This is a genomic window from Pontivivens insulae, assembly GCF_900302495.1.
GTDB classification, from domain to species: domain Bacteria; phylum Pseudomonadota; class Alphaproteobacteria; order Rhodobacterales; family Rhodobacteraceae; genus Pontivivens; species Pontivivens insulae.
Genome location: NZ_OMKW01000001.1, coordinates 110,707 through 166,890, shown reverse-complemented (window position 1 = coordinate 166,890; position 56,184 = coordinate 110,707). Strand labels below are relative to the sequence as shown.

The following is a 56,184-nucleotide window of genomic DNA, read 5'->3' as shown; positions in this document are numbered from 1 at the left end:
CAGCAGCGCGCGTCAGGTTCCCTTCGCGCGCGACGGCCCTGAAATAGCGCAGGTGATTATAGTTCATTGGCATATGTTCGATTTAATCGAACGTTTATGCGCAAACAATGAATTTTTACTATGGGCGGTGCTGCCCTATCTCCCCAACCAACGAAGGTTAGGAGAGACAGATGACCTATCCCCTGCTGGCATATCTCGCGCCGCTTGCGCTGACACTTGCATCCCTTGTTGCGTTCCGAGGGCCGGGAATGCGCCCTGCGGCAACGCTGCGCTTCACCGAAATGGCCTCGCTCTTTGCGTTGGCCATCGCGGTGCTGAGTGCCGTCGTCCTGTTTGCATACGGCCCTGCAACATCTCACCTGATCGGCTTTGGTCAGGTTGGGTTCTCGGTCCGGCTCGATATCGTGAGCGCGGCGATGCTGCTGCTCGTGACGTTCATCGGTTGGATCGTCCTGCGGTATTCCGCAACCTATCTGGACGGTGAGGCCGAGCAGGGCCGTTTCATGGGCTGGATGGCGCTGACACTGGCTGCTGTGATGCTGCTGGTGAGCGCGGGGAACGTGGTTCAGCTGGCCGTCGCTTGGATTGGCGCGGCGCTGGGATTGCATCAGCTGCTGATCTTCTATGCGGATCGGGTAGAGGCGCGGCGGGCTGCGCGAAAGAAGCGGATTACCGCGCAGCTGGGTGACGTCGCCCTGATCGCGGCCGCGCTCACGCTGATCCTGGCCTTTGGAACTGGTGACATCGTAACGTTGAATGAAGTGGCGTCGGGCGGTTGGGCCATCTTCGCTGCGATCCTGCTCGCGCTGGCCGCTGTTTTGAAGTCGGCGCAGTTGCCGCTTCATGGCTGGCTGACCGAAGTGATGGAGACGCCGACTCCTGTTTCCGCACTGCTGCATGCAGGGATCGTCAACGCCGGTGGCTTCCTGCTGATCCGCTTTGCCGACGTCATGTTGACCGCACCCGGCGTCCTGGCTTTGCTTGTCCTGATCGGAGGCTTCACGGCGCTTGTGGCCAGCCTCGTGATGCTGACACAGGCAGCGGTGAAGACCTCGCTTGCCTGGTCAACCATTGCGCAAATGGGCTTCATGATCCTGCAATGTGGCCTGGCGCTGTTCCCGCTGGCACTGCTGCATATTCTTGCCCATTCTCTGTACAAGGCACATGCGTTCCTGACCTCTGGCAGCGCGGTTGATGCTGTCGCCGCCACCCGGCGTCCAGGTCCGGTCGCTGTTCCCAGTGTGAACAAAGTGTTGCGCGCCTTCGGCCTTGCCCTCGTGATTTATGCGATCATGGGACTGATCTTCGGGCTGGCTGACAAGGCACCACAGGCCATCGCTTTGGGTGCGATCCTGATCTTCGGCGTGGCCTATCTGATTGCACAAGGCTTGGCCGATGCCGCACCTCGCAAGCTAACCCAACGCACCGCGCTGGCATCCATCGCCGTGGCAGGCAGCTATTTCGCACTGCAAAGCATCCTTGACTGGTTGGCGAAGGGCACGCTGCCCGCCACACCGACGCCGGGCAATCTGGAGTGGGCGTTGATGGTGCTGATCGTCGTTGGCTTCGGCTTTACGGCCCTTGCACAGGCGATGTTCCCTCTCTGGGCGCATCACCCCGCCGCGCAGAGCCTGCGGGTGCATCTGGCCAACGGACTCTACCTTAACGCGCTGTTCGATCGGGCGGCGCAGACCTGGGCGATCAAGCCCGCCTCTGTGAAGGAGTGAAGCGGATGACCACGACTCTGATGAGCGCAGCCACCACGGCCGCCAATGCAATTCCGCCCGCATGGCCACTGGCCGCAACAGTCGCGGTGAACCCTTGGCTTGGTCAAAGCGCTGAAAGCTTCCCGACTGCGGCTGCCCGGATGCGCCGGGTCGGTGGGTTCTCCTCCACCCCGACGCGGGATTGGTTTGCGCAAGCCCATGCGGCAGGCAAGATTACGGATGCTGACGTCGGCGCTGCGGCGGCGGCTGCGGGTTTGTCCCCCCAGCAGATGTTCGAGGCCCTGCAAACTCCACGCAGCGACGGGGACGGCCTTCCGCTGGTGACCGAGCTTGCAGCGGCAGAGAGCAAGATTGACTGGCCTGCCGTGGTGATCGAGCGCATCGGCATGTGGGCGGCGAGCTGGTTTGACCATGGACAGGCGCTGTGGCCGACGGCGCGGGGACGGTCAGCCTATGACGCATGGCGGCGCTATGCGATGCGGGATCTGACCCCGGAAATCCTTGGCTTGAGCGGGTTTACCGATTTCGTGACGAACCAGCCTGAGGAGGCCGAGGCCGCATTGGCCAAGGCCGTCGAGACCCTGGGGTTGACCGAGGCGGCCCTTGAGACAGCGTTTCACACTGTTCTGCACGCGCTGGGCGGCTGGGGGCAGGCTGCGCGCTGGCAGCTCTGGCAAGCAGAGTTGCAGGGCGGCGCCGACACGGTCGCGACAGATTTGCTTACCATCCGGCTCGTCTGGGAGGCGGCATTGTTGGAGCATTACCGCGACCAGATCGGCGCTGACTGGGCCGATGCTGCCGAAGCACACGCTCAACCCGTCGAGCCTGCCGTTGACGACCGCATTGACGCGGCATGGCAGGACGCAGCAGACCGTGCCCATCAACGGGGTGTGGCCGAGAAGCTGACCGGTGGTCGGTCTTCCAGTCAGGATACGCGGGCTAAAGTACAGGCTGCATTCTGCATCGACGTGCGGTCAGAGGTGTTCCGGCGGGCTTTTGAGAGCCTTGATCCAGCGATTGATACGATCGGGTTCGCGGGCTTCTTTGGTGTTCCGTTGACCCATCGTGCGCAGGGCTCAATCGCGCCGGATCCGCATCTGCCCGTCCTGCTGAATGCAGGTATGACGTCAGAGGCGACGGTGAATGATGAACTGGAGCAGGCTACACGGATCTCCGCCCGCGCCAAACGCGCACTGGGCCGCTTCCGCATGGCGGCGGTTTCCTCGTTCGCTTGGGTTGAGGCGGCTGGGCCGCTTTACCTCAAGAAGTTGGTCGCGGATGCATTGGGTCACGAGCACGGGCCAAAGGAAGCGGCAGCGACGCCGCAACTGCTCGACGTCTCTATCGACAACCGCATCGCGCTCGCCGCTGGGGCGTTGAAGGGAATGTCACTGACCGACGATTTTGCGCCGGTTGTGTTGTTGGTCGGGCATGGTGCGCATGTCACCAACAACCCCATGGCAAGCGCGCTGCAATGTGGCGCATGCGGTGGGCAGAATGGTGAGGCAAATGCGCGGGTTCTGGCAGGCGTGCTCAACACGCCGGAGGTGCGGGCCGGGTTGGTGGAGCAGGGCATCACGATCCCCGACGACACGCTTTTCATTGGCGCATTGCATGACACGACCGCGGATGAGGTACGGCTGTTCGATGTGCCCGCGAGCGCAGATCTGAAACTGGTGCGCAAATGGCTGAAAGAGGCGGGTGCGTTAGCGCGTGCCGAACGGGCGCAGCTTATTCCGGGTGCGGACGGCACCACATTGAAGCAACGCGCCCATGACTGGGCGGAGGTCCGGCCGGAATGGGGTCTCGCAGGCTGCGCGGCCTTCGTCGCCGCTCCCCGGCACCGGACGGCGGATGCCGATCTGGGCGGGCGCAGTTTCCTGCATTCCTATGATTGGAAAAAGGATGAAGGGTTTGGCGTGCTTGAGCTGATCCTGACCGCGCCTGTCGTCGTCGCAAGCTGGATTTCGCTGCAATATTATGGCTCTACCGTCGCGCCTGACACGTTTGGCGCTGGCAATAAACTTCTACACAATGTCGTCGGAGGCTTTGGCGTGTTGGAGGGCAATGGTGGCGCGCCGCGCACGGGACTGGCCCTGCAATCGGTCCATGATGGAGAGGTCTTCCGGCATGACCCGTTGCGCCTTTCGGTCATTGTCGAGGCTCCGGCAGACGCGATCACTGATATTCTGGCAAAGCATCAGGGTGTGCGTGACCTGTTTGACAATGGCTGGCTGCACTTGCTGCGCCTCGACGAGAGCGGCCGGGTCGCCGACAGATATGTCGGCGGGCTGAACTGGGAGCCATTTGACGGGTCGACCCCGGTTCTAGAGGCCGCTTGAACAAAATCGGGGCGCGGATTATTCCCGCGCCCCGTTTCACTTCCGTGAAATATCCCCGCCGGAGGCTCAGAGGCTGGCCGCAAGCTCCGAGCCCTGCTTGATCGCACGCTTCGCGTCGAGCTCGGCGGCGACATCTGCCCCGCCGATGACATGCACCGTGCGGCCCGCTGCTTCCAACTGATCGGCCAAATCGCGGAAGCTGACCTGACCCGCACACAGAACGATCGTGTCCGCTTCGATCCAGCGCGGATTCTCGCGGCCTTCGCCCGAGGAGACTTCGACGCCCTTCGGTCCGAAACGCTCGTAGTTCACGCCTGCGACCATCTCGACATCTTTCATTTTCAGCGCCGCGCGGTGAATCCAGCCGGTCGTCTTGCCAAGGCCCGCGCCGGGTTTCTTGGCCTTGCGCTGCATCATCGTCACCTGGCGCGCCGCCGGCGATGGCTGTGGACCCTCCGGATGCAGCCCGCCTGCGAAGTCGGCGGGGTCCGCGACGCCCCATTCGGTTAGCCATTCTTCAAGGTTTTCGGTTGGGCTCTCGCCCTTGTGGACGAGATATTCGGAGACATCGAAACCGATGCCGCCAGCCCCGATCACGGCGACCTTGTCACCGACCTCGGCGCCGCCGCGCAGCACATCGACGTAAGAGACGACATTGTTGCCGACCTGCCCCTCAATGCCGGGATCACGCGGCAGCACGCCGGTTGCGATCACGACCTCGTCGAAATCGGCGAGCGCCTCGACGGTGGCCTCCGTCTCCAACCGGACATCGACGCCATTCACGTCGAGCATCCGGCGGAAATAGTCGACCATGTGCCAGAACTCTTCCTTGCCGGGGATCTGCTTGGCCATGTTGAGTTGACCGCCTACCTCACTGTCCTTTTCGAACAGCGTGACCTTATGGCCGCGTTCGGCGGCGACGATGGCCGTGGAAAGACCGGCCGGGCCCGCGCCGACGACCGCGACCGATTTCGGCGCGTCGACGGGCGGGTAGTTCAGCACCGTCTCGTGACAGGCGCGCGGGTTCACCAGGCAACTCGTCAGCTTCATGGAGAAGGTGTGGTCGAGACAGGCCTGATTGCATGCAATGCAGATGTTGATCTGGTCGGCCTTGCCCTCAGCCGCCTTCTTCATGAAATGCCCATCGGCCAGCCAAGGTCGCGCCATCGAAACCATGTCCGCCGCACCATCGGCAAGGATATCGTCGGCGGTTTGCGGGTTGTTGATGCGGTTGGAGGTGATGAGGGGGATGGAAACCTCACCCATCAGCTTTTTGGTGACCCAGGTGAACGCACCGCGCGGCACGGAGGTCGCAATCGTGGGCACCCGCGCTTCATGCCAGCCAATGCCGGTGTTGATGATGGTTGCGCCCGCATCTTCAACCGCTTTGGCCAACTGCACGACTTCCTCCCAGGTTGAACCATTAGGCACGAGGTCGATCATCGACAGGCGGTAGATGATGATAAAGTCTGTGCCCACGGCCTCGCGGCACCGGCGCACGACTTCGACGGGCAGGCGCATCCGATTCTCGTAGGATCCACCCCAGCGATCCGTGCGCTTGTTGGTGTGGGTGACGAGGAACTGGTTCAGGAAGTAACCCTCTGACCCCATGATCTCGACCCCGTCATAGCCCGCTTCGCGCGCGCGCTCGGCTGCTGTAACGATGTCGGCGATCTGTTTTTCGATCCCCTCTTCATCCAGCTCGTTGGGCGGGAAGGGGCTGATCGGGGCCTTGATCGGGGAAGGGCCGACGCATTTCGGATTATAGGCATAGCGACCGGCATGCAGGATTTGCATTGCAATCTTGCCGCCCTTTTCATGCACAGCGTCGGTGACAATCTTGTGGTTCGCGATGTCCTTGTCAGTGAACAGACCCGCCGCTCCGGGCAGCACGCCGCCCTCTTCGTTCGGGGCCATGCCACCCGTGACCATAAGCGCGGCACCGCCCTCGGCCCGCTCGGCGAAATAGGCCGCGATGCGATTATAGTCACCCAACTCCTCAAGGCCTGTGTGCATTGAGCCCATGATGGCCCTGTTCTTGAGGGTGGTGAAGCCGAGGTCGAGTGGCTCCAGCAGATTTGTGAATGCGGACATGTCGGATCTCCCCACTGGTTTTGCGGGGATCGTAGTTTACGTGCGCGTCATGTCCAGAAGAACGCGGCGGAAGCAAAAGGGCCGGACATCTGTCCAGCCCTTCGCTGTTCATTGCGCGTGAAGCTTACTGACCCGTCGGATCGGTATCGTCGCTGGTCATATCCATGTCCTGACCCATGCCGATCAGGTCGACGTTCTGAGCGCGCTCTGGCGCAGGCTGGCCACACGCGGCGACGAGCAGGAGGGCGAGAAGGGCAGCGGAAGAAGTCACGATTTTCATTGGGGAGTTCCTTTGTTTCTTTTGATTGAGCACGCTTTTGAAAGAGGGGCGTGTTTTGGAAGCAGGGGGCTGATCAGCCAGCCCCCTGTAGAGGTGTCTGGCTAAGACTTACTGACCCGTCGGATCGGTGTCGTCGCTGGTCATGTCCATGTCCTGACCCATCCCGATCAGGTCGACGTTTTGAGCGCGCTCTGGTGCGGGCTGGCCACAAGCGGCGACGAGCAGGAGAGCGAGAAGGGCAGCGGAAGAAGTCACGATTTTCATTGGGGAGTTCCTTTGTTTCTTTTGATTGAACACGCTTTTGAAAGAGGGGCGTGTTTTGGAAGCAGGGGACTGATCAGCCAGCCCCCTGTAGAGGTGTTTGGCTGAGCCTTACTGACCCGTCGGATCGGTGTCGTCGCTGGTCATGTCCATGTCCTGACCCATGCCGATCAGGTCGACGTTTTGAGCGCGCTCTGGCGCAGGCTGACCACACGCGGCGACGAGCAGGAGGGCGAGAAGGGCAGCGGAAGAAGTTACGATTTTCATTGGGGAGGTTCCTTGTGTTGTATTTATTTTCAGTTGCTTAGGACCAGTTGTTGGCCGGTGATTGAAAGCTAGGGATGAACACCGCTCCGTACAAATCACGTCATCCCACTAGTTCCGGCGGTCGTCGTGAGTTTGCGTGATCCGGGCTTGGTCGTTGCCCTTGAAGGAACGGAATGCTAGGGCGTGGCCACCCAGCGGGAGGATGCGTGGATGAACAAGTTAACCCTTCGACGCCCCGATGATTGGCACCTCCATTTGCGCGACGGTGCGGTGCTGGAGGCGGTTCTGCCTGAGACGGCCCGCCATTTTGGGCGAGCGATCATTATGCCCAATCTGGTGCCTCCGGTTGTCACGCTTCAGGATGCTATTGCATACCGTGACCGCATCGCGGCGGCAGGGCGTGACGACATGCGCTTTCAGCCGCTGATGACCCTCTATCTCACTGAAAACACGACGGTTGAGCAGATTGAAGAGGCTGCCGCATCCGACGTCGTTACGGCTGTAAAGCTCTACCCAGCGGGCGCTACTACGAACTCCCAAAGTGGCGTGCGGGATGTGGCGAATGTCATGCCACAGCTTGAGGCAATGGCACGCGCTGGCTTGCAACTTTGCGTGCATGGTGAAGTGACCGCGCATGACGTCGATATCTTTGATCGGGAGGCCGTCTTTATCGACCGTGTCCTAGAGCCGCTGCGCCAAAATTTGCCCGAGCTGCGCGTGACGATGGAACACGTCACGACCCGCGACGGGGTGGATTATGTGATGGGCAGCTCACAGAACCTCGCCTGTACGATCACGACACATCACCTGATTATCAACCGCAATCACCTGCTTGTGGGTGGAATCAGGCCGCATCTGTATTGTTTGCCCATAGCGAAGCGCGAGGAACACCGCCGCGCGCTGGTCGACGCGGCCATTTCCGGCGATGCGCGCGTCTTTCTGGGAACCGACAGCGCGCCGCATACTGATCCGAACAAGGAAAGCGCCTGCGGCTGTGCAGGTGTGTTCTCTGCAACCAACACGATCCAGCTTTTGGCGCATGTGTTCGAGCAGGAGGGCGCGCTTGATCAGTTGGAAGCCTTTGCCTCACTCAACGGACCGGCATGGTACGGCCTGCCTGCCAACGAGGATCGGATCACGCTGGTGAAGGGCGAAGCGCCCGTCCGCTTTCCCGACAAGATCGAAACTGGTGCCGATGGCCCGGTTACGGTCTTCGATCCGGGCTTTGAAGTTTTCTGGGATATCGCGGACTAAGCATCCGCCCATTGAAAGGACCACTTTCATGTTTGCCAACACCTACCCCTCCGATGCCGAGATGGCCCGCTTGACCGCACGCATGTTGCTGGAGATCGGCGCCGTGAATTTTCGCGCGGACGAGCCATACATCTTTACCTCCGGCATTGCTGCGCCGGTTTACATAGATTGCCGTAAGCTGATCTCCTTTCCGCGCATCCGCTCTGCCCTGATGGATTTCGCCTGTGCGAAGCTGACCCGCGATGTCGGGTTTGAGGCGTTCGACGCGGTTGCCGGGGGAGAGACAGCAGGCATTCCGTTCTCTGCGTGGATCGCGGAGCGTCTGGCATTGCCGATGCAATATGTCCGCAAAAAGCCAAAGGGCTTCGGGCGCGATGCGCAGATCGAGGGCCTGATCGAAGAGGGCCAGCGTGTGCTCTTGGTCGAGGATCTGACGACGGATGGCGGTTCCAAGGTCAAGTTTGCTGAAGCGATCCGCACAGCGGGCGCGTCCTGCGATCACGCTGTCGTCGTCTTTTATTATGACATCTTCAAAGATGCGCCTGAGAAGCTGCGGGACCACGGGCTGGAGCTGCATTGGCTGGCGACCTGGTGGGATGTTCTGGCAGAGGCACGTGCGGGTGGTCATTTCGACGAAGCGACCTTGGGTGAAGTCGAGGCGTTCCTCAACGCACCGCTGGAATGGTCGGCAGCGCATGGCGGTAAGGCCGAAACCTCTGTCTGATCGGGCTGCCTCCGGCGGGGATATTTTCAGGAAGTGAAACGAAAAGGCCCGCTCCATATCCAGGAGCGGGCCTTTTGACTACTTTGTTGTCAGCGCGTTATTGCTGCGTCGGGATGATCACGACCTCAACACGACGGTTCTGTGCACGACCAGCTTCCGTATCGTTGCTGGCAATCGGCTGGGTTTCACCTGCGCCGGTGATGTTCAGGCGGCTGGAGGGAACACCCTGACCAATCAGAACCTGAGCAACAGACAATGCGCGCGCCTCGGACAGACCTTGGTTGAAATCGGCCGCGCCGACAGAGTCGGTATGGCCCGTGATCTGAACACGCGACTGCGCGTAGGTGTTCAGGCTCTGCGACAGCTGCACGAGTTGGCTACGGAAGCCTGGCTGCACTGTGGAGCTGCCCGTCGCAAAGGTCACGTCGTTGGGCAGGTTCACGATGAGGCGGTCGCCCGTGTTTTCGATTGTGGCGCCAGACCCTGCAAGATCGCGGCGAAGCTCTGCTTCCTGCTGATCAAGGTTGTAACCGATGAGGGCACCAGCGCCCGCGCCGAGTGCGGCACCAATTGCGGTGGACTCCGTATCGCCACCTGCAAGCTGGCCCAGTGCGGCCCCGGCAGCTGCGCCGATCAGCGCGCCCTGGTTGCGGTTCGCATTCGGGCTGGTGGTCAATGCACCTTCCGCACAGGCGGTAAGGGTAAATCCAGCGATCAGAAGTGCGCCGGTGGTTTTTGCAAGGGTGATCATCGTTGATGACTCCTGTTAAGTACGTCTGACATTAAACACATTGGAAGCGGTAAAGTTCCATTCAACCTGTCGTGATGGACTAGCGTTTCAACTCTTCCATCACGGATACCAGTTCGGATGCGATGCCCGGCTCTGACAAGGCGTGCCCCGCAGTTCTGATCATCCGCAATTCGCTATCAGGCCAGGCGCGATGCAGGGCATGGGCACTTGCCGGGGGACAGATCATGTCATAGCGGCCCTGTACGATGTAGCCGGGGATTCCGGCCAATCTATCCGTATCCGCGAGGATCTGATTGTTCTGCCGAAGCCAGCCCTGATGGGTGAAGTAGTGATTTTCCAGACGGCTGAAGGCGCGCGCATATTCGCCTGATCCACCGGATGAGCGTCCATGATTTTCAAGCGCTGCAAGATTGCTTTCCCATGCGGCCCAGGCGCGCGCATAGCGAACCTGCTCGGCGCGGTCCTCTCCGAAGAGGCGTCTGTGATAGGCCGCGATCATGTCGCCGCGTTCCTCGTCCGGGATGAGGGAGGTGAACCTTTCCCACTCCTCGGGCCAGAAACGCGCGACGCCGCCATTGTAGAACCAGTCAAGCTCTTCGCGCATCATCAGGAAGACACCGCGCAGGATGAGGCCGGACACACGCTCTGGATGGGTTTGTGCGTAGAGTAGCGATAGGGTTGCACCCCAGCTGCCACCGAACACGTACCATTTCTCTATCCCCAGACGCTCGCGGATGGCCTCAATATCGTCGATCAGATCCCATGTCGTATTCGCATCAACGGACGCATGGGGTGTGGACCGTCCGCAGCCACGTTGATCAAAGAGGACAGCGCGGTAGTGGCGGGGATCGAAAAATCTGCGCATGGCTGGGCTGCACCCACCGCCCGGACCACCATGCAGCACGACAACCGGTACGCCGTCCGGGCGGCCGGATTGTTCCACATAGAGCGCATGGCCACCGGGCACCCGCAACGTCATCTGGCCAAACGGCTCCCTCGGGGGGAACAACGTGCGCCGATAAGGCGCGGATTCTGTGCTTCCGTGTTCACGCATGCGCGCACTATGTCCTATGTGAGAGTGAAGGTGAATGCACCCTGACGAAAGGTTGGCAAAATGAACGCGCAGACGACGGTCGAAGCGGGTGAGATTGAAAAGTTCCAGGCCATGGCTGAGGAATGGTGGGACGAGAATGGCAAATTTAAACCCCTGCACATGCTCAATCCCACGCGGCTTGAATATATCACGCAGCAGATCGCGGCGGAGTTCGGGCGAGACTTGACAGCGGAAAGGCCATTTGAGGGCTTACGCCTGCTCGATATTGGCTGTGGCGGTGGCTTGCTGAGCGAACCGATGGCGCGGCTCGGCGCCGATGTTGTCGGTGCGGACGCGGCCGAGCGGAACATTCCTGTGGCGCGGGTCCATGCGGAGCAGTCCGGCCTTCAAATCGACTATCGCCACACAACCGCAGAGGCCCTGGCCGAAGCCGGAGAGCAGTTTGACGTCGTGCTGAACATGGAGGTTGTTGAGCATGTCGCTGATCCTGCGCTCTACCTGCGGGCTTGTCAGGAATTGCTGAAGCCCGGAGGGTTGATGATTTGCTCAACCCTCAATCGAAATCCAAAGAGCTTCCTCTTTGCGATCATCGGGGCGGAATACGTGATGCGTTGGCTGCCGAAGGGGACGCACGAGCATTCCAAGTTCATCACGCCGGACGAGTTGTTCGCGCTGATCGAAGGGGCTGGTCTGAACCCGGTCGATCGAACAGGCTTTACCTTCAACTTCGCGAAATGGGACTGGTCGCTGAGCGATCGTGACCTTTCCGTCAACTATGTGACGTCAAGCATCAAGCCCCGATGATCAGCGCAGGATCGGCGGCTTTTCCGGGTCTGAGCCGGGGGCCGCTACCTCGCGCACCTCGCGCCTGGGCTGTGGCAGGTCAAAGCCCAGCCCATGTTGCGCGATCCGTGCCATGATCGGAGCATCCCCAGCAAAGAACGCAATGTCGAGCGTCGCGGCGTCGAGGCCGGATAGGTTCAACGCTTCATTTATTGCCTGTGTGATTGCGGCTTCAGCACCGGACACGACATCGGTCACGGCCAACAGGGTGCCATTCGTGCCGTCACGGTAGCGTGTTCCGACCAGCCAGACCTGCTGACCCATCCCTTCCAGAGTGGGCAGTTTCGCAGATAGTGCGGCAACCAGCGGCTCGGGCAGGACGGGGCGCCGCACCTCCCGTATAGAGCTTTCGCGAATCTCGGCGGCTTTGTTGCCAAGGGAGGCTGCCCAGCTGACGGCATCTGCCGGCAGGATCGTCTCAGAGGCATGCCCGCCGAGATTGAGGGCAATGGCAAGAGACTGCCCTTCCAACATGCCGATGAGCTTGCGACCTGAAAGAACAGCGACCTCCGCCGCGTTCCCCATGAATGCGGCGAGGCGGTGGTCGCGGTCAAAGGCGAGGATCATCGCGCCGTCTGACGTCTCAAGAACAAGAGGTTTGATTGATGTGCCATCGGATTCTTCTTCCAGCACGATATGCAATTCGCTTTCGAGCAGCCGGTCATAGAAGGCTGGGCGCTGGGCCTCATCCGCTTCTGCCGCAAGGTGTGCGCTGTCGAGTGGGGTCGTCTCTTCTGTCATGTGCCGCTCATTGTCATTCCAGACGACCGAGAGCAAGTGCGACTGCTGTGCGAAGGCGCGGCAGAACGTCCTGTTCAAACCACGGATTCCGCTTGAGCCAGGCGGTGTTGCGCCAGCTAGGATGTGGCAGAGCAAACGTGCCCTCAGGATGATTGCGCCAATCGGCGACAATTTGGGTAACGGGGGCCTTCGTGTCCAAGTGCCATTTGATGGCGTAGCCACCGACCAAAATCTTCAGCTTGATCTGCGGCATGGCTTCGTTCGCGGATTTGGCCCATGTGTGGGCGCAAATGGGCGGAGGGGGCAAATCGGACCCCGCCGCATTGTATCCCGGAAAGCAGAACGCCATCGGCTGAATGGCAAAGAGGTTCCGATCATAGAAAGCGGCCCTATCCACGCCCAGCCAATCGCGCAGCCGATCTCCGGAAGGGTCGTCGAAGGGGATGCCGGATGCGTGGACGCGCGCACCGGGTGCCTGGCCGGAAATCAGAATGGGGGCCGTGTCTGACAGCCAGACCACGGGTCGGGGGGTATGGGTCGTGTGCGTTGCCGCGAAACGATCTGCGCAGATGCGGCACCCTTCGATCTGCTCGATCAGCGCTTTCAATTTAAGACCTCCGACACTCGGGCCCTCAAGGCCGGTATCGTTTCAGCCTCAAACCACGGATTGCGCTTGAGCCACGCACTGTTTCGCCAACTTGGGTGAGGGAGCGGGAAAAGGGTAGGGGCGTATGTCTGCCAGTCTCGGACAATTGTTGTCATCGGGTCCGAGCGCCCGAGAATATGGGATTGAGCCATAGCGCCGATAACGAGTGTCAAAAGGACGCCAGATAGTTCCTCTAAAACCTTGCCATGCCAGATTTCGTGACACCGCCGGGGTGGGCGCAGGTCGCCACCATTGGCGTCATTTCCGGGGAAGCAAAATCCCATTGGTGCGATGCTCAAGGTCCCGGGCGCGAAGAACCGGTCGGCCCTCAATCCCATCCAATCCCTCAGCCGTACACCGCTTGGGTCGTCGAACGGTATGCCAGAGCGGTGCGCACGTGCACCAGGAGCCTGACTGATGATCAGGATCGGGGCAGAGGCGCAAAGCCGGACAATGGGGCGTGGTGTGAAGCCAAACTCCCCTGCGCATCGGCGGCATTGCGACAGCTCGTGTGCAATCGGTGGCGCGTTTGCCGCGGATTTGGGCAGGTTCGGGATCAAGTTGTCACACATAGGCTTGATATAGCGCTCTTTCGCACTAGCGCACCGGTCGGAAGAATTGCGGAATGCCAATCTGCTTGTTAGACGGTGTTAACGCGCGGGGATACCGAAGGGGACTGGGAATGTATCGTGTTTGGAACATATTGAGCGAGTATTCTCTGCTCCTGATCATCGGTGCGCTCACCGCGCTGGTCTGGGCGAATGTGGATTTCTCCAGCTATCATCATTTCGTCGAATATGTGATCTGGGATCATGCTCCGATCGGTCACTATCACGATGGTCACCGCACACTGACGTTCCACTACCTCGTAAATGACGTGCTTATGGCGCTGTTCTTTGCCATTGCGGGTAAGGAAGTCTGGGAAGCAATCGCACTCAAAGACGGTTCCCTGCGAGGCAAGAAGGCGATGACCCCGCTGATTGCTACCTCTGGCGGCATGCTGGGTCCAATCGCCGTGTATCTGGGCCTCGCGTTCATCCTCGGCAAAGACACCTATGACGCCGTGGCGAACGGTTGGGCTATCCCGACTGCTACGGATATCGCGTTTTCATATCTGATCGGACGCCTGATCTTTGGTGCAGGCCACCCAGCTGTTGGTTTTTTGCTGCTGCTTGCGATTGCTGACGATGCAATCGGCCTGATCATTCTCGCGATTTTCTACCCCACTGGCGAACTGGCACCAATCTGGCTGCTGCTCAGCTTTGGTGCAGCACTCGGCGTCTTCGTGCTCTTCAACTGGCTGCCGCGCCGTCTTGATCGGGGCAAGCAGGACCGCCCGAACTCCACTGCTGTGCGCAAGGCGCTGGGCGGCCTGCCTTACATTATTGCGGGTTGTCTGAGCTGGTACGGATTCATGCGCGCGGGCGTTCATCCTGCGCTGGGCCTGCTGCCCATCGTACCGACGATCCCCCATGCAGACCGCGCGTTCGGCATTTTTGCAGAGGCCGAAAAGCACTTGCACGATCTGCTGAACACTATGGAGCATGCGATCAAAGGCCCTGTTGAAGTCGTACTGCTGCTCTTCGGTCTGGCCAACGCGGGCGTGGTTCTCGGCTCGGTTGGTGATGCGACCTGGCTTGTGCTCGCAGGTCTGTTGATCGGCAAGCCGTTCGGTATCCTGCTTATGGGGGTTATTGCGGCGAAGGGACTGCGGCTTGGGCTGCCAGATGGCATGAAGACATCCGACCTGTTCGTGTTGGGATGTGTGGCGGCCATCGGCTTCACCGTGTCGCTCTTCATCGCAACTGTTGCCTTCCCGGCTGGTAGTGCCGCGGAACAACTCGTCCAGGACGCAGCTAAGCTTGGCGCCTTGCTGAGTTTTGCAGCGGCGATCATGGCCTTCGTCTCGGCCAAGATATTCCGTACCGAGAAGATGGAATGATAGAGGCTTAACCTTAGGTTCAGACCTGCAGATGCAGGTCTGAACCAGAGGCGGAGGGCGTCCATGATCGAGTTCAAGAACGTCAGTAAATCCTATTGGACGGGCACCCGGCGCAAGGTCATCCTGGACAATGCGACCTTTCGGATTGAACTCGGGCAATCACTGGGCATCCTCGCGCCGAACGGTACGGGTAAGACCACGCTGATCTCGATGATGGCTGGCATCCTGAAGCCGGATGAGGGAGAGATCATCCGGCACAGCCGTATTTCCTTCCCAATGGGTTTCATGGGTGTAGTGAACGCCGCGCTGTCAGGGGCAGAGAATGCCCGTTTCGCAGGCCACTTCTACGGCGTCGATCCTGACTATGTCGAAGCCTTCTGCCGCTGGATGTGCGATCTTGAGGAGTATTTCGATCAGCCGGTTAATACGTATTCCTCCGGTATGGCCGGGCGATTGTCGCTCTCCCTCCTTCTAAGTCTCGATTTCGATATTTACTTGGTCGACGAAGGCATGCCCACGATGGCGGACGCGGATTTCGTTCGAAAAGCCGGTGAGGTGTTTCGTGAGCGGCTCGAACATGCAACGTTGGTGATTGTGTCGCACCAGCCAAAGACGCTTGAGGCGTTTGCACAGCGGGCCGCAATCCTGCGATATGGCAGATTGCATTTCTTCGATACGCTCGATGAAGCGAAGGTACATTATGACTACGCCCGAAGATGAGGCAAAATCTGGTCCGGGGCCTGCTCCGGTCGTTGATGAGAAAGAAGCACAGCGTGCTGCGCGCCGTGCCCGTCGTCGTGCGCGTCGCCTTATGCAAGAAGCAGAAACGTGGGAGGAGCATTCCGCGACGAATGGCGCCGTGCCGCCACCGGACGAGATCAAGCCGGGCAAGCGCCGTCAGGACGTCATGAATGTCATCGCCGCGCGCGTGAAGCGAGAGAAACGCGCAGAAGAGGCCGTTGACGGCGCATCGGCTGAGACGCCGCCCCCCCAGACTGAAGCTGCGCCCGAAGCAACAATCGAAGAACCACGGCAGGAAATCCGCAGTGGTGAAAGCCTTCCGGCAACCACACCGATTGCCGGCGGCGCTGTTGCAAAGGTCGGGGATGATCAACCGCCTCCACCGCCGGGCGGAAGTATCTTCGACACGCGTGAGGAAGAAATCGCGGCCATCCAGCGGGAACTGGTGCAGCGCCGCCGCAGCCGCTTTCTGTTGCTGTGGCTACGGCTCGCGTTTTTCGTCGTGCTGCCGACATTTCTTGTGGGCAACTACTACTATAACCACGCGACTGATTTTTACTCGACAAAGTCAAACTTCAAGATTCAGGCCGCCGCGGCCTCAGCCGATCCGGCTGCGGCACAGGCGGCGAGTGTTGCCGCCTCTTCAGATGCGATCGCAATCCAGGATTTCCTGACCTCGCGCGAGGCGATGCGGATCATTGATAGTGAGTTTGATCTGATTGCTCACTATCAGGATGTCACGGTCGATCCGATCCAAAGATTGGACGCGGATGCCAGCGAGAATGACGCCTACGCACTCTACAAGGATCGGGTCCTCATTGGTTTCGACTTGGCGGAAGGTATCATTCGGATGGAGGTCATCGACTCAGACCCCGACATGGCTCTTGCCCTCAACAATCGAATGATTGAGCTGGCCGAAGGGCGTGTTGAGGAGATGTCTGATCGGACCGAGCAATCCACTGTCGCCAATGCTCAGAAGGTGCTCGAAGAAGCCGAGGCCGCGCTCGATGACGCCTATGAGGAGGTTCTGACGCTTCAGGAACAGCTCGGGATCTTTTCAACCGATATAGAAATTGAGCTGATTCAGGGGCAGATTGGCAGCCTTACGGCGCAGTTGCAGGAGCGTGAGCTTGCGCGGGTTGCGCTGCTTGAAAACCCAAGGCCGAACCAGACACAGTTGCGCACACTGGATGCAGAGATTGAGCGCCTGCGTGACGCCATTGCAGAGCAGCGCGGACTGATCGTGAATGCGCAGGAAGGCTCGGCCTCGCTTGCGCGCATCAGTGCTGAGGTCAGCCGTGCTGAGGCGGAGTTGGAAACGCGGCGGGCCCTCCAGCTCGCGGCGTTCGAGGGGGTCGATGCCGCACGGCGGGAGGCGGATCGCAGGTCCATTTTCCTCGCGCGTGCAGTGAACCCGGTCATGCCGGTCACGCCGAGCTATCCGAGGGCATTCGAGTACACCGTGCTGTCATTCATCATTTTCTTTGCGGCTTACCTCATCGTAAGTCTCACAATTTCGATCCTGCGGGAGCAGATGAGCTATGGGGAAGTCACCTCGTGAAAACCATCCAGATCGGTGACCTTCAGGTCGGCAACACGCAACCTCTCGTTTTTCTGGCTGGTCCCTGCCAGCTGGAGACCCGCGATCACGCCATGATGATTGCGGAGCGCATGGCAGCAATCTGTGCGACCCACGGTGCTGGCTATGTGTTCAAGGCATCCTATGACAAGGCAAACCGCACGTCTCTGAACGGCACGCGCGGCCTGGGCATTGAAGAGGGATTGCGCATTCTCGAAGATGTGCGGCGTGAGATTGGCTGCCCGGTCGTCACGGATGTCCATACTGAGCAGCAGTGCCGCGTTGCAGGAGAGGTTGCTGACATTCTTCAGATCCCGGCTTTTCTGTCCCGCCAGACCGACATTCTGCTGGCAGCAGGTCAGACCGGTCGCGCGATCAACATCAAGAAAGGTCAGTTTCTTGCACCCTGGGATATGGAGCGGGTCGCGGAAAAGGTCGCGAGCACAGGCAATGACAAGATCATGCTCTGCGAGCGCGGCACCAGCTTTGGCTACAACACGTTGGTTGCGGACATGCGCGGTTTGCCTACCATGGCGCGCACGGGCTATCCGGTTGTGATGGACGCCACCCATTCCGTGCAACAGCCCGGCGGACAAGGCGGGTCTTCAGGCGGACAGCGAGAATTTGCTCCGGTCATGGCGCGCGCCGCGGTCAGCCTTGGCATTGCATCAGTCTTTATCGAGACGCACGAAGCGCCAGACACCGCACCGTCGGATGGGCCCAACATGATTCCGTTGGATCAGATGGATGGGCTTGTCGGGTCGCTGATGCAGTTTGACAGGCTTGCCAAAGAGAACCCGTTGCACGTCTAGAGCTGTGGGTCAGAGCGCTTGCGCAGCGGCCCAGCCGGATGACCATGCCCATTGGAAGTTGTAGCCGCCCAACCATCCGGTGACGTCTACAACCTCACCTATGAAATGCAGGCCGGGTTGATTGCGAACCTCCATCGTGCGGCTGTCCAGTGCTTCGGTGGACACTCCGCCCAATGTCACCTCCGCGGTCCGGTATCCTTCGGTTCCGGCCGGTTTGAGTGACCAATTGTGCAGGGCGGCTGAAAGGCGGTCTATCTCACTGTCCTTCAGGTCGGCCAGATTGCGGGTCTCGGCGCCGACGAGCGCTGTCGCAAGCTTTTTGGGCAAGTGCTCTGCCAATGCGGTCGCGACACCAACCCGCCCGTGTGCCCGCTTACGCGTTTTCAGATCCTTAGCCAGATCCGTTTGGGGAAGGAGGTCCACGCAGATGGCTTCGCCCTCCGCCCAATAGGAGGAGATCTGTAAAATCGATGGGCCGCTCAACCCCCGATGTGTGAAGAGCAATCCCTCCCGAAACGATGTTTCTCCGCCGCTCACGCGCGCATCAACCGACAGTCCTGCCATCTGCCGGAACATGTCGAGATCTTGATCAGTGAATGTCAGCGGGACCAGCCCCGCCCGAACTTGCGTGACAGGAACGTCAAATTGCTCTGCAATTTGATAGCCAAAGCCCGTCGCCCCCATTTTCGGGATCGATTTCCCCCCAGTCGCGATGACCAGCTTTTCGCAGGCGATCTGGCCATTTTGTGTGGTCACCTGAAACCGCTGGTCCTTCCGTTCAACCCGTTCGATGGTCTCGCTAAGCCTCAGCTGTCCCCCGGCCTCTGCCAGCCCATTGACCAGCATGTCGACAATCTCTCGTGCTGACCCATCGCAAAAGAGTTGGCCTAGTGTCTTTTCGTGCCAGGCGATACCGGCAGCATCGACCATTTCGATGAAATCGAACTGCGTGTAGCGCTTGAGCGCTGAGACGGCGAAGCGCTTGTTTGCGCTAAGGAAATTTTCGGGTGCGGTGTGTAGGTTGGTGAAGTTGCAGCGTCCACCACCAGAGATACGGATCTTTTCGCCTGGCTTCTTTGCGTGATCCAAAACGACGACCGAACGCCCGCGCCGGGCAGTGTGCAGCCCGCAAAACAGCCCGGCAGCGCCTGCACCTATGATGACAACGTCAGCTTCTTCTGTCACAGCGCTCGCCCCTCAGACACGGCTTACCCGCCACCTGCCTATTTCAGATTGAAGGGCTTCTCCACCTTTGGCGAAATTGAAATTAACCAATCTTGCCGCATTTGGTTCCAAATCCGAGATTTCTCGGAACCATCTCGTGCGATGGCCCGTTGACCGTGCAGAAGCGCACGGGCGTCGTGCGCATTTTTTGTGCTGGCCCGGGCTGAATTTGCAATGTCGTTTTGGAGAGGGAAATCGTTTTTGCAGCTGCCGCTCGCGCGGCAGATCGTCCTGCTCCTTCTGATCGCCCTCCTTCCAATCCTTCTCTATGGTGTTCTTGCGTCCGTCAAAACGATTGAACGGACGGAGCGATTGGCGTCATCCCAACTTCTTACCTTGGCGGAACGCGCGGCGACGTTTGAGCGCCTTGTCATTGCCGAGGGTTTCGGGCTCGCGGGTGGTTTGGCAAGTGATCCTGCGGTTCACTCTGGAACACCGCAGGCGTGCTCAGATGTCCTTTCGCGGTTTGTCGGGATGTCCAACACGTTCATATTTGCAAGCTTCGTTGGCACAGACGGCATGATGCGCTGCTCTTCCGAGGGCGTCCTCAACACAGACCTGAGCGAGACACCTGATTTCCAGCGGCAGTTGGAGGAACCTTCACGCTTGGTCTCGGCGGTTGTCGAAGGTCGCGTGACAGGTCGTGCGGTGGTTGTTCTAGGCTACCCTGTCTATGTTGATGGTGATTGGAAAGGTGTTCTTTCCCTCTCGCTCCCAAGGGATGCGATCAGCGTTCTTGTCCCCGAAGATGGTTCCGACGGGCTGCAGGCCGCCCTCGTTGATGGGGAGGGACGAGTTTTGCGCGGTGCAAATGACTCTGCCGCCGATCCGACCGGAGATTGGCTACCTGCAACTGAAGAGCTGGCAATCAGTGAAGGGTTGTCCTCGCATGTGTTCCGCGCTGAAGACCGCACTGGATTCGAGAGAATTTATGCATATGTCCCGATCGAACCGGGAGAACTATCGGGTGTCTTCTCTGTTGAGGATCCAGCGGCGTTGGTTCCGTTCTGGCGATCTGTTCTGCAGCAGATTGCGCTGCCGCTGCTGATCTGGGTTCTGTGCCTCGCACTCGCCTATGCAACGATGAGGCACCTCGTGGTGTTGCCCATCCGCATGATCAACCGCCGTATGTCCGACTTTCGCATTGGCAACCGCACCTCCGCGTTGAAGCCAATCGGCTATGCCCCCGGTGAGTTCTCGGCCCTCAGCGATACATTTCGCACGATGGGGTCGGAGATGGATAAGAGCGAGAGGGAACTATCCGGTCTGCTCGACGAGAAGACGGTCCTCCTGCTCGAAGTCTATCACCGGGTTAAGAATAATCTTCAGCTGATCATTTCGATCATGAACATCCAGCTGCGTTCGGCCAGTTCAGACGCGGAGCGCGCGACGATTATTCGATTGCGGGAACGGATCATGGGGCTCGCTCTCGTTCATCAGCGCCTCTATGAGACGCCGGATGTTTCGGCTGTGCCAGCCCATGGTGTGCTGTCGGAGATCATCGTCAATCTGTCTGAAAATGCTGAGATGGGCGGTCGTGGACGCTCTGTCGTGCGCAGTGAGCTCGACGATATTGTGCTTCACCCGGATCAGGCCGTTCCCTTGTCCCTGCTGGTCACGGAAGCATTGCTCAACGCGCTCCGCAGCGCCGATCTTGCAAATGAGGATCACTGCATCGACGTGTCGCTGAAAGCTAACGACGATAACATCGTGTCTTTCGATGTCAGTTTCGTTGCTGATCCGGCTGCGCTCGATTTGGTCGGACAGACGGGCATGACGAAGCGGCTGATTGATGCGTTTGTCATGCAGTTGGGCGGCAAGATTACGATGAACGTGGACGATGCGACAAAGCGCGCCGAGATGCATGTGGAATTCGAGCGTCTGTTGCCGGAAACCATGGCCGGCATGATGGGCGCGCCGGGTGAGCGCGGGCTGCGTCGCGTCAGCTGATAAAGCCGGTCCACCGCGCCAGCATCAGACCACCCACAGCCGAAACACCGGTCAGCACGGCTCCCCAGCTTGTATCCACGGCGACCATCGTCCAGTCCCAACCGCGCAGTGTTGCCATGTTCGTCGATTCATACGTTCCGTAAGCGAGCAATCCCAAGAATGCGCCGTTAAAGAACGCAACCCAGGGCGATCCGCTTTCGATGCCTGGGATTACGGCGAAGTAGACGATGCCGATGACGTAGAACAGGTAGAAGACCGCCGCGACGCCGAACTGGGTGTTTTCCCGCATCAGGTCACCGATGCGGGCGTGGAACAGGTCATACATGACATATTTCAGCCAAACCGCGTCGATGCCCAGAAAGACGATCAGTGTCAGCACATAGAGCGCGACGTAGTTCCCTAAGGTCAGTTCCATTCGTTCGCTCCCGCAAAACCCGTTCGGCCTGACCGGGCGCGGTGCTTAGCGCCCCTCAGACGAAGCCTATACGTTCAACAAACCAGAACAGACCTATCGAACCGACAATCAGGGATCCGGGAACCACGATCACACTGCGATACCAGCTTTTTGTGCCAAACCAGATGCCGACGAGCATCATGCAGATCGCGATGACAAGCAGTTGTCCGATCTCCACCCCGATGTTGAATGCAATCAGAGAGGTCAGCAGGAACTCACCGCTTAGCCCGACCTCCCCCAGCACACCCGCAAATCCGAGCCCGTGCAGCAGCCCGAACGCAAAGACAATGGCGGGCCGCCAAGGCGTCATCTGTCGCACGGCGATGTTTTCAACGCAGACATAGACAATTGAGAGGGCGATCAAAGGCTCGACGATTGATGCTGGTATGCTCACCAGCCCCAGCGTTCCCAGTGCCAGCGTCACCGTATGCGCAAGGGTGAAGGCTGTGACTTGCCATAGCAGCGGACCCACCCGCGTCGAGAGAAGGAACAGACCCACAACAAAGAGAATATGGTCCAGACCCTTTGGAATAATATGCTCGAAGCCTACGACCAGATAATTGGCGAATACGGACCACAGACCCTGCGGCGCACCGGTTTGGACAGGGAACGCCGCAGTCGTTCCACCGGACTGAAGGAACTCCGAATGCAGCTGTTCGCCGGCAGCGCCGTCCACTCTCACAATTGCCGCACTACTCGCCCCATTCCACATCATCCGAGCGGTTTCGCCGCTCAATCCGCTGACATCAAAGGTCAGGATGCTGTGGCGGGGCAGGGCGATATCGCCCACCGCGGGCACGTCGAGGTCCCGTAAGGTCAGTGTTGCGTCGTCGAGTGTGACGAGCGACGGCGCATCAAATGTATCGGACCTGATCTGCGCGATCAGGTCTTCTGGATCTTGCGCGCGCAAGCGATCGTAAAGCGCGGCTTCCGGCGCGTCGGTCGTATCGGAATGTTCGGCGCCAATTCCGGCGAGCGCTGCCTCTACATTCATATCGATGGCAAGGGTGGCGCCGCCAGTATCGCTGTAGACTAGTGAGAGGATGGCCGGTCGGAGTTCATGCGCATGGCCTGCATGCGCCAGACTGAGCATCAGACAAAAAAGAATGAAGCATGCGCGTCGGAACATATCGGGATCCATCAATAGAAAGTCGTGCGTCGGTAACCGGACGGTAACGTCTGCTCCTCAAAGTGCAACGGCACCTTGGAGGCTCGGATGCCTGATATTGAGAGCGACTACATTTTGCCACGCAAGGCCGGCTTGACGGAGGCGACAGCCCTCCGCGATCAGGCCCGGCAGTCCGATCTGAAATCAGGTTTCATCGTTGATGCCTCGCAGGTTGAGGTGCTGCGCGCACCTGTCGTGGTGGTCCTAATCGCAATTGATGATGCCTTGCGTGACAGCGGGGCGAAGCTTGCCGTGCGCGATCCCGCGGGGCCGTTCATCTCCGCCTTCTCAAATCTCGGCCTCTATGCACGGTTAATGTCGATGGACTTCGTGTCATGAAACGAGTCCTTGCGATTGACGACACCCACTACATGCTCGCGATGTTGAGCGAGTGCTTGCAGGAGGCCGGGCACTCCGTCGTGACTGCTCAAGACGGGGTGGAGGGGCTGGCCCAGTTGCGGGAGCATCGGCCGGATATGGTGATCACGGACCTGAACATGCCGAATATGGACGGGTTGCAATTCGTGCGCGCGGCGCGGCGGGACCCCGCGGGAATTGATCTGCCAATCCTACTCTTGACCACCGAAACAGCGCAAAACCTGCGCGACGAGGCGGCCCGTGCGCATGCAACGGGGTGGCTGTGTAAGCCGTTCGAGCCGGATCAGATCCTCCGCTTGGTGGAGCAGTTGGCATGATGGACGAGACGGACTTCCGAAAGGTCTTCCTGACCGAGTGTGATGAGTTGATGGGCCAGCTGCGCGACAGTTTGGCCACTTTGGGCGACGATGATCTGGAGCAATTGAACACCGCTTTTCGCGCCGTCCATTCGGTGAAAGGCGGGGCCGCGGCCTTCGGGATGGAGGAGCTGGTCCGCTTTGCCCATATCTTCGAAGATCGCCTCGCCGGGCTGCGCGATCAGGGTAAATGCCCCGTGGGGGCAGAGCGCGATCTTCTGATCCGTGGCGGCGATGTGTTGGAGCTGCTGATAGAGCGCGTTCAGGATGAGGTGCAGACCCCCCTGCCTGATTGGGCGGCGGCAACGGTCGCGCAATTCGACGGTGAAGCTGCACCGATTTCAGAGCTTTCGAACGCTTCGCCCCCTCAGCAGGGGGAGGTGCCGGATGCCGAAAGCGAAACCCTTACGCTCACCTTGCGGCCGCGACCGAATTTTTTCCTATCAGGCCATGAACCTGGAAAGCTGATTTCGGCGGCACAAGCGCTTGGCCTTACTGATTTCTCCATCGCCGGCGACGTCGCTAAGCTGGTCGATCTGGACCCCTCCAAATGCCCGTTCGAGTGGACGCTTACTTTTGACGATCCGGATGTGGAGGCACTGCGTGATTTCTTCTCCGTCTATGATCTGAGCCTCGACATTGAAGGACTGCCTGGCCCAACGCTGCATCAGCCGCCGTCCAGTGACCGCCATCCCCCTGTCGGTGGCAGTGACCACATCGCGCGGAGCAACCGCACCTTGCGGGTGGAGCTGAGCCGGATCGACAGGATCGTAAACCTCGTGGGCGAGATTGTGATCGCACAGGCGGCTCTCAGCCAAAACAGCACGCTAACCCTCGCGGATGAGGCGACCTCCACCGTCGATGAACTGAGCAGACTGATCCGTGAAATGCAGGACAGCGTGATGTCGATCCGCGCCCAGCCCATCAAAACGGTGTTCAGCCGCATGCCCCGTGTCGTTCGCGATCTGTCGGAGACATTGCAGCGCGAGGTCCGGCTTGAGGTTGAGGGCGAACAAACCGAAGTTGACACCACCGTGATTGAGGAACTGGTCGAACCGCTGACCCACGCCCTACGCAATGCGATGGATCACGGGATCGAGCCACCAGAGGAGCGTGTCGCGAAGGGAAAACCTCGCCAGGGCACGATCACGTTGTCAGCCAAGCATCGGGGGGAGCAAGTCGTCATAACGGTTCGCGACGATGGCCGGGGCATCCCGCGTGACAAGGTGCTCAACAGCGCCATTGATCGCGGGCTGATTGCTTCGGCAGAGGGGCTTTCACCAGAGGCGATCGACAACCTCGTCTTCCTGCCAGGGTTCTCGACCTCGTCGGAAGTGTCAGAGATTTCGGGCCGTGGCGTTGGCATGGACGTGGTGAAGCGGAAGATAACGGGCCTTGGTGGGCGCTGCCGAATTGAGTCAGAACCTGGCGAAGGTCTCGCGATCATTCTGACACTCCCCCTGACACTTGCCGTGCTCGATGGAATGGTCGTGCGCATCTGTGGTGAGCGTTTTGTCATTCCACTCACCGGCGTGGTCGAGGCGGTCCGCATCAGGCCGTCCGATGTTGAGACGATGCCTGATGGAAGCTGGATCCTTGCGCGTCGCGGCCAACATCTCCCGCTATTCGATCTGGGTACGTTGCTGGGACTGGGGCCCAGCAGCGGTGGTCTTGGCTTGATCGTCGATACTGAGTCGCATGGGCCGGTGGTCGTGCTGGTCGATCTTCTGCTCGGCCAGCGACAGGTGGTCCTCAAAAGTGTCGAGACGAATTATCAACACGTCCGGGGGGTCAGCGGCGCAACCATCCTGGGTGACGGGCTGGTCGCACTCATCCTCGACGTCACCGCCCTGATTTTTGAGCGGGTGGAGCCCGGTGCGTCACATGGTCTTGAGGAGGTTGCATGATGCTCACCACGCAAATGATCGACGCCTCGTTAGAGGATGAGACTACGCCGCAGGCGGACCCAGAGACGGTACAGCTCGTCTCTTTCATGGTTGGTGGGCGGGTCTACGCGGTTGATATCCTCACCGTCCGTGAAATCCGGCAACCCAGCTATCTGACGCGCTTGCCCAATCAGCCCGATCACGTGCGTGGCGTGTTGAACCTGCGCGGCGCAATCGTGCCGGTGCACGATCTCGGTCTGATGTTTGGTGGGCAAGAAGTCGTGGTCGCTGATCTCACCGTGATTGTGATCGTGCAGGTGGACGACCGTGTGCTTGGAATGCTGGTCGATTCGGTGCTCGACATTCTTACGTTGGCTGGATCCGACATCCGTTTGATGCCCAGCGGTACGGATGTTCCCGTTGTCGCGGGTTTGTATGAAGGGGCGGACGGCACGATCACTATCCTCGAATTGCCAGCGGTCTTTCCCGGTCCGCACGAACAGAATCGTGAGGCTGGGTAATTCCTCCGAATGCGAACCGCACTCATAGTTGACGATAGCCGGTTTTTTCGGGCGCTGATCGCCGACATACTCGGCCAATGCAAAGGACTTGTGGTGATCGGCGCGGTCGCAACAGCACAGGATGCTGTCCAATTTTGCGACCGTCACACACCAGACCTGATTACAATGGATGTCGAGCTGCCAGGTGCCAATGGGTTTCACGCTCTGCGGGCCATACTCGGTCGCTACGATCCACGGATTGTCATGGTGTCCGCATTCACCGGACGCGGCACCAGGCGAGCGATTGAGGCACTCGCCCTGGGTGCGGCCGAAGTTGTTGAAAAGCCGGGCAAGAGCTGTGGCCTGAATGGGTTTGCAAGACGGTTGGGCGCAGTGGCTCAGGCACTATCAGTCGTGGACACGGGGCGGCCAGAAGCAGGCGGCACCGTGCCAAGTGTTGCAATGAAGCGCGATCAGGTCGTCGCGATTGCCGGCTCAACCGGGGCAATCGACCCACTCACGCGCATCCTCAGCGCCCTACCAAACATTTTCCCCCCGATTGTGGTCATTCAACACCTGCCACCTGGGTTTTCGGTCAGACTTGCGGAACATCTTGCTGACATTACGGCTAAGGATGTCACGCTTGCCGGGGATGAGACTCGATTGCGCGGGAACCGCATCCACCTGCTGCCGTCCGAGCGGATCGCCCACATAGCCGGTGGTCGGATAAAGCTTGGCCCGCAGGCCACCAATGCCGCGCCACGGGCGGCAGATGCGGTTTTCGCCTCGCTGCCCGGCGCAGACACAGCTGTCGTTCTGAGCGGCATGGGCCGGGACGGTGCCAATGGCCTTGCGGGGAAGGGCGACGTGCGCGTCCTGATCCAGTGCCCCACGTCCTGTGCAGTCGACGCCATGCCGCGCGCCACGCAAATCGCCCGCCCCGATGCGATTTCTCAGACGGTAACGCAAATAGGCGATGCTCTGTCAGGACTTTCTAAACCTTTGCCGATCTAGATGTGAGTAACGAAGTGGAGATGCGTAATGCCTGTGGCCAAAAGTCTTAAGGTGCTTGTGGTTGATGATCAGCAGACCATGCGGGGTCTCGCACGCCAATGTCTCGGTCGGCTGGGCATCACCGCTGTGGGCCTCGCCGCAACGGGCAGTGCCGCCTGGGAACAGCTAGAGGCGAAACCGTTCGACCTCGTGATCTCCGATCTCAATATGCCAGGGATGAGTGGGATCGACCTTGCTGAACGGATCAAGGCGCATCCGGTGCTTCGTAGCCTGCCGGTCTTTCTCGCAACATCGGATGCTTACCGCGAACAGGCCAGTACCGCGCAGGTGGATCACTTCGTGGCAAAACCTTTTTCCGTGGCCGACATGCGCGCCGCGATCGAGGAGCATTTCGGACAGCTCAGTTAAAAATAAATTTTACCATTTGATAAAAATATTATCCTGTGAGACGCTTCCCTGACGAAACTGTATTTCAGGGAGAGCGAAATATGGCCGACGGGGCTCCACAATCGGGAATTTCAGCAAATCGCCTTGAGGCTGAAGATTACCACGCAAATTTCGCGGATCTGTACCCGCCACTTGATCGGCACGAGGCGCACGTCGCCTCGGATCGTTGCTACTTCTGCTATGATGCGCCCTGTGTCACAGCCTGCCCGACCGCCATCGATATTCCGCTCTTCATCCGCCAGATCGCGACGGACACGCCCGAAGCTGCGGCAAGGACGATCTTCAGCCAGAACATCCTGGGCGGCATGTGCGCCCGCGTTTGCCCGACGGAGCAACTCTGCGAGGAGGCCTGCGTGCGCGAAGCGGCAGAAGGAAAGCCGGTGCAGATCGGTCGTCTTCAACGTTACGCAACCGACACATTGATGGCGGCTGACGTCCATCCGTTTACGAGGGCGGCTGCAACTGGGAAACGTGTAGCCGTGGTCGGTGCCGGGCCCGCTGGTCTGTCGGCTGCTCATCGTCTTGCCCTCCATGGCCACGATGTCACCATTCTCGACGCAAAACCCAAGGCAGGCGGTCTGAATGAATACGGGATCGCCGCCTATAAGACACCCGATAATTTTGCGCAGCGAGAGGTGGACTGGCTGCTCCAGATCGGTGGGATTTCGGTTGAGCATGAGCGCGCGCTGGGCCGCGATACAACTCTGGAACAGCTTCGCAACGATTTTGACGCGGTTTTCCTGGGAATCGGGTTGAGCGGTACAAATGCGCTCGGCATTCCGGGCGACGATCTGGAAAATGTGCAGGATGCCGTCGATTTCATTGATCAGTTGCGACAGGCCAATGCCAAGGCCGATATTCCGATCGGGCGCGACGTTGTCGTGATCGGTGGCGGGATGACTGCCGTGGATGCGGCGGTTCAGTCCCGGCTGCTCGGCGCAGAAACGGTCACGATTGTCTATCGGCGCGGTCAAGATGGGATGAGCGCCAGCGGCAAAGAACAGGATCACGCAACCCATGAAGGTGTGCATCTGAAGTGCAATGCGCAACCGGTCGCGCTGCATGGTGACGGCGCGGTCCGCGAAGTCGAGTTCGAATATACAACACAATCTGGCGGCCAGCTGGTCGGGACAGGTGAGCGGTTCCGTCTACCTGCCGATCAGGTCTTCGTCGCCATCGGCCAGACGCTCGGTGAAACGGGCCTTGAACTGGACGGCCGAAAGATCGCTGTTGGTGCCGGTGGCCGCACGACGCTGGACGGGGTCTGGGCCGGGGGCGATTGTGCCTCAGGCGGCGATGATCTGACGGTCACCGCAGTCGCGGAGGGGCGGGACGCCGCCGAAGATATTCACGCAATGCTGTCCGGGGGAGAGTGAGCAATGGCTGATCTGAGCATTAACTTCGCAGGCATCAAGTCGCCCAATCCGTTCTGGCTCGCCTCGGCCCCACCAACGGACAAGGAATATAACGTCCGCCGCGCCTTCGACGCCGGATGGGGTGGTGTCGTGTGGAAAACGCTCGGCCTTGATCCCCACGTGGTCAACGTGAACGGGCCACGCTATGGCGCGATCTATGGAGCTGACCGGCGGCTCCTGGGCCTCAACAACATCGAGCTGATCACGGATCGCCCGCTCCAGACCAATCTGGATGAGATAAAGGCCGTTAAACGCGACTACCCTGACCGTGCCATGGTTGTCAGCCTGATGGTGCCCTGCGACGAGAAAAGCTGGAAGACCATCCTGCCGATGGTGGAAGAGACCGGGGCCGATGGAGTCGAGCTGAACTTTGGCTGCCCTCACGGTATGTCAGAGCGCGGCATGGGCTCCGCCGTCGGTCAGGTCCCCGAATATATCGAGATGGTGACCCGCTGGGTGAAGCAGAACACGCGCATGCCCTGCATCGTGAAACTGACGCCAAACATCACGGATATCCGCAAACCGGCAGAGGCGGCGCATCGCGGCGGGGCAGATGCGGTCAGCCTGATCAACACCATCAATTCCATCACAAGCGTCAATCTCGACCTCTTCGCGCCAGAGCCGACGATTGACGGAAAAGGCGCACATGGCGGCTATTGCGGCCCGGCGGTGAAGCCCATCGCCTTGAACATGGTCGCTGAAATCGCGCGAAACCCTGTTACGGCGGATCTTCCGATCTCGGGCATTGGCGGCATCACGACGTGGCGCGACGCGGCGGAGTTCATCGCGCTCGGTGCCGGGTCCGTACAGGTGTGCACCGCCGCCATGACCTATGGTTTCAAAATTGTGGAGGAGATGATCTCAGGCCTCGGTCAGTGGATGGATGAGAAAGGCCATACCAATATCGACGCCATCACCGGGCGGGCCGTGCCCAACTGTTCGGATTGGCAGAATCTCAACCTGAACTACGTGACCAAGGCACGGATTGATCAGGATCTCTGCATTTCGTGCGGGCGGTGCTTCGCCGCTTGTGAGGACACCTCGCACCAGGCCATCAGCATGAGCGCGGACCGCACGTTCGAGGTGATTGACGAAGAGTGCGTGGCCTGCAATCTCTGCGTGAACGTTTGCCCGGTCGAGGGCTGCATCACGATGGAAGAGATGAAGCCAGGTGAAGTTGATCCGCGAACGGGCCGCACGGTCGAGGCTGAGCCAGCCGACTGGACCACGCATCCGAACAACCCGGCCAGTGTCGCAGCGGAGTGAGGCTCTGCGCGGCCATGCCGCGATGCTTCTCTTCTCTATCCTCGTCGCAGGGTCGTTTAGTTTGGGGGCACGGATCGCCAATATGGTCGATCCCGTTGCTCTCACAGCGGTTCGCTTTGCCATCGCCGGCGTGCTGATCGGCGCGCTGGCCTTTGCCACGGGGGGCATTCCGCGCACAGCGCTGCGCGCGCCATGGCGCTATGCGGTGCTCGGCGGCGTCTTCGCCATCTATTTCGTGCTGATGTTCGAAGGTTTGAAAACCGCTGATCCCGTCGATGCCGCAGCGGTGTTCACCCTGACACCTGTGTTGACGGCCGTGATTGCGTGGCTCCTATTGCGTCAGATCACCACGGCCGGTGTGGCGTTGGGGCTTGCGCTGGGCGCCGCCGGTGCGCTCTGGGTCATCTTCGATGCCGATATCGCCCGCTTGCTTTCTCTCGATCTGGGGCGGGGAGAGGCGATCTATTTCGTCGGCTGCGTTGCACATGCTGTCTATACGCCCATGGTGCGAAAGCTGAACCAGGGGGAAAGGCCGGTTGTGTTCACGTTCGGCATGTTGATCGCTGGCGCGGCTCTGCTCTTTGCAATCAGCGGCGGACAGATTGCACGCACCGAGTGGTTGGCCTTGCCACCTCTCTTCTGGTTCACACTCGCCTATCTTGCTGTTTTCGCCAGTGCTGTGACCTTCCTTCTGCTGCAATACGCAACCCTGCGGCTGCCCAGCGCGAAGGTCATGGCCTACACCTATCTTACGCCGAGCGTTGTCATCCTATGGGAAGTGTCGAGCGGTGCGAGCTGGCCCGCGTCCGTCGTGGCGATCGGTATCGCGATGACGATTGCGGCCCTTCTCATTCTGGTAAGGCCCGACCCGCGCGGGGCCTAGTCTTCCTGCGCGAGGGCAGAAATCAGCGCCTCTGGCGCAGCACGGGGCACCTGCAACTCCGGCAGGATCTTTGCACCTTCGCTTGTCTGGCCAACCTGCTGAACGGCCTCCACGGTTTGGGTGGATGTGCCACCGCCAGATGGGCTGCCGGGCATTTGGCCTGCCGACGCGGGCGCGACGACCGGATCAGCGCTGCCGGACCGGGTCGCGTTGGCGGCCACAGGCTGGGGATATAGGGGAGCAATCATATCAAACCTCCGAATACTGAAAAATTCGGGCGTTCTGCCGCTGCTTCCTCATTTTTGCCAGCGAATCTGAAAAAAGCCTTAACGCGGCGCGAGCCCACTAAAGAACAGCTTCTCGATTGTTTCCGCCGCGTCGTGAAAGCGCGCCTCATCATCTTTGCCCAGCACGGCGCGGACCTGCACATCGAAATCGGCATAGTGTTGCGTGACCGCCCAGATCGCAAAGATCAGATGGTGCGGAGAGATGCGGGCGATCTTCCCGTCATCCATCCAGCGTCGCATCAGATCGGACTTGTCATTCACCAGATCCCGCAACGGCCCCTGCAATTCATCGAGCAACCTTGGCGCACCTTGCAGGATCTCATTCGCGAACAGGCGGCTTTCCCGTGGATAGTCGCGGGCAGCCTCAAGCTTGCGCTGAATGTAGCCGCGGATCTCGCGGATCGGGTCGCCGTCCTCGCGCATCTCACGCAGCGGGTCCAGCCATGTGTCCAGCAACCGGGCCAGCAGATCGGCGTGGATCGCCTCCTTACTGTCGAAATAATAGAGCAGGTTGGGCTTGGACAGCTTCGCCACCTCTGCGATCTGGTCCAACGTCGCCCCGCGAAACCCGTGAGAGGCAAAGACTTCCAACGCGGCTTCCCGGATGATCTCGCGTTTTTCGGCCTGAATGCGGGTTTCCTTGCGCGGGGTGCCGTCTGCCATACCGGGCTCCTCAAAACTGACGCGACGCTTGACTGGCTGCGGCGCTCTGGTAGCGTTCTGACCAAATGGTCAAAAGATCATAGCGATGACCGGTCAACAGCGTAAAGCAGAATTGCCCGGCACCAACATGGAGAGCCAGATGTCCGACCGGACTCAAGCCGTGCCGAATGACTTAAACGCATTCTGGATGCCTTTCACGGCAAATCGCCAATTCAAGAAAAATCCCCGCATGTTTGTGGGGGCGAAGGACATGCACTACACCACGTCGGACGGGCGCCAGGTGCTCGACGGCACGGCTGGCCTGTGGTGCTGCAACGCGGGCCATGCACGCCCGAAAATCGTCGAGGCGATTGCAGCCCAGGCGGCGGAGCTCGACTATGCCCCGGCCTTTCAGATGGGGCACCCCAAAGCATTCGAGCTGGCCAATCGCTTGATCGACATCGCCCCCGACAATATGGAGCATGTCTTTTACACCAATTCCGGGTCCGAAAGTGTGGAGACAGCGCTCAAGCTCGCGCTCGCCTACCACCGCGCGCGGGGCGAAGGATCGCGCACACGACTGATCGGGCGCGAGCGTGGCTATCACGGGGTCAATTTCGGCGGCATTTCCGTCGGGGGCATCGTCAATAATCGTAAGCATTTCGGTGGCCTGCTCACCGGTGTTGACCATCTGCCGCACACCCACCTGCCAGAGCAGAATGCCTTCACCCGTGGCCGTCCAGCGCACGGCGCTCATCTTGCCGATGATCTGGAGCGGATCTGCGCGCTGCATGATCCCTCCACAATTGCCGCTGTGATCGTGGAGCCTCTCGCAGGCTCCACCGGTGTCCTGATCCCGCCGATAGATTATCTCGCCAAGTTGCGGGCGATCTGTGACAAGCACGGCATCCTGCTGATATTTGATGAGGTCATCACCGGGTTCGGTCGGATCGGACAGCCGTTTGCCGCCCAGCGGTTCGACGTGATGCCCGACATGATCACGACGGCCAAGGGTCTGACCAATGGTGTCATCCCGATGGGCGCGGTTCTGACCACCGGCGCCATCCATGACGCCTTTATGGATGGACCCGAAAACATGATCGAGATGTTCCACGGGTACACCTATTCCGGCAACCCTATGGCCGCGGCCGCCGGCCTTGCCACGCTTGAGACCTATCGCGACGAAGACTTGCTGACCCGCGCGGGCGACCTTGCGAATTATTGGGAAGACGCGGCGCATAGCCTGAAGGACCTGCCCAACGTCATCGACATCCGAAATCTCGGTTTGATCGCGGGCATCGAGCTTGCTCCGATGGACGGCAAGCCCACCGCCCGCGCCTTCGAGGCGTTCCTGCGCTGCTATGACAAGGGTGTTCTCATTCGCACCACCGGCGACATCATCGCGCTGTCGCCACCGCTCATTATCTCGAAGGCAGAGATTGATCAGCTTTTCGGCACGCTCGCAGCCGTGCTGAAAGATTTGCCATGACAGGGCCCTCCCGCCTGTCGGGGGGTCCCGTGGGGGACCCCCTCCGGTTGGGCCGGGCGCGCCTTCGGCGCGAACCGCTCCTCTTCATCTGTCCCAAAAATATCCCCGCCGGAGGCGCATGCCGCCATCCCGCGCTGCCGCCTTTAGGGAGGTGACATGACCTACACAATCCAGAACGCCATCGACGGCAAGCTTGTGGATAGCCAATCCGACCGGACGCAACCCGTATTCAACCCTGCAACGGGTGAGGTGATTGGAACCCTCCCACTTTCTCCGGTTTCCGAGGTTGAGGCCGCCGTTGCCAGCGCCAAGGCGGCTTTCCCGGCATGGCACGCCACCCCGCCGCTCAAACGCGCGCGGGTGATGTTCAAGTTCCTCGAACTGCTCAATGCAAACGCGGACAAGCTGGCGCGTGAGCTGTCCCGTGAACATGGCAAGACCCATGACGACGCGCTGGGCGAAGTGCAGCGCGGCCTCGAAGTGGTCGAGTTCGCGTGTGGCATCCCCCAACTGCTCAAAGGTGAGTTCTCTCGCAATGTCGGCCCCGGCATCGATAGCTATGGCGACCGACAGGCGTTGGGCGTCGTGGCGGGCATCACGCCCTTCAACTTCCCCGCCATGGTGCCGATGTGGATGTATCCCATCGCCATAGCCTGCGGGAACACCTTCGTCCTCAAACCGTCAGAACGTGATCCCTCCGCCCCAATGTTTGCCTGGGAACTCCTCCAAGAGGCAGGCCTTCCGCCCGGCGTGATGAACATCGTGCACGGTGACAAGACCTGCGTGGACGCCCTGCTCGACCACAAGGACGTTAAGGCGATCAGCTTTGTCGGCTCCACCCCCATCGCGGAATATGTCTACGCCCGCGGCACGGCGGCCGGAAAACGGGTGCAGGCACTGGGCGGGGCCAAGAACCACATGATCGTCATGCCCGACGCGGACATGGATCAGGCCGCAGACGCGCTGATGGGCGCAGGCTTCGGCTCCGCCGGGGAACGCTGCATGGCAATCTCCGTCGCCGTGCCCATCGGGGCGGAGACGGGGGAGAAGCTGGTCAATGCGCTCAAGCCCAAGGTCGAGGCCCTGAAAGTCGGCCCCTCCACCGACCCGGATGCGGAGATGGGCCCGGTCATCACGGCAGAGGCCAAACAACGTATCTCCGGCCTTATCGACAGCGGCGTGGCGCAGGGCGCGGACCTCGTCGTGGACGGGCGTGGGTTGGAGCTTCAGGGCTATGAAGACGGCTATTTCCTCGGCGGCACGCTCTTCGACAAGGTCGAGCCGGAGATGGATATCTACAAGACGGAGATTTTCGGCCCCGTCCTCTCCGTTCTCAGCCCGCAGACCTATGACAGCGCCGTCGATCTGATCAACGACCATGAATACGGCAACGGCACCGCGATTTTCACCCGTGATGGAGACGCCGCGCGCGATTTCGCGGACCGGATCGAAGTCGGCATGGTCGGCATCAACGTCCCGATCCCGGTGCCCGTCGCCTATCACAGCTTCGGCGGTTGGAAGCGCTCGGCCTTTGGCGATCATGCGATCTACGGGCCAGAGGGCGTCCGTTTTTACACCCGGCTAAAAACCGTCACCCAACGCTGGCCTGATGGCATCGCCAAGGGCGCAAGCTTCAGCTTTCCATCATGAGGGGTGAAATTCTGCGACTGATCGGCGTGACTTTGCTGACAGGGTTTGGAGCCTTCGCGGGCAGCACGGGCGTCGTGATGTTCTTCACGGCGATCCGGCCAGAGCGTGGCGCGCTGCCCTTCGCCATCGGCGTAATGGCGCTGTTTCTGGCCTGTCATTTCTACAAGGGCTTCCGAGGGAATGCGGGAGATGCGCAATGACCCGCCCCCAGGCTACCGCCACCCAACTCGCCGATACGCCCCGCACCCGCGTCACCCGGTTCGACTTCGCGCCGGGGGCGGAGACGGGCTGGCACACCCACGGCATGGACTACGTCATCACTGCGATCACCGATTGCACCATGTTGCTTGAGGAGCCGGGCGGCACCTCGCGCACGGTCATGGTTCCCGCAGGTACGGCCTACACGCGTGACGCTGGCGTCGAACACAATGTCATCAATGGCGGGGAGGCACCCATGTCCTTCGTCGAAGTCGAATTGAAGTAAGGAGAAACCCCATGGCTGCACCCGGTGAAAATATGAAGATCAACGGCGATCGCCTTTGGGACAGCCTGATGGAGATGGCCAAGATCGGCCCCGGTGTCGCAGGCGGCAACAACCGCCAGACCCTGACGGATGAGGATGGGGAGGGCCGCGCCCTCTTCCAGCAATGGTGTGAGGACGCGGGCTGCACGATGGGCCTCGACCAGCTTGGCAACATGTTCGCGACCCGGCCCGGCACGGACCCTGACGCGCTCCCCGTCTATGTGGGCTCCCACCTCGACACCCAGCCGACGGGCGGAAAATATGACGGAGTGCTCGGCGTGCTGGGCGGGTTGGAGATCATCCGGTCCATGAACGATCTCGGCATCAAGACCAAGCACCCCATCGTCGTGACGAACTGGACCAATGAGGAGGGCACCCGCTTCGCCCCGGCAATGCTCGCCAGCGGAGTCTTCTCGGGCGTCCACGCGCAGGACTGGGCTGAGGACAAGACTGATGCTGAGGGCAAACGCTTTGGCGATGAACTCGACCGCATCGGCTGGCGCGGTGAGGAGGAGGTCGGCGCGCGCAAGATGCACGCCTTCTTCGAATTGCATATCGAACAGGGCCCGATCCTTGAGGCGGAAGAAAAGGAAATCGGCGTCGTCACCCACGGCCAGGGCCTTAGCTGGACACAGGTGACGGTGACCGGCAAGGACAGCCATACCGGCTCCACCCCCATGCCGATGCGCAAGAATGCGGGCCTCGGCATGGCCCGCATCCTCGATCTGGTCGATGAGATCGCATGGTCCCACGCTCCTCACGCTGTGGGGGCTGCGGGCCATATCGACGTCTACCCCAACTCGCGCAACGTGATCCCCGGCAAGGTCGTGTTCACGGTGGACTTCCGCTCCCCGGACCTGAGCGTGATTGAAGATATGGAGCGCCGCCTGCGTGAAGGTGGTCAGGCGATTGCCGACGACATGGGCCTTGGCATCGAGTTCGAGAAGGTCGGCGGCTTCGACCCCGTCGAATTCGACGAAGGCTGCGTAACTGCCGTCCGCTCCGCCGCCGAACGCCTCGGCTACACCCACCGCGACATCATCTCCGGCGCAGGCCACGACGCCTGCTGGATCAACCGCGTGGCCCCCACGGCGATGGCCATGTGCCCCTGCGTGGACGGCCTGTCGCACAACGAAGCGGAGGAGATTAGCCAGGAATGGGCCGAGAAAGGTGCGAACGTCCTGTTCCACGCGGTGGTCGAAACGGCGGGGGTTGAGGGGTGAGCTCCGTTGGAAGTCTCTTCTCGCGGGCCGATATTCCTAGGGCCCTAACCTTGGATGGGATGGTGCTCGCCGAGGTATTCGACAAGATACCTGATAACCTCTCTGATCGTGATCTCTATTTTTTGCTCGTCCACTCCTTCGAGCACGAGCAAATCGCCTCTGTCGCTGTTTCACGTCTTGAGCAAAATCCGCTCCTCGAAGCAGAAGCTTTTCCCGGCGATCTCTTGCAAACGGTACTCAGACTGAGCGCTAGCTTCTGGTCAGAGAATTTTTCTCTCTGGAGGAGAGTGCAGCGTATTCTCCTTGATCTCGATGAGGCTATCGCTGGCTTGCGAGACGCGCGGATCGCCTTTGAAGCCTGCACCTACGAAAGGACCACCCCATGACCAAAGTCATCAAGAACGGAACCATCGTGACCGCCGATCGGCAGTGGAAGGCGGATGTGCTCATCGAGGGGGAGAAGATCGCCGCGATTGGCGAGAACCTTCAGGGCGATGAGACCATCGACGCCACCGATGCCTACGTCATCCCCGGTGGCATCGACCCGCACACCCACCTCGAAATGCCCTTCATGGGAACCACAGCGGCGGAGACCTTCGAGTCCGGTACGTTCGCGGCGGCGGCGGGCGGCACCACAATGCTCGTCGATTTCTGCCTGCCGGGCGCGGACGGCTCCCTGCTCAACGCCATTGATGAGTGGGATCGCAAGTCGAAGGACCAGATCTGCACCGACATCTCCTACCACATGGCCATCACCGGCTGGAATGAGGGGATCTTCGACGAGATGCAGGAGGTCGTGCAAAAGCGCGGCATCAACACCTTCAAGCACTTCATGGCCTATAAGGGTGCCCTGATGGTGGAGGATGACGAGATGTTCGCCTCCTTCAAGCGCTGCGCCGAGCTGGGCGCGCTGCCGCTGGTTCACGCGGAGAATGGCGACATTGTGCAGGCCATGCAGGAAAAGCTGCTGGCCGAGGGCAATAATGGCCCCGAGGCGCACGCCTATTCCCGCCCGCCGGAGGTGGAGGGCGAGGCCGCCAACCGCGCCATCATGATCGCCGACGCCGCAGGCACCCCGCTCTACATCGTGCACGTGAGCTGCGAGCAGGCGCATGAGGCGATCCGGCGCGCGCGTCAGAAGGGGATGCGCGTCTATGGCGAACCGCTGATCCAGCACCTCACGCTGGATGAGACTGAGTATTTCAACAAGGACTGGCAATATGCCGCCCGCCGGGTGATGAGCCCGCCCTTCCGCTCCAAGGATCATCAGAACAGTCTGTGGGCCGGGCTCTCCGCCGGCTCCTTGCAGGTGGTGGCGACGGATCACGCGGCGTTTTCGGATGAGCAAAAGCGCATGGGCGTCGGCGACTTTACCAAGATCCCCAACGGCACCGGCGGGCTCGAAGAGCGTATGGCGATGCTCTGGACCCAAGGGGTTGAGACCGGCCGCCTGACGCCCGAGGAATTCGTCGCCGTGACCTCCACCAACATCGCCAAGATCCTCAACATCTACCCGCAGAAAGGCGGGATCATGGTCGGTGGGGATGCGGATGTGGTGGTCTGGGATCCGACGATCACCAAGACGGTGAGCGTCGCCAACCAGAAGAGCATCATCGACTACAACGTGTTCGAGGGCATGGAACTGAAGGCCCAGCCCCGCTACACGCTCAGCCGCGGCGACGTGATCTGGGCCTATGGCCAGAACAGCCAACCCCAGCCGGGCCGGGGCAAATTCGTCCGCCGCTCGCCCTTCGCATCCGCGCACAAGGCGCTCAGCCAGTGGAAATCGCTCAACACTCCGCGGAAGATCGAGCGCGACCCCCTCAACATTCCGAGCGGTGTGTGATGCGCGCTGTCCTCTCAACACTTGTCCTCTGCCTGTGCGCTACAGCTTCACAGGCAGAGGTCGTTTTCGGCGATCAGGCAGGCTGCCAACTGGCAGCAGGCCAATCCCCCGCCACGGACGCACTGTTCATCCTTCATTCCGACCGGATCGAACGGATGGAGACGGTCTGCGACATCACTGGCGTTGTGCCGGAAGGGGCCGGGCGCGTCCGCCTGATGGCAACCTGCTCTGGTGAGGGGGAGACATGGTCGAATGACCACATTCTCGACGTCTCCGTGACAGACGGAAGCTACAGCATCTGGCAAGCCGAATACCCCGAATACCCGTCGACCTTGCGCCAATGTTCGAAGTGATCGGCTTCAGCGTGGCGATTGCAGCACCGCTGTTCTGAAGACGCAGGGAACGCGTGATCATGAAATCCGCGCCGTCTGTGCCTACGGATGAACCTTGATCGCGTTCTGCGCCGGCAACTTGCGGAACGTCGTGAGCGAGCAGGCTTGCTCAGCGCACCTCCCCCAAGGTTCCGTTTTATCACGGCATGGCCCTTGACCAAGCGGTCAAACTTTGCCTCAATCGCACGAACCTAGAGGAGCCCGCCCGCTTGCCAGCCCCCGTCATATCCGCCGAAAACCTGTCGCTGACCTTCCAGACCAATGACGGGCCGGTGCACGCTCTCTCCGACGTCAACCTGACCATCGAGAAGGGCGATTTCGTCAGCTTCATCGGGCCGTCGGGTTGTGGCAAGACAACGTTTCTGCGCGTCGCTGCCGATCTCGAACAACCGACAGGTGGCACGATCACCGTCAACGGCATGAGCCCCGAGGAAGCTCGGAAATCCCGCGCCTATGGTTATGTCTTTCAGGCTGCGGGCCTTTATCCCTGGCGCACAATCGGGGGCAACATCCGCCTTCCACTTGAGATTATGGGCTATTCCAAGGCCGAACAGGCAGAGCGCGTCTCGCGCACGCTGGGACTGGTCGACCTTGCCGGGTTCGAGAAGAAATACCCGTGGCAGCTTTCGGGCGGTATGCAGCAGCGCGCTTCGATCGCCCGCGCGCTCGCCTTTGATGCGGACCTGCTGTTGATGGACGAACCGTTCGGCGCATTGGATGAAATCGTGCGCGATCACCTTAACGAACAGCTCCTGGCACTTTGGGACCGGACCGGAAAGACCATCGCTTTCGTCACCCATTCGATCCCCGAGGCGGTCTATCTGTCGACAAAGATCGTGGTGATGTCGCCCCGCCCGGGCCGCGTTACCGATGTGATCGAAAGCACCTTGCCGCGTGAACGCCCGCTCGACATCCGCGACAGCCGTGAGTTTATCGAGATCGCCCACCGCGTGCGTGAAGGATTGAGGGCGGGCCATGTTGAGGATTGAGCACGCCCACAGCGACCCCGGCGCAGCCTGCCGCCCTGTTGGAGGCAGGACGACAGGCCGACTTCGCTCACGGTCATCGGCTCCTCAGCCTGTACCGCAAGGCCTATTTCGACCGGCAAGTCTTACTTTGCTCTTAAAATACCTCATCGCAACAGCCGCAAACGACACCGTCTCTGGCAATGTCGGGCGCCTCCGGCGGAGGTATTTTCAGAGCAAAGTGGCAGGGGCCGTCCAATGAGGTCGATTGTCCCAATCCTGACAGTGCTGCTTGTGATCCTAGGGCTCTGGTATGCTGCAGCGGTTCCCTTAAATGCCCAATGGGCGCGGGATCAGGCGGCGCGGGCCGACACGACGTTGTCGGCCAGTCAACTGGTAGAGGCGACCTGGAATCAGGACCGGCCCCGCTTGCCGACACCGCATCAGGTGGGCGCGGAGTTGTGGAAGACGACTTTTGAATCCTGCGTCGAGGGACGCCGTGCGGGCAGCATCGAGTGCATCACCCATCGTCGCAGTCTGTTCCCCCACATGTGGACAACGTTGAGTGTTACGCTTGCGGGTTTTGCCATTGGTACAGCTCTGGGGATCGGACTGGCCGTGTCCATCGTCTATTCCCGTGCGATGGATATGAGCGTGATGCCATGGGTGATCGCCTCGCAAACCATACCAATCCTTGCTATCGCGCCGATGATCGTCGTCGTGTTCAATTCAATGGGCATACCCGGCTTCATCCCGAAGGCCATCATCGCCACGTATCTGAGCTTTTTCCCGGTGACGGTCGGCATGGTGAAGGGCCTGCGCGCGCCCACCCATATGCAGCTCGACCAGATGCGCACCTGGAATGCGAGTGGTCTGACAACCTTCCTGCGGCTGCGACTGCCGACCTCCATGCCTTATCTGTTTGCGTCACTGAAAGTCGCAGTTGCCGCGTCGCTTGTGGGAACTGTTGTCGGGGAGCTTCCCACCGGCGCGATCTCGGGCATCGGTGCGCGTCTGCTCAACGGAAGCTACTATGGCAATACGATGATGATCTGGGCCGCACTCATTGCGGCAGCGGTGCTGGCCGCGATCATGATCGCCACGATCTCTCTGGCTGAGCGGGTCACCCTCAAACGCATGGGGTTGGCGCAATGAGCATGACTTTGATCATCGCGGCCCTCGCGATCTGGCTGGGGGGTTGGTGGTTGAACGCACGTTTGGCCCGTGGTCGGGGCCGTGCCGTCGCTCTGGCCGCGCCGCTGCTGTTCGGCGCCACGTTGCTGCTGATCTGGGAACTGCTCGTGCGCGGCCTGGGCGTGCCCGGCGCTATCCTGCCACCCCCCTCAGCAATCGGCGTGGCCTTCTCCCAAAATATTCCGACGCTCTGGGACGATTTCGTACAGACCTTCGTGAAAGGCGCGCTCTCAGGCTACGCGTTCGGCTGTGGTGCGGCGTTCGTCACCGCAATCCTTGTTGACCGCTCAGACTTCCTCAAGCGTGGCGTTATGCCGGTGGGATCGTTCGTCGCGGCGCTGCCCATCATCGGCATGGCCCCGATCTTCGTGATGTGGTTCGGCTTCGGCTGGCAATCCAAGGCCGCGGTTGTCGCCACCATGTGTTTCTTCCCGATGCTGGTGAACACCGTCGCAGGCCTTGCCGCCGCTGACCGGATGCAAAGCGATCTGATGCGCACCTATGCCGCCTCTCCCTGGCAAACGCTGACCAAGCTGAAGCTGCCTGCCGCGTCGCCTTTCATCTTCAACGGATTGAAAATCTGCACGACTCTCGCTCTGATCGGTGCCATCGTGGCAGAGTTCTTTGGCTCACCCACATTGGGCATGGGCTTTCGCATTTCCACCCAGGTCGGACGCCTTGCGCTCGATGTTGTCTGGGCGGTGATCCTGGTCGCGGCCATTGCCGGCTCGACCTTTTACGGTGTGGTAACGCTCCTCGAGAGGGCGGCCACCTTCTGGCATCCGTCGCAGCGGGGACGTTGACGGGTGTCTTTCCAACAAGGAGAGACCAAATGAAAATGCTCAAGACACTCGCCGCCGCCAGCCTGATGGCGGCCCCTGCCATGGCGCAGGATGAGGTGACGCTCCAGCTGCAATGGGTCACGCAGGCTCAGTTTGCGGGCTACTATGTGGCCCTCGAAAACGGGTATTACGAGGAAGAAGACCTCGACGTCACCATCCGCCCCGGTGGCCCCGACATCGCGCCGCCTCAGGTCCTTGCAGGCGGTGGAGCGGACGTCATGCTCAACTGGATGCCCTCCGCGCTCGCCGCGCGTGAGCGGGGTGTGCCGGTCGTCAACATCGCGCAGCCCTTCAAATCCTCCGGTCTTCAGCTGACCTGCTGGGCCGATACCGGCATTGAGAGCCCCGAGGACTTCCGCGGCAAGACCATCGGCGTCTGGTTCTTCGGCAACGAGTATCCGTTCCTCAGCTGGATGAGCCAGCTCGGCATTCCGACCGATGGCGGTGAGGATGGCGTGACCGTTCTGCGGCAGGGTTTCAACGTCGATCCGCTGTTGCAGCGTCAGGCCGACTGCATCTCCACCATGACCTATAACGAATACGGTCAGGTGCTCGACGCGGGCGTGTCCGAGGATGAGCTGATCTCCTTCCGCTACGAAGAGCAGGGCGTTGCAACGCTTGAGGACGGCATCTACGCGCTGGAAGAGAACCTCGAAGATCCCGCCTTTGTCGACCGCATGGTCCGCTTCGTCCGCGCCTCGATGCGCGGCTGGAAATGGGCTGAGGAAAATCCTGAGGACGCCGCGATGATCGTGCTCGACTATGATGAATCCGGTGCCCAGACCGAAGCGCACCAGATCCGCATGATGGGCGAGATCGCGATGCTCACCGCGGGCTCCAACGGCGCGCTCGACCCGGCGGATTACCAGCGCACGGTCGACACGCTGCTCGCTGGCGGGTCCGACCCGGTCATCACGGCAGAGCCTGAGGGCGCCTACACCCTCGAAATCACGGACGCGGCACTTCAGTAACGCCGAGCCACATCTTCAAGCAAACGACAGGGCGTCCTCGCGGGCGCCCTTTCATTTTTATGTCTTGGCATTGTCACGAAACAGTCGTCACCGGGGCCTAGCGGGAAGGCGACTGTAACGATCAACGACCTGCCGAGGCCCTTTATGAACCGTACATCCCTTCTTGCGACCAGCGCCCTTGCTTTCACGTGTACGCTTGGCGCGGCACTGGCTGACACGCCGATCCTCGTCACGTCGGCGGAGGATGCCGGTACCGGTTCGCTGCGCGCCGCCCTTGCGACAGCGGCAGAGCAAGACGGTATCAGCCGCATCGTGATCGCCGTGCGGGATCAGATCGTGATTGAGAGCACGCTCGACTATACCGGCACCGCACCCCTCGCGATTTTCGGCAACGGGCAGACTGTCAGCACGGCTCAGGATGTGACGCTCTTCGCGGCCTCAAACGGCGCTGACGTGACAATCAACGCACTTGATTTCGCAGGGCCGGGAAATTGGTCGATCCGCAACCGTGCCGACGCCGATGGCGCGGCGGGCAAAGGTATTTTTGTCGACGTTCGCGATGACCAGCAAGGGTTGGTGACGCTGTCCCTGCGCGACGTGACAGTGTCCGGCGTGGCCAATCACGGCATCCATGTCTCTGACTGCTCGCTGGCCGATGCGTGCGGCGGCGGCGCTGGCGGCGATGGAGAAGGCTCACCTGCCTCGATCCTTGTAACGCTTGAGAATGTGACGATCCGCGATGCCGGAAACGGCAAGTTCGATGCCGATGGCCTGCGTGTGGATGAGCGGGACGAAGGCTCTGTCACGCTGATCGCCCATGACAGCTTGTTCACGCTGGTCGGTGCTGATGGGGTCGAATTGGATGAGGGGCAGGCAGGTGATGTGACTGCACATGTGACCAACTCCTCTTTCAACGATAACGGTGCTTATTGCGACCCAGCGCTGCTGGCGACGTTCCTACCCGCTCCGGATGAGGCAGAATTTGAGGAAGGCCAGATGCAAGAGAGCGGCATCCCGGCCGCGATCACTGGCTCCCCCGATGATGGCTGTTTCGAGCGTGAGGTGAGCCTTTATGACGACGGCTCGGTTGAGGAATATGAATTCGGTATCGACCTTGATGACGGCTTTGACATTGATGAGGCGGGCGACGGCTCCATTCAGCTTGTCATGACCGAAAGCGCCATCCTCGGCAATCTGGATGAAGGGCTCGATTTTGATGAGGAAGGCGCGGGCGGCATGTCCCTCGCTATCGCCCGGACCCGCGCCTTCGGCAACACCGATGACGGGTTCAAAATGTCCGAGGAAGATGATGGCGGCATCGACGCGGTCGTCGTCGCATCCACCGCTTCGCACAATGGCGGTGTGGGTGCCGTGTTTGAAGAGGAAGATGGTGGTGATCTGGACGTCGAGCTGATCGACTTCACCTCCTTCGCGAATGACGATGGCGAGACTTCGGTTGAACTGGTTCAGGAAGATGAAGGGACAGGCCGTGCGGCGATCACGGGCGGCGCCCTTGCCGAGCCGACCGACATCGAAGGCGTGGATCTATCAAACGAGTAACCTCCAAACAGAGCGCTCTAGGTAGACATCAGGGCCAAAGGTTAATCCGTTAACCTTTGGCCTGTGTCATACTGGCGGTGCACGCTCTGTGTACGGGTTGTGCACGCTCGGTGCACACTCAGCTCAGCCGTTAAGAGAGTCCTTAAGGGCGTGCCAGCTCGCCTTGGGGGTGCGCACCAGAGTGTCGAAATCGACATGCACCATGCCGAAGCGTTTTTCGTACCCGGCGGCCCATTCGTAATTGTCGAGCAGCGACCAGATGAAATAGCCCGCCAGCGGTGCACCTTCCGCCATCGCCTGTTTTGCGGCGGCGAAATGATCCCGTAAGTATTTGATTCTTTGATCGTCTTGGCATTGTCCATCGAGCAGGTAATCATGCCCGGCCATGCCGTTTTCGGTGATGTAGATCGGCAAATCGCCGGAATACTCTTTGGCGGCCCAGGTGATGAATTGGCGCAGGCGGTCAGGCTGGATTTCCCAGTCGAACGACGTCTTCTCAAGCGGCCCGTCGACAAAGCCGACTTGTGGCCATTGCCCGCCAATATTCTTAACGTTCTTACGGGTATAGAAGTTAATCCCCAACCAATCGACCTTCGCTTGGATGGTTGGAAAATCATCCTGCCAGCCGACTGGCAAATGCGCCTCCAACCCTTCGAGGGCAGCTTGCGGATAGGCTCCTTTGAAGACCCCGCCGAGGAACCATTCGTTGTAAATCGCATGATTGCGCGCATGCGCGGCCAGTGTTTCGGGCCGATCATCGATCGGGTCGGACCCTTCGAGATTGGTGACGATCCCGAGGTTTTGCAGGCCCATCGCGCGCATAGCCTCGACGGCTGTTCCATGGGCCAGCAGCACATGATGCATGGCCCGCGCAGCGGCGCGAATGTCGCGATGTCCGGGGGCGTGGGCCCCTTCGAAATGGCTTAACCACGCGACGCACCAAGGCTCGTTGATCGTGGCGGTCGCCTCAACGCGATCACCGATCCGTCCCATGATCGTCTCGGTGTAATCAGCAAACCAGCCAGCAACATCACGGTTGGTCCAACCGCCCTTGTCCGCAAGCGCTGATGGCAGATCCCAGTGATAGAGCGTTGCGAAGGGGCGGATGCCACGCGTTAACATGCCGTCAACGAGTTTGTCGTAGTAGTCGAGACCGTCGGGGTTAGGAGTCACACCATCGGGCATGACACGCGCCCAGTTCATCGAGAAGCGATAGGCGTCCAGGCCTGCGTCGCGGATCAGGTCGAGATCTTCTTCCCAGCGGTGATAGTGATCGCAGGCGATCGCGCCGTCCTCACCTCGCTCCACATTGCCGCGCGTCGCCGCAAATGTGTCCCAGTGCGACGGCCCGCAGCCACCAAAACGGCTGCCCTCGATCTGATAGGCCGAGGTTGCTGTGCCAAAGGTGAAGTCTTTGGGAAAATCGGCGCGTGTGAATTTCAGGTCAGTCATTCCAATGGTCCTGTAGAGCGGCCCTGCACGAACACGCTGTTCCAGACGACGGGTGAGACGCTCTCACCCGCGATGAGGTTGAGCAGCATTTCCGCACATTTGTGACCTGCTTCCGAGATGGAGGAACGCATGGCCGTGAACCGTGGCGGATCGCCCGCATTGGACAGGAACGACAGGTCATCATCATGGGTGATGAGCGAAAGATCCTGCCCGAGTGTGAGCCCCGCATCGCGGGCCGCCCGACCGGCGCCGATGGCGGTCATGATATTCGAAGTCAGAATGGCGGTTGGCCGATCGCCACTGCTCAAAAGGCGTTCGGCGGCTGCGTATCCATTGGTCTCGGTCATTTCCTGACTGATGATCCAATCCGGGCGGATGTCGATCCCGGCTTCGCCCAGGGCTTCCTCAACGCCGGCGCGGCGGCGCACAGCGAAACTGATCCGCTCCAACCCGTTGATCAGGGCGATCTTGCTATGTCCCAATCCGATCAAATGGCGTGTCGCTTCCGCAAAGGAACGGTGGTTGTTGATGTCGAGCCAGACGCTGCCTTCGTCAGCCTCGACCGGACGCCCATGCATCACGAAGGGCATATTCAGTTCCCGCAACAATGCGATGCGTGGGTCATCGCGGCGCGGCGCGTGCACGATCACGCCATCCACGGCACGGCGGCGTGCAAGCTCACGATAGGCATCTTCCTCTCCATTCACATCGACCGTGCGCAGAATGGTGTCATATCCCTGTTCGGAATAGATCTCAGAGGCACCCAGCATGAACTCTGCGAAAACCGGGTTGATCATCTGGTGTTCGGTCAGCGGGATGACATGGCCGATGGCCATGGCGCGCCCGGTGGCCAGCCTGCGGGCCATGTTGTTGGGCTGGTAGCCATATTTCGCGGCGGCTTCTTCCACACGCGCACGGGTTTCGGCGTTGACTTCAGGATAGCCGTTGAGCGCCCGCGACACCGTGGTGGGGGACAGGCCGATCTTCTGCGCCAGCTCCTTCAGGGTCATGGCGAGACTCCCTTTCTCAATTCCGCTCAAACCGATTTGGTTTGGATGAGTGCTAACGCCTTTTTTGCGGCACGTCCAATCTTTGCCTGTGAGATTTTGTACACTTGACAGTCCGCAGACACGTCAGCAGTGTGCCGTCACCTCAAAGCGCTTTGGGGCGATTCAGCCTGCGCGCTTTGGGACGGAATATTTTGGAAGTTCGACACAGTTCGGACGATAACGGGAGAAAACGAATGAAGCGCAATTTGCTTGCTGGCGTTGCCGTGGCTGCACTGGCCGCAGGGTCCGCCTACGCTGATGGTCACGCTGATCTGATGATCGCACCGGGCGAGGGCGATTTCAGCTGGGACAGCTATACCGCATTTGCTGAGAGCACTGATCTGACCGGTCAGACCATCGAAATGACCGGCGCTTGGACCGGCGTTGAGGCGGAGAAGGTCGACGCAGTCTTCGCCTATTTCGCAGCTGCCACAGGCGCTGAAGTGAACTATTCCGGCTCCGACAGCTTCGAGCAGGACATCGTGATTTCCACCTCCGCGGGCTCCGCGCCGGACATCGCGTTCTTCCCGCAGCCGGGCCTCGCCGCGGACCTTGCCGGTCAGGGCGCACTGTTCCCGCTGGCCGATGGCACGATGGAGTTCGTGGCAGAGAACTATGCGGCCGGTCAGAGCTGGGTCGATCTGGGCACCTATGCTGACGCGAATGGCGACGACCAGCTTTACGGTCTCTTCTACCGCGTCGACCTGAAGTCGCTCGTCTGGTTCTCCCCGGACGCGTTTGATGAGAACGGCTATGACATCCCGGAGACGATGGAAGAGCTGAAGGAACTCACCGATCAGATCGTCGCTGATGGCGGCACCCCGTGGTGCATCGGTCTGGGTTCCGGTGCGGCAACCGGCTGGCCGGCAACCGACTGGGTCGAAGACTTGCTGCTGCGCACGGCAGAGCCGTCCGTCTATGACGCATGGGTCGCCAACGAGATCCCGTTCGATGATCCTGCGATCGTCAACGCGATTGAAGAGTTCGGCTACTTCGCGCGCAACGACGACTATGTGAACGGTGGTGCAGAAGCGGTTGCAAACACCGACTTCCGTGACAGCCCGGCTGGCCTCTTCACCTTCCCGCCAGAGTGCTACATGCACCGTCAGGCTTCCTTCATCCCGGCCTTCTTCCCTGAGGGAACCGAGGTGGGTGAGGACGTAGATTTCTTCTACTTCCCGGCCTATGAGAGCGAAGATCTGGGCCGTCCGGTTCTGGGTGCAGGCGCACTGGCTGCCGTCACCAACGACACCCCGGCTGCTGCGGCGATGATCGAGTTCCTCAAGCTGCCGATCGCGCACGAGCTGTGGATGACCCAGGGTGGCTTCCTCACCGCGCATGGTGGCGTGAACCTCGACATGTACGCGACCGACTCCGAGCGTGCGCAGGGTGAGATCCTTGCCAACGCAACGACGTTCCGCTTCGACGGTTCCGACCTGATGCCGGGTGAGATCGGCGCAGGCGCGTTCTGGACCGGCATGGTGGACTACACCACCGGTACGGATGCGGGCACCGTCGCTGCTGCGATCCAGGAGCGTTGGGACTCCATCCAGTAAGGATGTTCCATGCGACCCGGCCCCACGCCGGGTCGCACTGCTTTCGGCCACGCGCGGCGAAAAGATCGCGCGGGCCACTCAAACACTTAGGGGAGAAACGTCATGAGCCCGCTGCTGCAGGGGGTGCTCACGATCATCATCGGTGTCGGTGGATGTATCGGGTACTTCTACTTTTCCAACATTCTGCTCGACAAAGTTTTCTTCCCGGATTCTGGTAAGAACGCCGCGCGCAACATCACCCGCGCCAATCGCGTTCGCCCTTGGCTGTTTCTGTTCCCTGCGATGTTCGCGTTGAGCCTCTACCTCGTTTATCCGGTCGTTGGATCGTTCTGGCGGTCGCTGTTCAACCGCTCCGGTGACGAGTTCATCGGGTTGGGGAACTATATGGGGCTGCTTGATAGTCCGGATTTCCACACGGCGTTCTTCAATAACCTGCTGTGGGTGGTGTTTGTGCCTGCGGCCTCCACCTTGTTTGGCCTTCTGGCCGCTCAACTGACGGACCGGTTGAGCTGGGGCGGCATTGCCAAGTCGCTGATCTTCATGCCGATGGCGATCAGCTTTGTGGGTGCATCGCTGATCTGGAAATTCGTCTATGCCGTTGATCCCGATATCGGTCTGATCAACGCATTGCGCGATTTCTTCGGGATGGAGCCGCTGGATGTGCTTCAGCTCGCGTTCTGGAACAATTTCTTCCTGATGGTGATTTTGGTCTGGATCCAGACCGGCTTTGCGATGGTGATCCTCTCTGCTGCGCTGCGCGGTATCCCGGAGGAGACGATCGAGGCCGCGATTTTGGACGGTGCCGGGCCATTTGCCGTCTTCATGAAGATCAAGGTGCCGCAGATCATGGGCACGATCGTGGTGGTCTGGACTACGATTACGATTCTTGTCCTGAAGGTCTTCGACATCGTCTACACGATGACCGGGGGCAATTTCGGAACGGAAATTCTGCCCAGTTACATGATGTCCTTCATGTTCCGCGATGACGGGCGGGCCACGGCTGTTGCCTTCGTCATCATGCTTGTCGTGCTGCCAGTGATGATCTGGAACATCATGCAAGCGCGCAAAGAGATGAAGTGAGGGGGGACGTATCATGGACAATATGGCAGGACAAAAATCGGGCCTCGTGATCGCGACGAACCTCAGCGTGATCTTCATGGTTGTGCTCTGGCTGATCCCGACGGTGGGGCTTCTCGTCTCCTCCTTCCGGGATCGGGATCAAATCTCGGCCTCGGGCTGGTGGCAGGCGCCATTCTCGGTGGAGTTGGCATTCCGCACACGTGCCGATGACGGGGAGCCGCAGCTCATCGATGGCCGCTATGTCATCGAGGGCAACATCTTCGAGACCGAAGAAGTTCAGGAAGCCTTTGCCGAAGGTGAGGGCACGATCACGGCCTTTGGAACCCGCGGTGCAGAGCCGGGCCAGTTCCCGGCAGGTACCGAGGGCGAAACGCGTGACGGCGATTTGGTCACGATCAATCCCGATGGCACTTATATCTACAGCACGGCCGAAGAGCCGGGCCGGCGGGCCCCGCGCATCTACTTCCAGGCGGACACGCCGGCCGAATTCACCTTGTTCAACTACCGAACGATCCTTGGGTCGGCGGGCATGGACAGGGCCTTTATCAACACACTGACCGTCACCATCCCCGCGACGATCATCCCGATCCTGATCGCGGCCTTTGCTGCCTATGCGCTGGCCTGGATGCAGTTTCCGGGCAGGGGTATCCTGATTGCGGCCGTGGTCGGCCTGCTGGTCGTACCGTTGCAGCTGGCGCTGGTGCCGTTGCTGAAACTGCACAATGAGATTGGCATCGGTCAGAGCTTCCTTGGCATTTGGCTGGCTCATACCGGCTTCGGCCTACCGCTCGCGATCTATCTTTTGCGCAACTATATGGTCGGGCTTCCGCGCGACATCATTGAAAGTGCGAAGGTCGACGGGGCAACAGACTTCCAGATCTTTACGAAGATCATCCTGCCGCTCAGCTTCCCGGCATTGGCCTCCTTTGCGATCTTCCAGTTCCTGTGGACGTGGAACGATCTTCTGGTGGCGAAGGTGTTTCTGCCTTCGAACTCCGAAAGCTGGGTGATGACGGTGAAAATTGCCGACGATCTGTTGGGATCGCGTGGTGGTGATTGGGGCATCCTTGCGGCTGCTGCATTCATCTCGATTGCGGTGCCTCTGATCGTCTTCTTCGCAATGCAGAAATACCTGGTCCGCGGCCTGCTTGCAGGGTCCGTGAAGTAAGAGAAGACGACTATGAACATGACTGTTCCGGTAGCGCAAACTGCGCAAGCCACAACGAACGAGGATTGGTGGCGTGGGGGTGTGATCTATCAGATCTATCCCCGCTCCTATCAGGACTCCAACGGGGATGGTGTTGGCGATCTTGCCGGCATCATTCACCGGCTGCCGCATATCGCCTCGCTCGGCGTGGATGCGATCTGGATCAGTCCGTTCTTCCGGTCGCCCATGCTCGACTTCGGCTATGACGTTTCGAACTACCGTGATGTCGATCCGCTGTTCGGCTCGCTCGGCGATTTCGATGCGCTGATTGCTCGTGCGCATGAGCTGGGGCTGAAGGTCATGATTGACCTTGTGCTCAGCCACAGTTCTGACCAGCACGAGTGGTTTCAGGAGAGCCGCCAGTCCCGCGACAATGCGAAGTCCGACTGGTTCGTCTGGGCGGATGCAAAGCCCGACGGCACCCCGCCCAACAATTGGTTGTCCATCTTTGGCGGCTCGGCGTGGGAGTGGGATGGCAAGCGGGAGCAATACTACCTGCACAACTTCCTGAAAGAGCAGCCAGACCTGAATCTGCACAACATGGATGTTCAGGACGCTTTGCTGGATGTCGTGCGCTATTGGCTGGAGCGTGGCGTGGACGGGTTCCGTCTGGACACGATCAATTTCTATTTCGCGGACAAGGAATTGCGTGACAACCCGGCCCTTCCGCCGGAAGAGCGCAACGACTCCATCGCGCCATCGGTCAACCCGTATAACTGGCAGAACCACCTCTACGACAAGAACCAGCCAGAGAACCTGGCGTTCCTTAAGCGGTTCCGTGCGCTGTGTGACGAGTATCCCGGTATCACTTCGGTCGGGGAGGTTGGTGACGCGCAATACGGCATGCAGATCCAGGCCGACTACACGTCTGGCGGCGACAAGGTGCATATGTGCTACGCGTTCGACTTCCTGTCGCCAACGCAGCCGACCGGCAAATATGTCAGCGAAGTGCTCAACAAGTTTGAGACGGTGGCGACGGATGGCTGGGCCTGCTGGGCGTTTTCCAACCACGATGTTGTGCGTCATGCCAGCCGCTGGAATCTCGGCCCTGATGCGCAGCGGGTTTATGCGGCGCTTCTGATGAGCCTGCGCGGCTCTGTCTGCCTCTATCAGGGGGAGGAGCTGGGCCTGACAGAGGCTTATGTCTCTTACGAGGAATTGCAGGATCCTTACGGCATCCGCTTCTGGCCTGAATTCAAGGGCCGCGACGGTTGCCGCACGCCGATCCCGTGGTCGAATGACGGCCCCACGGGCGGCTTCACCGATGCGCGGCCCTGGCTGCCCGTGGCGATGGAGCATTTGAGCAAGTCCGTGGCGACGCAGGACAGCGAAGAGAATTCTACGCTGAACTTCTATCGCCAGATGCTCGCCTTCCGCAAAGCACACCCGGCGCTCATCTCCGGTCGTTTCGAGATGGTTCATGCCGGTAGCGATCTGTTGTCGTTCAAGCGTATCGAAGAAGGGGGGGAGACGGTGTTCTGCGCCTTCAACCTGTCGAACACCGCGCAGCCCATCGACCTGCCACCCGGAGAGTGGCGCCAAGACCTCGCCGCACCATTCGCGGTGCGCGTTCAAGAGAATTCGGTCCTGCTTCCGCCTTATCAGGCGTTCTTTGCACAAGCCGCACAATCATAAGAATAAGGGGAGAGAAACATGTCATCGCTGCTGCTCAAGGATGTTGCCAAGTCCTATGGCCCTGTCGAGGTCCTCAAGGACATCAATCTCGACATCGAGAAGGGGGAACTGATTGTTTTCGTCGGTCCTTCGGGCTGCGGGAAATCCACGCTTCTGCGCATGATCGCGGGGCTGGAGACGATCACTGGCGGTGACCTCTATATCGGTGAGCAGCGGATGAATGACACGCCGCCCTCCAAGCGCGGCATCGCGATGGTGTTCCAGAGCTACGCGCTCTACCCGCATATGACGGTCTACGACAACATGGCCTTCGCGCTGAAGGTCGCGAAGATGTCGAAGGACGAGATCGACGAGCGGGTGAAGCGCGCAGCCAAGGTCCTGCAACTCGACGTGCTGTTGGAGCGTCTGCCGAAGGAGCTTTCGGGCGGTCAGCGTCAGCGTGTGGCCATCGGCCGCTCGATCGTGCGCGACCCGGATGTGTATCTCTTTGACGAACCGCTTTCGAACCTCGACGCCGCACTGCGCGTCGATACGCGGATCGAGATCGCGCAACTCAAGGAGAATATGCCCGAGAGCACGATGATCTACGTGACCCACGATCAGGTCGAGGCAATGACGCTCGCCTCGCGTATCGTCGTGCTCAACAACAAGACCCATACGGTCGCACAGTTCGGCACGCCGCTAGAGCTTTATGAACGCCCGCAAAATACCTTTGTCGCGCAGTTCATCGGCTCACCGAAGATGAACCTGTTCCCCGGTACGATTTCCGCCTCTGGCGATCAGACGGGCGTGGCAATTGCGGCAGGCGGCACGGCGACGGTTCCCGTCAGCTCTGCCGGTGCAGGCGAGGGCACGAAGGTCCAACTGGGTGCGCGGCCTGAGGATATGATCATTGCCGGTCCCGGCGATGAGGTCATTTTTGAAGGGCAGGTGTCTTATACTGAAAAGCTGGGCGAGGTGACGGTGGTCTATTTCGCGCCGCGCGACGGTGAGGATGGCGCCATCGCAAAGATCCCTGGAATCGCCGATGTCTCTAAAGGACAGCAGATCGCGCTGACGGCGGCGGCGGACAAACTGCACCTGTTTGATGAGGCTGGGCAGAGCTTCTTCTACAAATAAGGGCATTTGCCCAGAGCATGGGCAAATATATATTGACCTTAGGGCGCGTGTGGGCGAACACGCGCCCTAAGACGTTCTAGATACGCTTTGGAGCCGGTCCATGTTTGTAATTTGCGGCGAAGCCCTGTTCGATCTTTTCATGCAGCCCGACGGCTCTCCGGCAGAGGCCCGGTTCGAGGCGCGCGCGGGCGGTTCCCCGTTCAACGTGGCCATCGGCATGCGCAGGCTGGGCGCCAAGGCGGGCCTATTCACCGCCATCAGCACCGATGTGATGGGGGAGAAGCTCGCGACGATGCTGGTGGATGAGGACGTCTCGACCGCCTATCTGCTGCGCACCGCGCGCAAGACAACGCTTAGCGTGATCTCCCTCGATGCGGAGGGTGTGCCAGCCTACACGTTCTATGGAGACGACGCTGCGGACACCGGAATTGTCGAAGCCGACCTGCCGGCCTTGGGGCAAGAGGTTGTCGGACTTCACTTCGGGTCATATTCCATTGCCGTTGCCCCTGTCGCGGACGCCGCACTGGCACTCGTCAAATCGGCCGGGGAGCGCTTCATCTCGCTCGACCCCAACATTCGCCCGACCGTCGAGCCGGACATGAGCATCTGGCGCGCGCGGGTGGAAGCCCTGCTGCCACACGTTCACCTGCTCAAGATCAGCAGTGAGGATCTGGAGGTGCTTTACCCTGATCTGACCGCAGAGGCGTTTGCGACACAGATGCTGGCCGCCGGTGTGCAGCTGGTGGTTCTGACAGATGGTGGGGAGGCCGCACGCGGTTGGACCGCCACGGGGCTTCAGGCGACTGTCGCGCCTCCCAAAGTTGATGTTGTTGATACGGTCGGTGCAGGCGACACGTTCATGGCCTCTCTTCTGGCGGAGCTTGGCGATGCGCCACACGACGCGGTCAAAGCCCTGGACGAGGCGGCGCTGACGCGGCTGCTGCAATTCTGTGCCAATGCGGCTGCCATCACCTGTACGCGTCAGGGGGCGGACCTTCCGCGCCGCGCGGATATTCCCACTGCTTGAGAGGAGATACCGACATGGTCTCTCGCGTCATTCCGGTTGAACCCTTCGACCTCGTGATTTTTGGCGGAACGGGCGACCTTGCCCGTCGCAAGATCCTTCCCGGGCTCTATCGCCGCATGCTGGCCGGGCAAATGCCAACCGAGGCGCGCATCATCGGGGCCGCGCGCTCGAAGCTTTCCCACAAGGCGTTTCGGGAGATGATTGCAGAAGCGCTCGACACCTTCATCGGTGCGGAGAAGCTGGACCCGGAGATGGCAAAGACGTTCCTGAGCCGCCTGCACTATATGCATGTGGACGCCATGGGTGAGGATGGCTGGGACGATCTGGGCGCGCTGCTCGACAAGGATGCAAACCCGGTGCGGGCGTTCTATCTGTCTGTCGGCCCCAGCCTGTTCGGCCCGATTGCGGAAAAGCTCTACAACACGGGCATCGCAACTTCTTCCAGCCGGATTGTCGTCGAAAAACCACTGGGCCATGATCTTGCGTCGGCTAAGGCGCTGAACGCCCAGCTTGCTGAGAGCTTTGATGAGCGTCAGGTCTACCGGATCGACCACTATCTGGGCAAAGAGACTGTTCAGAACCTGATGGCCGTTCGCTTTGCCAATGCGCTGTTTGAACCGTTGTGGAATGCGCGTCATGTCGATCACGTGCAGATCACGGTGAGCGAAAGCATCGGGACCGGCGGGCGTGGCGCGTATTACGACAAGTCCGGCGCGATGCGGGATATGGTGCAGAACCACCTGATGCAACTGCTCTGCCTCACCGCGATGGAGCCTCCGGGCCGTTTCGAGGCGGATCGCGTGCGCGACGAAAAGCTGAAAGTCATCCGCGCGTTGGAGCCGGTTCAACCGGATGAGGCCGTCCGCGGGCAATACCGTGCTGGCCCCGAAGGCCCCGATTACAAGACGGATGCCGAGAACCCCGACAGTCGGACGGAAAGTTATGTCGCGCTCAAGGTACATATCGCCAACTGGCGCTGGACGGGTACGCCGTTTTATCTGCGCACGGGCAAGCGTCTGCGTGCCCGGATGAGCGAGATTGCGGTTATCTTCAAAGAACCGCCCCACGCGATTTTCCCCAAACTGCCCGCACACCAGTCGAACGCACTGGTGATCCGGTTGCAGCCGGATGAGGGGATCACGATGCGCATGACGATCAAAGAGCCGGGCCCGGGCGGCATGCGTCTGGCTGACGTGCCGCTCGACATGACATTTGCCGATGCATTGGGCCCGGATGCGGGCGATATGCCCGACGCCTATGAGCGACTGATCATGGACGTCATTCGTGGCGACCAGACCCTGTTCATGCGCGGGGATGAGGTCGAGGCCGCGTGGGAATGGACCGATGCGATCCTCGATGATTGGCAGGAACGGCGGGACGTGCCCAAGCCCTATGATGCCGGTGGTTCTGGGCCGGAAGACGCGTTGGCGCTGATGCACCATGACGGCCGCCGCTGGCGGGAGATTGAGGTATGAT

At 60.3% G+C, this 56,184-nt stretch carries 57 protein-coding genes (2 of these 57 cut by a window edge); 40 read left to right on the top strand and 17 right to left on the bottom strand.

The window, feature by feature from the left end:
- A protein-coding gene (locus POI8812_RS00880) for a LysR family transcriptional regulator (protein WP_108780652.1) crosses the window boundary here: on the bottom strand, positions 1-73 show its 5' end (the start). It extends 794 nt beyond the left edge of the window; only the first 73 of its 867 coding nucleotides appear in the window; the start codon lies at positions 71-73; its stop codon lies beyond the left edge, outside the window.
- 97 nt (positions 74-170) lie between these two features.
- Here POI8812_RS00880 and POI8812_RS00875 point away from each other — a divergent pair, with 97 nt between their 5' ends.
- Together POI8812_RS00875 and POI8812_RS00870 are read left to right on the top strand one after the other, a co-directional pair.
- Entirely contained in the window at positions 171-1,727 is a 1,557-nt protein-coding gene (locus POI8812_RS00875; protein WP_108780651.1) for a proton-conducting transporter transmembrane domain-containing protein, read from the top strand.
- Between the two features lie 5 nt (positions 1,728-1,732).
- The gene (locus POI8812_RS00870; RefSeq protein ID WP_108780650.1) at positions 1,733-4,069 is read left to right on the top strand and encodes a YbcC family protein; all 2,337 of its coding nucleotides are present in this window, start codon (positions 1,733-1,735) and stop codon (positions 4,067-4,069) included.
- A 66-nt stretch (positions 4,070-4,135) separates the two neighbouring features.
- Here the strand turns inward: POI8812_RS00870 and POI8812_RS00865 are convergent, their stop codons facing one another.
- The 4 genes from POI8812_RS00865 to POI8812_RS17580 form a co-directional block, all read right to left on the bottom strand.
- Positions 4,136-6,163: an NADPH-dependent 2,4-dienoyl-CoA reductase gene (locus POI8812_RS00865; protein ID WP_108780649.1), complete on the bottom strand. Its 2,028-nt coding sequence runs from the start codon at positions 6,161-6,163 to the stop codon at positions 4,136-4,138.
- Positions 6,164-6,287: 124 nt separating this feature from the next.
- Positions 6,288-6,443 carry a hypothetical protein gene (locus POI8812_RS17590; protein WP_162844845.1) on the bottom strand — a complete coding sequence of 52 codons (156 nt, stop codon included), beginning with the start codon at positions 6,441-6,443 and terminating at the stop codon, positions 6,288-6,290.
- 108 nt (positions 6,444-6,551) lie between these two features.
- The gene (locus tag POI8812_RS17585) at positions 6,552-6,707 is read right to left on the bottom strand and encodes a hypothetical protein (RefSeq protein WP_162844845.1); all 156 of its coding nucleotides are present in this window, start codon (positions 6,705-6,707) and stop codon (positions 6,552-6,554) included.
- A 108-nt stretch (positions 6,708-6,815) separates the two neighbouring features.
- A complete protein-coding gene (locus POI8812_RS17580) occupies positions 6,816-6,971 on the bottom strand; it encodes a hypothetical protein (protein WP_162844845.1) in 156 nt (51 codons plus the stop codon).
- A 210-nt stretch (positions 6,972-7,181) separates the two neighbouring features.
- Between POI8812_RS17580 and pyrC the strand changes: the two genes are divergently transcribed.
- A complete protein-coding gene (gene pyrC / locus POI8812_RS00860; protein ID WP_108780648.1) occupies positions 7,182-8,225 on the top strand; it encodes a dihydroorotase in 1,044 nt (347 codons plus the stop codon).
- Between the two features lie 28 nt (positions 8,226-8,253).
- Complete coding sequence (locus POI8812_RS00855) at positions 8,254-8,949, top strand: orotate phosphoribosyltransferase (RefSeq protein WP_108780647.1); 696 nt, start codon at positions 8,254-8,256, stop codon at positions 8,947-8,949.
- Between the two features lie 97 nt (positions 8,950-9,046).
- Here POI8812_RS00855 and POI8812_RS00850 read toward each other — a convergent pair whose 3' ends face one another.
- Positions 9,047-9,700, bottom strand: coding sequence for a YiaD family glycine zipper/OmpA-like lipoprotein (locus POI8812_RS00850; RefSeq protein ID WP_162844844.1), 654 nt, complete (start codon positions 9,698-9,700; stop codon positions 9,047-9,049).
- A gap of 79 nt (positions 9,701-9,779) precedes the next feature.
- A complete protein-coding gene (gene pip, locus POI8812_RS00845) occupies positions 9,780-10,754 on the bottom strand; it encodes a prolyl aminopeptidase (RefSeq protein ID WP_108780646.1) in 975 nt (324 codons plus the stop codon).
- 60 nt (positions 10,755-10,814) lie between these two features.
- Here pip and ubiG point away from each other — a divergent pair, with 60 nt between their 5' ends.
- Positions 10,815-11,558 (top strand): bifunctional 2-polyprenyl-6-hydroxyphenol methylase/3-demethylubiquinol 3-O-methyltransferase UbiG, encoded by a 744-nt coding sequence (gene ubiG, locus POI8812_RS00840; RefSeq protein WP_108780645.1) that lies wholly within the window; start codon positions 10,815-10,817, stop codon positions 11,556-11,558.
- On the opposite strand, the gene POI8812_RS00835 is transcribed toward ubiG, so the two are convergent.
- The 3 genes from POI8812_RS00835 to POI8812_RS00825 are packed head-to-tail and all read right to left on the bottom strand — an operon-like array spanning position 11,559 to position 13,556.
- A complete protein-coding gene (locus tag POI8812_RS00835; protein WP_108780644.1) occupies positions 11,559-12,338 on the bottom strand; it encodes an SseB family protein in 780 nt (259 codons plus the stop codon).
- Between the two features lie 13 nt (positions 12,339-12,351).
- Positions 12,352-12,945, bottom strand: coding sequence for a uracil-DNA glycosylase family protein (locus tag POI8812_RS00830; protein ID WP_108780643.1), 594 nt, complete (start codon positions 12,943-12,945; stop codon positions 12,352-12,354).
- Positions 12,942-13,556, bottom strand: a complete 615-nt coding sequence (locus POI8812_RS00825; RefSeq protein WP_108780642.1) for a uracil-DNA glycosylase family protein — start codon at positions 13,554-13,556, stop codon at positions 12,942-12,944. Before POI8812_RS00825 ends, POI8812_RS00830 begins: the two co-directional genes overlap by 4 nt.
- Before the next feature lie 110 nt (positions 13,557-13,666).
- Between POI8812_RS00825 and POI8812_RS00820 the strand changes: the two genes are divergently transcribed.
- The 4 genes from POI8812_RS00820 (at position 13,667) to kdsA (ending at position 18,058) form a co-directional block, all read left to right on the top strand.
- On the top strand, positions 13,667-14,926 hold the full coding sequence (locus POI8812_RS00820) for a Na+/H+ antiporter NhaA (RefSeq protein WP_108780641.1): 1,260 nt from the start codon (positions 13,667-13,669) through the stop codon (positions 14,924-14,926).
- A 63-nt stretch (positions 14,927-14,989) separates the two neighbouring features.
- Complete coding sequence (locus tag POI8812_RS00815) at positions 14,990-15,646, top strand: ABC transporter ATP-binding protein (RefSeq protein WP_108780640.1); 657 nt, start codon at positions 14,990-14,992, stop codon at positions 15,644-15,646.
- Positions 15,627-17,228 (top strand): KpsE/RkpR family capsule polysaccharide export protein, encoded by a 1,602-nt coding sequence (locus POI8812_RS00810; protein WP_108780639.1) that lies wholly within the window; start codon positions 15,627-15,629, stop codon positions 17,226-17,228. Before POI8812_RS00815 ends, POI8812_RS00810 begins: the two co-directional genes overlap by 20 nt.
- The gene (kdsA, locus tag POI8812_RS00805; RefSeq protein WP_108780638.1) at positions 17,225-18,058 is read left to right on the top strand and encodes a 3-deoxy-8-phosphooctulonate synthase; all 834 of its coding nucleotides are present in this window, start codon (positions 17,225-17,227) and stop codon (positions 18,056-18,058) included. The genes POI8812_RS00810 and kdsA overlap by 4 nt, the downstream gene beginning before the upstream one ends.
- A 9-nt stretch (positions 18,059-18,067) precedes the next feature.
- Here kdsA and POI8812_RS00800 read toward each other — a convergent pair whose 3' ends face one another.
- Positions 18,068-19,243 (bottom strand): BaiN/RdsA family NAD(P)/FAD-dependent oxidoreductase, encoded by a 1,176-nt coding sequence (locus POI8812_RS00800; protein WP_108780637.1) that lies wholly within the window; start codon positions 19,241-19,243, stop codon positions 18,068-18,070.
- Between the two features lie 240 nt (positions 19,244-19,483).
- On the opposite strand from POI8812_RS00800, the gene POI8812_RS00795 reads away from it, so the two are divergent.
- Entirely contained in the window at positions 19,484-21,232 is a 1,749-nt protein-coding gene (locus tag POI8812_RS00795; protein WP_162844843.1) for a sensor histidine kinase, read from the top strand.
- Here POI8812_RS00795 and POI8812_RS00790 read toward each other — a convergent pair.
- Together POI8812_RS00790 and POI8812_RS00785 are read right to left on the bottom strand one after the other, a co-directional pair.
- On the bottom strand, positions 21,225-21,647 hold the full coding sequence (locus POI8812_RS00790; RefSeq protein ID WP_108780635.1) for a DUF2177 family protein: 423 nt from the start codon (positions 21,645-21,647) through the stop codon (positions 21,225-21,227). The genes POI8812_RS00795 and POI8812_RS00790 overlap by 8 nt on opposite strands.
- Positions 21,648-21,702: 55 nt before the next feature.
- Positions 21,703-22,815, bottom strand: a complete 1,113-nt coding sequence (locus POI8812_RS00785; protein ID WP_162844842.1) for a HupE/UreJ family protein — start codon at positions 22,813-22,815, stop codon at positions 21,703-21,705.
- An 87-nt stretch (positions 22,816-22,902) separates the two neighbouring features.
- On the opposite strand from POI8812_RS00785, the gene POI8812_RS00780 reads away from it, so the two are divergent.
- The 9 genes from POI8812_RS00780 to POI8812_RS00740 all read left to right on the top strand — a co-directional run bounded on the left by POI8812_RS00780 (position 22,903) and on the right by POI8812_RS00740 (position 30,999).
- Positions 22,903-23,193: a hypothetical protein gene (locus POI8812_RS00780; protein ID WP_108780633.1), complete on the top strand. Its 291-nt coding sequence runs from the start codon at positions 22,903-22,905 to the stop codon at positions 23,191-23,193.
- Positions 23,190-23,549 (top strand): response regulator, encoded by a 360-nt coding sequence (locus POI8812_RS00775; RefSeq protein WP_108780632.1) that lies wholly within the window; start codon positions 23,190-23,192, stop codon positions 23,547-23,549. Before POI8812_RS00780 ends, POI8812_RS00775 begins: the two co-directional genes overlap by 4 nt.
- Positions 23,546-25,495, top strand: coding sequence for a chemotaxis protein CheA (locus POI8812_RS00770; RefSeq protein ID WP_108780631.1), 1,950 nt, complete (start codon positions 23,546-23,548; stop codon positions 25,493-25,495). The genes POI8812_RS00775 and POI8812_RS00770 overlap by 4 nt, the downstream gene beginning before the upstream one ends.
- Positions 25,492-25,995 carry a chemotaxis protein CheW gene (locus POI8812_RS00765; RefSeq protein ID WP_108780630.1) on the top strand — a complete coding sequence of 168 codons (504 nt, stop codon included), beginning with the start codon at positions 25,492-25,494 and terminating at the stop codon, positions 25,993-25,995. The genes POI8812_RS00770 and POI8812_RS00765 overlap by 4 nt, the downstream gene beginning before the upstream one ends.
- A 9-nt stretch (positions 25,996-26,004) precedes the next feature.
- A complete protein-coding gene (locus POI8812_RS00760) occupies positions 26,005-26,988 on the top strand; it encodes a chemotaxis protein CheB (protein ID WP_108780629.1) in 984 nt (327 codons plus the stop codon).
- Between the two features lie 27 nt (positions 26,989-27,015).
- The gene (locus POI8812_RS00755; RefSeq protein ID WP_108780628.1) at positions 27,016-27,396 is read left to right on the top strand and encodes a response regulator; all 381 of its coding nucleotides are present in this window, start codon (positions 27,016-27,018) and stop codon (positions 27,394-27,396) included.
- A gap of 80 nt (positions 27,397-27,476) precedes the next feature.
- Entirely contained in the window at positions 27,477-28,811 is a 1,335-nt protein-coding gene (locus POI8812_RS00750) for an NAD(P)-dependent oxidoreductase (RefSeq protein WP_108780627.1), read from the top strand.
- Positions 28,812-28,814: 3 nt separating this feature from the next.
- The gene (gene preA, locus POI8812_RS00745) at positions 28,815-30,116 is read left to right on the top strand and encodes an NAD-dependent dihydropyrimidine dehydrogenase subunit PreA (RefSeq protein ID WP_108780626.1); all 1,302 of its coding nucleotides are present in this window, start codon (positions 28,815-28,817) and stop codon (positions 30,114-30,116) included.
- Positions 30,100-30,999 (top strand): DMT family transporter, encoded by a 900-nt coding sequence (locus POI8812_RS00740; protein ID WP_281258528.1) that lies wholly within the window; start codon positions 30,100-30,102, stop codon positions 30,997-30,999. Before preA ends, POI8812_RS00740 begins: the two co-directional genes overlap by 17 nt.
- Here the strand turns inward: POI8812_RS00740 and POI8812_RS00735 are convergent.
- Both POI8812_RS00735 and POI8812_RS00730 read right to left on the bottom strand, forming a co-directional pair.
- Complete coding sequence (locus POI8812_RS00735; RefSeq protein WP_108780624.1) at positions 30,996-31,247, bottom strand: hypothetical protein; 252 nt, start codon at positions 31,245-31,247, stop codon at positions 30,996-30,998. The genes POI8812_RS00740 and POI8812_RS00735 overlap by 4 nt on opposite strands.
- A 78-nt stretch (positions 31,248-31,325) precedes the next feature.
- The gene (locus tag POI8812_RS00730) at positions 31,326-31,949 is read right to left on the bottom strand and encodes a TetR family transcriptional regulator C-terminal domain-containing protein (protein ID WP_108780623.1); all 624 of its coding nucleotides are present in this window, start codon (positions 31,947-31,949) and stop codon (positions 31,326-31,328) included.
- Positions 31,950-32,088: 139 nt separating this feature from the next.
- On the opposite strand from POI8812_RS00730, the gene aptA reads away from it, so the two are divergent.
- From aptA to POI8812_RS00665, 13 genes are all read left to right on the top strand, one after another.
- Positions 32,089-33,417 carry an omega-aminotransferase AptA gene (aptA, locus tag POI8812_RS00725; RefSeq protein ID WP_108781453.1) on the top strand — a complete coding sequence of 443 codons (1,329 nt, stop codon included), beginning with the start codon at positions 32,089-32,091 and terminating at the stop codon, positions 33,415-33,417.
- 156 nt (positions 33,418-33,573) lie between these two features.
- Positions 33,574-35,067, top strand: coding sequence for a CoA-acylating methylmalonate-semialdehyde dehydrogenase (locus tag POI8812_RS00720; RefSeq protein ID WP_108780622.1), 1,494 nt, complete (start codon positions 33,574-33,576; stop codon positions 35,065-35,067).
- Positions 35,064-35,267 (top strand): hypothetical protein, encoded by a 204-nt coding sequence (locus tag POI8812_RS00715; protein WP_108780621.1) that lies wholly within the window; start codon positions 35,064-35,066, stop codon positions 35,265-35,267. Before POI8812_RS00720 ends, POI8812_RS00715 begins: the two co-directional genes overlap by 4 nt.
- Complete coding sequence (locus POI8812_RS00710) at positions 35,264-35,551, top strand: cupin domain-containing protein (protein ID WP_108780620.1); 288 nt, start codon at positions 35,264-35,266, stop codon at positions 35,549-35,551. The genes POI8812_RS00715 and POI8812_RS00710 overlap by 4 nt, the downstream gene beginning before the upstream one ends.
- An 11-nt stretch (positions 35,552-35,562) precedes the next feature.
- Entirely contained in the window at positions 35,563-36,813 is a 1,251-nt protein-coding gene (locus tag POI8812_RS00705; protein ID WP_108780619.1) for a Zn-dependent hydrolase, read from the top strand.
- A 62-nt stretch (positions 36,814-36,875) separates the two neighbouring features.
- Positions 36,876-37,199 (top strand): contact-dependent growth inhibition system immunity protein, encoded by a 324-nt coding sequence (locus POI8812_RS00700; protein WP_146186090.1) that lies wholly within the window; start codon positions 36,876-36,878, stop codon positions 37,197-37,199.
- Positions 37,196-38,659 carry a dihydropyrimidinase gene (gene hydA / locus POI8812_RS00695; protein WP_108780617.1) on the top strand — a complete coding sequence of 488 codons (1,464 nt, stop codon included), beginning with the start codon at positions 37,196-37,198 and terminating at the stop codon, positions 38,657-38,659. Before POI8812_RS00700 ends, hydA begins: the two co-directional genes overlap by 4 nt.
- Positions 38,659-39,012: a hypothetical protein gene (locus POI8812_RS00690; RefSeq protein ID WP_146186089.1), complete on the top strand. Its 354-nt coding sequence runs from the start codon at positions 38,659-38,661 to the stop codon at positions 39,010-39,012. The genes hydA and POI8812_RS00690 overlap by 1 nt, the downstream gene beginning before the upstream one ends.
- A gap of 248 nt (positions 39,013-39,260) precedes the next feature.
- A complete protein-coding gene (locus POI8812_RS00685; protein WP_245895177.1) occupies positions 39,261-40,040 on the top strand; it encodes an ABC transporter ATP-binding protein in 780 nt (259 codons plus the stop codon).
- A gap of 234 nt (positions 40,041-40,274) precedes the next feature.
- Positions 40,275-41,171 carry an ABC transporter permease gene (locus POI8812_RS00680; RefSeq protein WP_108780614.1) on the top strand — a complete coding sequence of 299 codons (897 nt, stop codon included), beginning with the start codon at positions 40,275-40,277 and terminating at the stop codon, positions 41,169-41,171.
- A 2-nt stretch (positions 41,172-41,173) separates the two neighbouring features.
- Positions 41,174-42,013: an ABC transporter permease gene (locus tag POI8812_RS00675; RefSeq protein WP_108781452.1), complete on the top strand. Its 840-nt coding sequence runs from the start codon at positions 41,174-41,176 to the stop codon at positions 42,011-42,013.
- A 35-nt stretch (positions 42,014-42,048) separates the two neighbouring features.
- Complete coding sequence (locus POI8812_RS00670; RefSeq protein ID WP_108781451.1) at positions 42,049-43,023, top strand: ABC transporter substrate-binding protein; 975 nt, start codon at positions 42,049-42,051, stop codon at positions 43,021-43,023.
- A gap of 144 nt (positions 43,024-43,167) precedes the next feature.
- Positions 43,168-44,583, top strand: coding sequence for a hypothetical protein (locus POI8812_RS00665; protein WP_108780613.1), 1,416 nt, complete (start codon positions 43,168-43,170; stop codon positions 44,581-44,583).
- A 123-nt stretch (positions 44,584-44,706) separates the two neighbouring features.
- Here the strand turns inward: POI8812_RS00665 and POI8812_RS00660 are convergent, their stop codons facing one another.
- Together POI8812_RS00660 and POI8812_RS00655 are read right to left on the bottom strand one after the other, a co-directional pair.
- Positions 44,707-46,035, bottom strand: a complete 1,329-nt coding sequence (locus POI8812_RS00660) for a GH1 family beta-glucosidase (RefSeq protein ID WP_108780612.1) — start codon at positions 46,033-46,035, stop codon at positions 44,707-44,709.
- A complete protein-coding gene (locus POI8812_RS00655) occupies positions 46,032-47,045 on the bottom strand; it encodes a LacI family DNA-binding transcriptional regulator (RefSeq protein ID WP_108780611.1) in 1,014 nt (337 codons plus the stop codon). Before POI8812_RS00655 ends, POI8812_RS00660 begins: the two co-directional genes overlap by 4 nt.
- 233 nt (positions 47,046-47,278) lie before the next feature.
- On the opposite strand from POI8812_RS00655, the gene POI8812_RS00650 reads away from it, so the two are divergent.
- The 8 genes from POI8812_RS00650 to pgl form a co-directional block, all read left to right on the top strand.
- A complete protein-coding gene (locus tag POI8812_RS00650) occupies positions 47,279-48,640 on the top strand; it encodes an ABC transporter substrate-binding protein (RefSeq protein ID WP_108780610.1) in 1,362 nt (453 codons plus the stop codon).
- Positions 48,641-48,742: 102 nt separating this feature from the next.
- The gene (locus POI8812_RS00645) at positions 48,743-49,720 is read left to right on the top strand and encodes a carbohydrate ABC transporter permease (RefSeq protein WP_108780609.1); all 978 of its coding nucleotides are present in this window, start codon (positions 48,743-48,745) and stop codon (positions 49,718-49,720) included.
- Positions 49,721-49,733: 13 nt separating this feature from the next.
- Positions 49,734-50,888 carry a carbohydrate ABC transporter permease gene (locus tag POI8812_RS00640; RefSeq protein ID WP_108780608.1) on the top strand — a complete coding sequence of 385 codons (1,155 nt, stop codon included), beginning with the start codon at positions 49,734-49,736 and terminating at the stop codon, positions 50,886-50,888.
- Positions 50,889-50,900: 12 nt separating this feature from the next.
- Entirely contained in the window at positions 50,901-52,562 is a 1,662-nt protein-coding gene (locus tag POI8812_RS00635; RefSeq protein ID WP_108780607.1) for an alpha-amylase family glycosyl hydrolase, read from the top strand.
- Between the two features lie 18 nt (positions 52,563-52,580).
- Positions 52,581-53,681: an ABC transporter ATP-binding protein gene (locus POI8812_RS00630; protein WP_108780606.1), complete on the top strand. Its 1,101-nt coding sequence runs from the start codon at positions 52,581-52,583 to the stop codon at positions 53,679-53,681.
- A gap of 100 nt (positions 53,682-53,781) precedes the next feature.
- A complete protein-coding gene (locus tag POI8812_RS00625; RefSeq protein ID WP_108780605.1) occupies positions 53,782-54,708 on the top strand; it encodes a carbohydrate kinase family protein in 927 nt (308 codons plus the stop codon).
- A 14-nt stretch (positions 54,709-54,722) separates the two neighbouring features.
- The gene (zwf, locus tag POI8812_RS00620; protein WP_108780604.1) at positions 54,723-56,183 is read left to right on the top strand and encodes a glucose-6-phosphate dehydrogenase; all 1,461 of its coding nucleotides are present in this window, start codon (positions 54,723-54,725) and stop codon (positions 56,181-56,183) included.
- Positions 56,180-56,184: the 5' end (the start) of a 6-phosphogluconolactonase gene (pgl, locus tag POI8812_RS00615; RefSeq protein ID WP_108780603.1), read on the top strand. The gene runs 667 nt beyond the window's last position; the window shows 5 of its 672 coding nt (coding positions 1-5); its start codon is at positions 56,180-56,182; the stop codon falls past the right edge of the window. The genes zwf and pgl overlap by 4 nt, the downstream gene beginning before the upstream one ends.

Bases quoted from the DNA above. Each gene is read 5' to 3' on its own strand.
- POI8812_RS00875 (WP_108780651.1), top strand. From the start codon at position 171: ATGACCTATCCCCTGCTGGCATATCTCGCGCCGCTTGCGCTGACACTT.
- POI8812_RS00870 (WP_108780650.1), top strand. From the start codon at position 1,733: ATGACCACGACTCTGATGAGCGCAGCCACCACGGCCGCCAATGCAATT.
- POI8812_RS00865 (WP_108780649.1), bottom strand. From the start codon at position 6,163: ATGTCCGCATTCACAAATCTGCTGGAGCCACTCGACCTCGGCTTCACC.
- POI8812_RS17590 (WP_162844845.1), bottom strand. From the start codon at position 6,443: ATGAAAATCGTGACTTCTTCCGCTGCCCTTCTCGCCCTCCTGCTCGTC.
- POI8812_RS17585 (WP_162844845.1), bottom strand. From the start codon at position 6,707: ATGAAAATCGTGACTTCTTCCGCTGCCCTTCTCGCTCTCCTGCTCGTC.
- POI8812_RS17580 (WP_162844845.1), bottom strand. From the start codon at position 6,971: ATGAAAATCGTAACTTCTTCCGCTGCCCTTCTCGCCCTCCTGCTCGTC.
- pyrC (WP_108780648.1), top strand. From the start codon at position 7,182: ATGAACAAGTTAACCCTTCGACGCCCCGATGATTGGCACCTCCATTTG.
- POI8812_RS00855 (WP_108780647.1), top strand. From the start codon at position 8,254: ATGTTTGCCAACACCTACCCCTCCGATGCCGAGATGGCCCGCTTGACC.
- POI8812_RS00850 (WP_162844844.1), bottom strand. From the start codon at position 9,700: ATGATCACCCTTGCAAAAACCACCGGCGCACTTCTGATCGCTGGATTT.
- pip (WP_108780646.1), bottom strand. From the start codon at position 10,754: ATGCGTGAACACGGAAGCACAGAATCCGCGCCTTATCGGCGCACGTTG.
- ubiG (WP_108780645.1), top strand. From the start codon at position 10,815: ATGAACGCGCAGACGACGGTCGAAGCGGGTGAGATTGAAAAGTTCCAG.
- POI8812_RS00835 (WP_108780644.1), bottom strand. From the start codon at position 12,338: ATGACAGAAGAGACGACCCCACTCGACAGCGCACACCTTGCGGCAGAA.
- POI8812_RS00825 (WP_108780642.1), bottom strand. From the start codon at position 13,556: ATGTGTGACAACTTGATCCCGAACCTGCCCAAATCCGCGGCAAACGCG.
- POI8812_RS00820 (WP_108780641.1), top strand. From the start codon at position 13,667: ATGTATCGTGTTTGGAACATATTGAGCGAGTATTCTCTGCTCCTGATC.
- POI8812_RS00815 (WP_108780640.1), top strand. From the start codon at position 14,990: ATGATCGAGTTCAAGAACGTCAGTAAATCCTATTGGACGGGCACCCGG.
- POI8812_RS00810 (WP_108780639.1), top strand. From the start codon at position 15,627: ATGACTACGCCCGAAGATGAGGCAAAATCTGGTCCGGGGCCTGCTCCG.
- POI8812_RS00790 (WP_108780635.1), bottom strand. From the start codon at position 21,647: ATGGAACTGACCTTAGGGAACTACGTCGCGCTCTATGTGCTGACACTG.
- POI8812_RS00785 (WP_162844842.1), bottom strand. From the start codon at position 22,815: ATGTTCCGACGCGCATGCTTCATTCTTTTTTGTCTGATGCTCAGTCTG.
- POI8812_RS00780 (WP_108780633.1), top strand. From the start codon at position 22,903: ATGCCTGATATTGAGAGCGACTACATTTTGCCACGCAAGGCCGGCTTG.
- POI8812_RS00775 (WP_108780632.1), top strand. From the start codon at position 23,190: ATGAAACGAGTCCTTGCGATTGACGACACCCACTACATGCTCGCGATG.
- POI8812_RS00770 (WP_108780631.1), top strand. From the start codon at position 23,546: ATGATGGACGAGACGGACTTCCGAAAGGTCTTCCTGACCGAGTGTGAT.
- POI8812_RS00765 (WP_108780630.1), top strand. From the start codon at position 25,492: ATGATGCTCACCACGCAAATGATCGACGCCTCGTTAGAGGATGAGACT.
- POI8812_RS00760 (WP_108780629.1), top strand. From the start codon at position 26,005: ATGCGAACCGCACTCATAGTTGACGATAGCCGGTTTTTTCGGGCGCTG.
- POI8812_RS00755 (WP_108780628.1), top strand. From the start codon at position 27,016: ATGCCTGTGGCCAAAAGTCTTAAGGTGCTTGTGGTTGATGATCAGCAG.
- POI8812_RS00750 (WP_108780627.1), top strand. From the start codon at position 27,477: ATGGCCGACGGGGCTCCACAATCGGGAATTTCAGCAAATCGCCTTGAG.
- preA (WP_108780626.1), top strand. From the start codon at position 28,815: ATGGCTGATCTGAGCATTAACTTCGCAGGCATCAAGTCGCCCAATCCG.
- POI8812_RS00735 (WP_108780624.1), bottom strand. From the start codon at position 31,247: ATGATTGCTCCCCTATATCCCCAGCCTGTGGCCGCCAACGCGACCCGG.
- POI8812_RS00730 (WP_108780623.1), bottom strand. From the start codon at position 31,949: ATGGCAGACGGCACCCCGCGCAAGGAAACCCGCATTCAGGCCGAAAAA.
- aptA (WP_108781453.1), top strand. From the start codon at position 32,089: ATGTCCGACCGGACTCAAGCCGTGCCGAATGACTTAAACGCATTCTGG.
- POI8812_RS00720 (WP_108780622.1), top strand. From the start codon at position 33,574: ATGACCTACACAATCCAGAACGCCATCGACGGCAAGCTTGTGGATAGC.
- POI8812_RS00715 (WP_108780621.1), top strand. From the start codon at position 35,064: ATGAGGGGTGAAATTCTGCGACTGATCGGCGTGACTTTGCTGACAGGG.
- POI8812_RS00710 (WP_108780620.1), top strand. From the start codon at position 35,264: ATGACCCGCCCCCAGGCTACCGCCACCCAACTCGCCGATACGCCCCGC.
- POI8812_RS00705 (WP_108780619.1), top strand. From the start codon at position 35,563: ATGGCTGCACCCGGTGAAAATATGAAGATCAACGGCGATCGCCTTTGG.
- hydA (WP_108780617.1), top strand. From the start codon at position 37,196: ATGACCAAAGTCATCAAGAACGGAACCATCGTGACCGCCGATCGGCAG.
- POI8812_RS00690 (WP_146186089.1), top strand. From the start codon at position 38,659: ATGCGCGCTGTCCTCTCAACACTTGTCCTCTGCCTGTGCGCTACAGCT.
- POI8812_RS00680 (WP_108780614.1), top strand. From the start codon at position 40,275: ATGAGGTCGATTGTCCCAATCCTGACAGTGCTGCTTGTGATCCTAGGG.
- POI8812_RS00675 (WP_108781452.1), top strand. From the start codon at position 41,174: ATGACTTTGATCATCGCGGCCCTCGCGATCTGGCTGGGGGGTTGGTGG.
- POI8812_RS00670 (WP_108781451.1), top strand. From the start codon at position 42,049: ATGCTCAAGACACTCGCCGCCGCCAGCCTGATGGCGGCCCCTGCCATG.
- POI8812_RS00665 (WP_108780613.1), top strand. From the start codon at position 43,168: ATGAACCGTACATCCCTTCTTGCGACCAGCGCCCTTGCTTTCACGTGT.
- POI8812_RS00660 (WP_108780612.1), bottom strand. From the start codon at position 46,035: ATGACTGACCTGAAATTCACACGCGCCGATTTTCCCAAAGACTTCACC.
- POI8812_RS00655 (WP_108780611.1), bottom strand. From the start codon at position 47,045: ATGACCCTGAAGGAGCTGGCGCAGAAGATCGGCCTGTCCCCCACCACG.
- POI8812_RS00650 (WP_108780610.1), top strand. From the start codon at position 47,279: ATGAAGCGCAATTTGCTTGCTGGCGTTGCCGTGGCTGCACTGGCCGCA.
- POI8812_RS00645 (WP_108780609.1), top strand. From the start codon at position 48,743: ATGAGCCCGCTGCTGCAGGGGGTGCTCACGATCATCATCGGTGTCGGT.
- POI8812_RS00640 (WP_108780608.1), top strand. From the start codon at position 49,734: ATGGACAATATGGCAGGACAAAAATCGGGCCTCGTGATCGCGACGAAC.
- POI8812_RS00635 (WP_108780607.1), top strand. From the start codon at position 50,901: ATGAACATGACTGTTCCGGTAGCGCAAACTGCGCAAGCCACAACGAAC.
- POI8812_RS00630 (WP_108780606.1), top strand. From the start codon at position 52,581: ATGTCATCGCTGCTGCTCAAGGATGTTGCCAAGTCCTATGGCCCTGTC.
- POI8812_RS00625 (WP_108780605.1), top strand. From the start codon at position 53,782: ATGTTTGTAATTTGCGGCGAAGCCCTGTTCGATCTTTTCATGCAGCCC.
- zwf (WP_108780604.1), top strand. From the start codon at position 54,723: ATGGTCTCTCGCGTCATTCCGGTTGAACCCTTCGACCTCGTGATTTTT.